Origin of the sequence: Vibrio sp. YT-18 (assembly GCF_033337345.1) — a bacterium.
GTDB lineage: Bacteria > Pseudomonadota > Gammaproteobacteria > Enterobacterales > Vibrionaceae > Vibrio > Vibrio alginolyticus.
In genome coordinates this window covers 230,687-288,357 of the sequence record NZ_JAWOQO010000003.1, presented here as the reverse complement: position 1 = coordinate 288,357, position 57,671 = coordinate 230,687, and the positions used below count along the sequence as shown (strand labels likewise).

Sequence of the window (57,671 nt, the reverse complement as noted above, 5' to 3'; positions counted from 1 at the left end):
GACCACCTGTATTTTTAAAGGAAACCTCATGAGTCAGTATGTAGTTTGTGCGCTGTACAAGTTTGTTGAGCTGAATAACTATCAAGAGCTACGCGAGCCATTACTTGCGTTAATGGAAAAACACCATATTCGCGGAACATTACTACTGGCAAGTGAAGGTATCAACGGTACTGTTGCATCTGATCGTGCAGGTATTGATACGCTACTGGAGTGGCTAAACAACGAACCTCGTTTGACTGGCACCGTATACAAAGAGTCGTATTCTGAGACCCAGCCATTCAATCGCACCAAAGTGAAACTGAAAAAAGAGATCGTAACATTAGGTGTTGAAGGTATAGACCCTCGCCACGTAGTGGGTACTTACGTGAAACCTCAAGAGTGGAACGATCTTATTGCTGATCCTGAAGTGTTTGTTGTCGATACACGTAATGATTACGAAATCGAGATCGGGACATTCAAAGGCGCTGTAAACCCAAATACTGAAACCTTTCGTGAATTCCCAGACTATGTAAAAGAAAACATGGACCCGGCAAAACACAAGAAAGTTGCGATGTTCTGTACCGGTGGTATCCGCTGCGAAAAATCAACGGCTTACATGAAAGAACAGGGCTTTGATGAGGTCTACCACCTAGAAGGCGGCATTCTTAAATATCTTGAAGAAGTTCCTCAAGAAGAGAGCATGTGGGAAGGCGATTGTTACGTATTTGACGGTCGTGTTGCCGTGAACCACCAGCTAGAAAAAGCAGATTACGATTTATGTAACGCTTGTCGTCTACCGATCACTGAAGAAGACAAACAGTCAGAATTGTTCGAGCAAGGCGTGAGCTGTCCAAAATGTCACGGCACACACTCAGAAGAACAAATTGCTCGATTCCGCGAGCGTGAAAAACAAGTTGTTCTTGCAGAGCAGCGAGGCGAGCAGCATGTTGGTGGTGAAAGTGCCAAGCAAAGAGAAGCCCGACGTGCCGCTAAGTACGCGCAAAAAGAAGCGCAGCGTAAACAAGACTAAGCCCAACTCTCCTTATATTTAGCTAGCTGCCGTAAGGTGGCTCGCTTTTACTACGCACCAATACTCTTTCAATACAATTTTGTATCCCTCACCAATACCTCTAGTTGATTGTCTCTTTTGCCTTCGGGTAGCCCCACCATTTCATCATAAGCACTTTGATGCACTAAAACCTGCTTATTTGCTTTGATATTCCTGCACTTCTTTTGCATCTCGATCAGGGAATGAGCCCTCAAAAAGATACCGTTGTCATCAGTGATAAATTGCGCTTCTCCATCAATCACGACAGATGCCTGGTACAATGCGAGATCAAGCGAATGAATGACCAATTTGTCTACATAGAAGTATTTTTGTAACTTACTCAATGGTATTGCCATGTGTCACCTCCCTGAAAGTTACCTCTACGTTTTGTAGAATAAAACCGATCATTAGATGAGATTTCTTCGGTTTACTTGCGTACAACATCGGAAACAAAGAGGATTCCGATGCAAACAATCAATGTCGTGTGGTTAAAGCGAGATTTAAGGCTGACTGACCATCAACCACTAACTCAAGCATTATCAACAAAGCACCCAACTGTGCTTTTGTATATTGTTGAACCATTGCTATTGAACAACCCACACTATTCTGAGCGCCACTGGCGATTTGTTTGGCAATCACTGCAAGACATGGATGAAACGCTCAAAGCGTATGGGCATCGAATCACGGTGCTGTTTGACGATGCCTTAGCATGTTTCCAATCAATTCAAGCGCAATATCAAATCAACGCTGTTTTTTCTCACCAAGAAATAGGACTCAACTGCACCTTTGAACGAGACCGACAAGTTGCCGCTTGGCTGTATGAGCAGAACATCGACTGGTTTGAATTCGAACACGGTGCTGTAATCAGAGGTGCAATAAACCGGCAAGGTTGGGACAAACATTGGGACTCTGTCATGAGAGCCTCAATAAGCCCTATTGAGCTCCAAACCGACTTATTGCATTCATTGGATGCAGAAGCTCTCGGCTGTTCGTTTTCGCCACCATCATCCTGGCTATCAAAATGCAAAGGAATGCAAACGGGAGGAAGCCGGCTCGCTTGGAAAACACTAGAGGACTTTTTCCATCGTCGAGGTCGTGATTACTATCGAAGCATTTCTAGTCCCACAGCCTCACGCACAGCCTGTACTCGACTTTCTCCATATCTCGCTTGGGGTAACATATCCTTGCGTGAAGTTTATCAATACCTTTTGAAACACTGGCAAGTCGCTGGGTTTCGTCGCAGCTTAATTGCATTGTCTTCACGGCTTCATTGGCACTGTCACTTCATCCAAAAATTCGAATCGGAATACGACATGGAGTTTTACTGCGTTAATCGGGCTTACGAACCATTGATTAAACAAAGTAGTACTTTCGATGAAGAAAAGTTAGCAGCATGGAAATCCGGGCATACTGGCGTACCTTTGATTGATGCCTGCATGCGCTGTTTGCACCACACTGGTTACATTAACTTTCGCATGCGTGCCATGCTGGTTAGCTTTCTTACTCACCACATGAACATGAATTGGCGAGTAGGTGTAACGCATTTAGCGCAACTGTTTCTCGACTTTGAGCCCGGAATTCATTACCCACAATTCCAAATGCAAGCAGGAGTAACCGGGACTAACACAATCCGTATTTATAATCCGATCAAGCAAGCCCAAGAACATGATCCTGACGGCACGTTCATCTACAAGTGGGTACCTGAATTGCAAATGGTTCCTCCCCCTCTTTTATTCGAGCCTTGGACAATGACCCAGATGGAAGCTGTCATGTATCAGTTGCAGCCAGATAGCCGTTACCTTGCACCTATTATCACACCAGACAACGCAGCTAAGGCAGCAAGAGAGCGCTTATGGACGTGGCGGAAACGAGCCGATGTGAAACAAGAAGGCAGACGAATTCTTGCGCGACATGTTAGACCCTCAAAAGAAAGTAGGACGCGATGATCATCTCTCAATCACAATGCGTACAAATGCAAACACACTCCAGGGAACCCGTTGTACCCTCAACTAGTAAGGAACACATTATGTTCAAACGTATCTTAGTTATCGCGGCGACACTGATGGCGACGTTATCTTTTATGCTTCCCGTCAAGGCTCATGAGCATGGCATGATGAAAGCCGATATTGTCGACGTTGCCGCTGAAAACGGCTCTTTCAATACGCTTGTTGCTGCGGTAAAAGCAGCGGGCTTGGTTGACACTCTCAAAGGGGAAGGCCCATTTACTGTTTTTGCACCAACGGATGACGCTTTTGCAAAACTGCCAGACGGCACAGTCGACATGCTCTTAATGCCGGAAAACAAAGACAAGTTAGTATCTGTTTTGACTTATCACGTCGTCCCAGGGAAAGTGATGGCTGCCGATGTTGTTAAGCTAGACAAAGCGACTACGGTTCAGGGGCAAGATGTGATGATTAAAACCATGGGCGATAAAGTCATGGTTAACGATGCAAATGTCATTGCAACCGATGTGAAAGCTACAAACGGTGTCATTCACGTGATTGATACTGTCATCATGCCGAAATAACACCATTCAAAGGGCGGTACACTCCGCCCTTTAGACAGAACTTCTTCCACCCTTAGCACGATTCCTCTCCACTTATCCCCAACAAACCCCCACTCATTCACGATGACTATAAAAAAAGATAAAAACAAAATTAAAACCAATACCTTGCAAGACAACACTGCACAATATTGACGAGGTTAAGATATCGTTATCTTTCAATTTGAGAACAGGATTCCATGTCAGTGACGTTTACTTTTCCACATGTAAATTCTTAAGCTAAATTTTGGCTGCTCAATCACATTTCGGCAAACCATTCGAAAGGGTGGGACGCAAAGCTTCCGGTCTGTCAGCATTTAAAAATCTAAAAGAATGCTCATGATAGCGGGGTTACCATGACGCAGTGTTACAGAAGTCCAATTTCTGTAGAGTTGCTTTATGCTCAGCATGCGCCGGGGTGTGACATTAGTTTGTCAGCCATAACAGAGGACATGTGATGAAATCATTTCCAACCAAATCCGTACTCGCGTTAGCACTTGCAAGCATTAGCTCAGGTGCTGCGGCTCACGGTTATGTATCAGAAACCAATGGTGGTGTCGCTGCAAGTCGCTCGGCACTATGTAAGTATCCAACGCCAGATACTAACGAAAAAAATAATAACTGCGGTGCGATTCAATATGAACCGCAAAGCGTTGAAGGCCCTGATGGCTTTCCCGAAACAGGGCCTCGCGATGGTAAAATAGCGAGTGCCGAAACCGCTTTAGCAGCTGCCCTTGATGAGCAAACTGCCGACCGTTGGGTAAAACGCCCTATTCAAGCAGGTACACAAACTTTTGAATGGACATTTACCGCTAACCACGTGACGCGCGACTGGAAATATTACATCACCAAGCCTGATTGGAACCCAAACGCTTCACTATCACGAGACTCTTTTGATCTAACTCCTTTCTGTGTCGTCGACGGCAATATGGTTCAACCCCCGAAACAGGTAAGCCATCAATGTAATGTGCCTACTCGCGAGGGATACCATGTCATCCTGGCAGTATGGGATGTTGGCGACACTGCAGCCTCATTTTATAACGTGATCGATGTGAAATTTGATGGTGGCAGTCCCGTTACTCCAGATTGGAAGCAAGGCGGTCAAATTATTCCTACAATGGATTTAAATATTGGGGATTCGGTTTATACACGCGTATTTGATCAAGCAGGTGAAAACGTGGCGTATAGAACTGAACTAGAAATTACCGATGCAGCAATGGGCCAAGCGAAAAACTGGTCTTACGCACTCGCGACTAAGCTAAACCAAGAACAAGCAAAACTGCAAGCCGGGCAGTATGCAGAGGATAAATTCACTCCTGTTTATGGTACTAATCCGGTGTATCTGCAAGCAAATAGCGGCCTTGAGCGAGTAGAGATCGGCTATAACATTGAAACTCCTGTTCCAGAATACTCACTCACAGTAGATGGCTTAGCAGACGAGTATATCATTGAGTCAACACCGACAACGTTGGATCTGACACTAACTGCTGAAGGCGATTTAAATGCAGAACTCACCGTTTACAATCACCATCGCGAACCACTTACAAGTTGGGCAAACGAAATGAAAGACGGCTCGGTAGAGGCGATATCGCTCGCTTTAAGTAAATCGGAGCCGGGTCACCATATACTCGTAACACGTATTAAGGATAAAGATGGCAACTTGGTGGATCAGCAAACACTCGACTTTCACTTAAAAGAAGAGTCAGTTACTCCACCACCATCTGATGAGTACGATTTTGTCTTCCCTGAAGGACTATCTAGCTACACGGCGGGCACAAAAGTGCTTGCCAGCGACGGGGGCATTTATCAATGTAAACCTTTCCCATACTCTGGTTACTGTATGCAGTGGAAAGAAAGCGCAAACCATTACGAGCCTGGAATAGGTTCACACTGGGAGATGGCTTGGGATAAAGTCAACTAAATCACCCTTTGAACGTTATGCAAAAGAGTCTCACTATGAGGCTCTTTTATAATCAAACGCAAAAATGACAATTTTCCCGGTCTAAACCATGAACACCAGATAAACTAGTGAGATGCGCTCGCCCCTCAATCAGTCCCATTTCATACCCTTCTAGTAAAACGGATTGTCGCATTGATAAGCGCTGAACATGAAAATTATCTGGTGGGGCAATTACCCTAACATGTGTTCCTGGTGGAGGGTTACGAATAAACTCTAATGATTGATTATAGTTATCTGCACGTCTTAACATCGCATCCGCCATTTTGGGGTGCTCCGCAAACAGTTTCTTCATCAGCCATGTGGTCTTAACTGGCTTTTTGGCATAATTCAGCGGGTGAGAGAGTACTACGGTTATGTCGCGAGCCCCTCGACGATAAGCTTCACGCACTGGGATAGAATCAGCGACCCCACCATCGGTATAACAACCACCAGAAAAACAAGGGGTATGCTTGTAGGCAATCGGTAATGCTGTTGTCGCTTCAATCGCATGGTGAAAATTATCACGTGTCACGCGATAGTAATCTGCCTGCCCTGTATCTACATTTGTTGTCGCTGCGAGAAAAGGAACGCCATTAAACAGTTTATTTTCATCGACGGGATACAAGCGATTAGATTCTTCAAACAACCACTTCACATCGATGAGGTCCCCACCTTTAACGAAGCGAGTCGGGTCAAAAAAGCGTTTGCTTGTGGCCAGCTTAGTAATGACGTTAATACTGCGATGCGGGTAGTCGGTCAAATACCCAATCAAATTTGATGCACCAGCAGATACACCGATTGCAAAATCAAACGGTTTATAACTCTGCTCTAAAAACGCATCTAACACTCCGCTTGCGAAGACGCCTCGCATCGCGCCACCTTCTACTACAATTGCTTTTGTTGCCATATTTCCCCCATTCTCCTTGCCAAAAGAGTAATGAAATTCGTGCAATCACAACAATTGAATATTCTTATTATTGAAATAGGTGAAGTCTATTTATTTCTCTCTTAGAAAATGAAAACTAAAGTTCAAAAAATCCGTACCCGTTAGAAATGTAATTGCGGGCTTAACCAAGGTGGCAAGGTCTAAGAGAAATCTAGGAGAAAACCGTTTTATAGGCTTCGCCCGCGCCATCAATAAACATTTGAGTACCAATAACCGCTAGAATTAAGCCCATCATTTTAGTCACAACATTTAGAGCACTTGGTCCAACCGCTTTGACCAATTTGTCTCCAAACAAAAACAGTACATAGGTGATCACACAAAGGACAGCGAAAGAAACGATAGTAATAATGGTTTGATCGAAACCACCCGCTGTCGCAAAGTTCATCGCGGTAGCAATCGTTCCGGGCCCAGCTAATATTGGCATCGCCAATGGAGACACTGCAATACTCAATGCCGCCCGTTGCTGAGCTGGTGAATACGCCTTCTCTTTGGTTTTCTGATGCGTCGAATCACCTTGAAGCATGTTAAAACCTATCAAAAACACCAAAATACCGCCTGTTATTCGCAATGCATAAAGCGTGATACCAAACAAATCAAAAATTAACTTACCGGCAATAGAAAATATCGCGATGATAATAAATGCAATAAAGACTGAGCGGAGCGCAATGGAACGGATGGTTTCTTTATCTTCATCAGCAGTTAAACTCAAAAAGATGGGGATATTGGCGATAGGGTTCATGATGGCAAAGAAGCCCATAAACACCGTAACTGTATGAACAATGAGTTCTTTCATATTTTCCACTGCATTTAAATTATTGATTCTAAAAACAGTATATACGCTCTCAAACAGAAAGAGTGGTGTATTCTCGATTCGCCTTCACACTTATGCGCCAAGCATTGTTTTTCTTTTGAGATAGTTTACCGACTCATCAAATGTCGCTAAGGTGAGTCTTCAGCCTTTACACGTAACAGGGGATGTTAAGTCACCATGAACAGCACGATTCAAACAATTCTCAATCACCGCTCAATTCGAAAATTCACCTCACAACCGATTGAGAGCGAACAATTAGATGCCATTCTTCAAGCCGGCCTTGCGGCGTCCTCATCAAGCATGTTGCAAGTCGTTTCAATTATCCGCGTGACCGACAAAGAAAAACGTACACTATTAGCTCAATATGCCGGAAATCAAGGGTACGTTGAAAGCGCGGCTGAGTTTTTGGTGTTTTGTATTGATTACCAGCGCCATGCCAGTATCAACCCAGATATTCAAGCTGATTTTACCGAGTTAACACTAATAGGCGCTGTAGACTCGGGGATCATGGCACAAAATTGCTTGCTTGCGGCGGAGTCGATGGGACTAGGAGGCGTGTATATTGGTGGTTTACGAAACAATGCCCCAAAAGTAGACGAATTATTAGGTTTACCTAAAAATACCGCCATTTTATTTGGTATGTGTCTTGGTCATCCAGATCAAGCCCCTGAAGTAAAACCTCGCCTACCTAAGCATGTCGTGGTGCATGAAAATCAGTATCAAGACCTAAGCTTGGATGATATTCAGACGTATGACCAAACTATGCAAAACTACTATGCAAACCGTTCGAGCAATCAAAAACAGAGTACTTGGTCACAAGAAGTCACCAGTAAACTGGCTGGCGAATCACGTCCGCACATCCTTCCGTATTTGAATGGGAAGGGGTTAGCGAAGAAGTGACCATGTCGAAAGACAACAAAACAAAAAAGAGACATGAGTCATATTTTTAATAATCCTATTTAATACAACGAGATAATTAGTCGGTAGACTTTCTTGGTTGTATTTTAGAAAGAAAACACTACATATAGAGCTAATAAACAAAATTTGAGCTAATTGAACAAGTTTTTTATCCGCAATATGAAATCTTGTAAGTGAAAACATAAAAATACGATATTTATTTGGACACTTGCTGCATTACTGTCTATTGCTCTAACCATTGAAATTCATTAGAGTTCATGCCTCCAGATGCAATCAATCCCTTATTGAGCACTTTATAAATAGAAGAAGGTGGTGCTTATAAGGTTATGTTGTGAAGTCTTTTCTGGAAAAGAATGTTGCTACCAGCAACTCGCTCTTTACGTCAGATGAATGAAAAAACATGAATTTCAAACATAAAAAGCTAGCTAGTTTAGTGCTTTCCTCAGTACTTCTTTCTGGATGTACTGTACCCGGTAGTCACCTTTCCACAGATGGAAAAAACTTCGTCGAAGACAGCAATGTTAGTCGCACTTCTGATTTCAATGTTTTTCCACTTACACTTGATAAAGTATCTCAACTTAAAATTTTGGGGATAGAAGCCAAATCCAACCCTGAACTAGATCGCCAACTTAGCTCTTATGAGTATGAGGTTGGCCCTGGAGATATACTAAACATTACTATTTGGGATCACCCAGAACTAACTATTCCTGCTGGTTCTTATCGCAGCTCTGCTGAAGCGGGGAACTGGGTACATGCTGATGGCACTATCTTCTATCCATATATAGGTATTGTTGAAGTTGCGGGTAAAAACGTTCGTCAAATTCGTGCTGATATTTCTCGCCGATTAGCAAAGTACATAGAAAGTCCTCAAGTGGATGTCAGCGTAGCAGCTTTTCGTTCGAAAAAATCCTACATTACTGGTGAAGTAAGTAATCCTGGACAACAACCAATCACCAACATCCCACTCACCTTGTTAGATGCAATTAACCGTGCAGGTGGATTAGCCGAAAACGCCGACTGGAAAAATGTAACACTGACAAGAAACGGCATAGTTGAAAACATATCTCTTTATGCGCTGATGCAAGAAGGCGACCTCACTGAAAATAGGCTACTTCAACCAGGTGATATCATCCATGTGCCAAGAAATGATTCACAAAAGGTTTTCGTTATGGGTGAAGTTAACGATCCTAAACTACTGAAAATAGATCGCGCTGGCATGAGCCTTACGGAAGCTCTGAGCAACGTTGGCGGTATTAATCAGATATCAGCGGATGCGACAGGTGTATTCGTAATTAGGAGGTCACAAGACGCAGGTTCACTGGGCGACATATATCAACTTGATGTCTCCGATGCGGCAGCGCTCGTTATTGGTACTGAATTTGCTCTGAAACCGTATGACATCGTTTATGTCACTGCGGCGCCTATCAGTCGTTGGAATCGCGTTATTGCACAACTAGTACCTACCATCTCAGGCTTCAATGAACTTACAGAAGGCGTCCTTCGAGTCAGGACTTGGCCATAGAAAAAGCATTCTGAAGGGCTTGTTTGAACATAAACAAGTCATTCAAACGTTGTCTATAAGGAGCAAAACATGTTTTCGAACATTCTTGTCGTGTGTGTAGGTAATATTTGTCGCTCTCCCACAGGAGAGCGGTTACTACAGCAACTACTCCCAGATAAACAGATTTCTTCGGCGGGTATTGCCGTAGAAAAAAGTCGCCTAACCGGAAAGCCAGCAGATGAAACCGCCAGACTTGTCGCGTCAGAACGTGGTATCTACCTGCTAGACCACAAAGCGCAGCAGCTAACCGCTAAGTTGTGCGCAAAACAAGACCTAATATTGGTGATGGAACAAGGTCATATCGATGCTTTGACGGAGCTGGTACCAGAGGCTAGAGGTAAAACAATGTTATTTGGTCACTGGATAGGTTCCGTGGATATTCCAGATCCATACAGACAGAGTAGAGAAGCCTTTGAGCATGCATTATCTCTGATTGAAAATGCTGCTCATGCATGGGCAAAAAAAATATAAATTCAGATCACTTGGCGAAATAAAAAATAATGGCTAACCAAACAATACAACCATCTGCTCTTGCTGATGATGAGATCGACCTAGGCAAGCTCTTCGGCATATTGATAGACGCGAAATGGTTTATCATCAGTATTACACTCTTTTTTGCAACATTAGGTATCGCGGTCGCGTTGCTATCAACTCCGATTTACAAAGCCGACGCGTTAATACAAATCGAAAAGAAAAGTTCAGGTGGTATTTCGGCGATGGTCGGTGACATGGGAGAACTCTTTTCTGCCGAATCATCTGCAACTACAGAGATTGAAATAATTAAATCGAGAATGATTCTTGGCGATACCGTTGATAAGTTTAACTTAACAACCATTGCCACTCCTGATTACTTACCTTTTGTTGGTAAAGGTCTAGCACGAATCAACGGTACTCAAAACTACATTTCTTTGACCACGTTTGAAGTACCTCGAACGGCTAAAGGATTATCTCATCAACTGATTGCTACAGACATCGAGAAAGGTCAATTCAGCTTGATGCTTGAAGACCAAATGGTACTTTCTGGTTCAGTTGGTCAACTAATTGAGATGAATGGCTATCGTGTAAAAGTGAACCAGCTCAATGCTCAAAATGAAGATACTTTTACAATAAGTAAAATAAGCAAGTTAGATGCTATCCACAAGTTAGCCTCACAACTTTCTATTTCAGAGAGAGGTAGCCAAACAGGTATTGTATCTCTAAGTATTGAAGGTGAATACCCAGACCACAATCAGCTTGTTTTAAATGATGTTGTTCAAAACTATTTTTTGCAGAATGTTAGAAGAAACTCAGCTGAAGCTGAGCAGAGCCTCAACTTCCTTAAAGGTCATTTACCCGAGATTAAGGACAAGCTAACTATTTCAGAAGATACATTGAACAGTTTTAGACAAGAAAACGAATCTATCGATTTAAATCTCGAAGCACAATCTACTCTAAAAGTGATGGTGGCACTTGAAGCCCAACTTAATGAGCTAACATTTAAAGAAAGTGAAATCAGTCAAAAATTCACCCAAGACCACCCAGCTTATAAATCGCTGTTAGACAAACGTCAGACATTACTACAAGAGAAAGAGCGTCTTAACAAACAAGTTCAAAAACTGCCAAAAACACAGCGCGAAGTCTTGCGTATGACTCGTGATGTCGAAGTAAACCAGCAAATCTACATCCAACTTTTGAATAAAGTTCAAGAGCTAAATATCATAAAAGCTGGCACCGTAGGTAATGTGCGTATTATTGACAACGCACAATCTTACGCAATTCCTATTAAACCGAAAAAACCTTTGATTGTAGTTTTGGCTACTCTTCTAGGAGGCATGGTAGCTGTCGCATTTGTTCTGGTAAAAACCGCGTTTCATCGTGGAGTGACTTCTCCTGATGAAATTGAGCAAACTGGAATATCTGTATATGCAAGTGTTCCAAAATCAGCACAACAATTGGAAGTTGCGAACAAGCTAAAACGTAAAAACAACAAAGACTTACTTCTTTTAGCAAATGCCAATCCAGCAGATCTATCAATTGAAGCACTACGTGGACTTCGAACCAGCTTACACTTCGCAATGTTGGAAGCCAAAAACAATGTCTTAATGATTTCAGGCCCAGCGCCTTCCATAGGTAAGACGTTCGTATCAACTAACTTTGCTGCAGTTGCGGCTAAAACGGGTCAAAAAGTCCTTTTGGTGGATGCTGACATGCGAAAAGGTTATTTACAGCAATGTTTTGGCCTCACAGCAGAGCAAGGGTTATCTGACTTACTAAGTGGAAAAATTGATCGAGCAACCGCAATCAAGCCAAGTCAAGTTGAAAACTTGGATGTGGTTACTCGTGGTCAAGTACCACCAAATCCGTCAGAACTTCTTATGCACCCTCGCTTCAAGAGCTTTGTTGACGAGATGTCTGCACAATACGATCTAGTCATCATCGATACACCGCCTGTACTCGCAGTTACCGACCCAAGCATTGTTGGCGCGCTTGCAGGAACAACTCTGATGGTCGCTCGTTTTGATCAAACGACTTTGAAGGAGATTGAAGTCGCGCAAGGTCGCTTCGAGCAATCAGGCGTTGAAGTTAAAGGTGTGATTCTCAATGCAGTTGAGAAAAAGGCATCTAACTCATACGGCTATGGATACGGCTACTATAACTACGCGTACAAAAGCGAATCATAAGTTGAATTTAGATCGCTAATTAAACCAAATATGACAAAGCCCTGCTAGAAACAGCAGGGCTTTTTCTATTGCACTCTTAATTGCTTGTACGTAATCAAACTAAGCAAGACAAAGAATATTGGGTCACTCCAACCAAAACCGACAAATACTCCGATAATGCCGGCATAGGTAGTAATCACTGCCCCTAAGCCATTAGTAATCAATAATGCTTTAAACAGCTGTTTCGCAGTATGCCCTGATTCCACATTACGTAACATCAAACTCACCGCTGCGATTCCACCTAAAAAGATCGAAGTATGCTGCGATAAAAACAGCGCGTACTGGTCGTTAATTTGTACTCCATACATCGGCCACATTATGGTTGGTACAAAAAACAACGCAAAAGCGAATACCGTATATACGACACCATGAACGGTTAGAAAAGTGCGGTTGGTCATCATCTCCTTATCCTCTAATAGGCCCTTGATTGAGCGTCGTTAACGGCACATTGATATCGAAAATTTGACCTCGTACTTCGACTACGCCCATTTTTCGTAAGCGTGCGGCATGCATTTCGAGATAAGCTTGCGCCGTGGCTTCATCTTCAAAAAGATAGATACCACCACCGAGTTTGTCTTTTTCGCTTTCCGTCCAGATTTTCCAAATCATGCCCGGCTCTTGGTTAATCGACTTAGCTAAGTCGACCAGAGCATTCGACATCTCGTCACCAAACGGACCATGAAATTCAAAATCAACTTGCAATAATTTCGCCATCTTGAGTCTCCTCTTCTTATTGACTCGTTTTCGATGACAAGATTATTACCTTTATAAAACTGACAGAAAAGTTCATAATTTCGCCATTAACTGTCTAAAAAATTGACTCATGAGACTAAAAACGACCTTAGAACAATGGCAAACGCTACAAGCGATTAATCAAGAAGGCAGCATTCAATCCGCAGCTTTACTGCTCAACAAGAGCCATACCACATTGATCTACTCGGTGAGGAAGTTAGAAGACCAACTTGGTATTCAACTTATCGAAGTACGAGGGCGCAAAGCGGGTTTGACAGAGCACGGCAAAACCATACTGCGTCGTGCACAATCCATGCTTGAACAAGCGCGGGAACTAGAAGTCATCAGCGAGCAGTTAAAAAGTGGGGTGGAATCTCAAATCACGGTCGCAGTAGATCATCTTTGTGACCCTTGTTGGCTTTATGCACCACTCAGTCAATTTTTGGAGGACAACAACACGACCTCCGTTCAAGTGGTTGAAACGTCACTGAGCAAAACAACCGAAATGGTCGTAAATGAGCTCGCTGACATCGCAATCATCAACTTACCGATAACCAACTACTCTGCCGAAGCATTTGGCGTAACAACCATGCTGCCTGTAATCGCAGCACACCATCCACTCGCTAAAAAGCCGCATGTTTCCATCGACGATTTTGCAACCACCAGCCAAATTGTCATCCGTGACTTAGGCAATTCAGACAAAACGAAAAGAGATGTGGGTTGGTTACGCGCACGTCAGCGTATTACCGTCGATAACTTCGACCACGCTTTTCACGCCGTAGAGCAAGGCGCTGGATTTTGTCGGCTACCAGCGCACTTAGTCGCAGCCCGCAAGAGCGATAAAATTAAAGTATTGGAGATCGAACACTCCCATCAATATCAAGTTGCGCTGCACCTCACTTTACCCAAAGGAGCCAAAAGTGGTCCTGCGACTCAAGCGCTTTATCGTACTTTACTCAAAAGTGTAGAAACTCGAGTCTAGCAACAGTGGTATTGAGTTGAATCGCTAGTGTTATCGCCTATTGATTCTCCCTAAATATAGAGAAACGGCCATTTTGTAACGCTACACTCTCACAAAAGGTTGCACGAAGGATAGCGACCACCTACTATCACTCTGCTCATGCCTAAAGCACCCAACACTCGCGGAAAGAACTCGGTTCACGGCAATATCCTCACCTGCTTGGTTTAGCAGGCACAATCTGTTTTTACCTTCTTTTTAGCTTCTATATAGGCGAGTGTGGAAGAGATAAGAAAGGTGAAATATGAACTCTACAAATAGCTTCTCGATCAATATCAATCAGCAAAAATCCATTGCTAAAAAAAGGCTCAAAGCTATCCGCCTATACGATGACGCCACGTTGGAGTTAGTTAAGCGATTTCACTCCAAACCAGAATCTTTGGCTCCCAATACAATTCAATTGGCTGACGTTCAACATGCACTCGCAAGAGAACTGGACTTATCCAGTTGGAGTAAACTAAAAGCTCATGTCGAAGAGCTAGAAGCGCACAAACTAGCCATCAAAGAACAAAAACCGCCCCTAGATGCAAAAGTAAAAACGCTACACGTTCGTTGTGGCCACGACATTCAACAACAACTTAAAGCCAGCGGATTTGAAGGGACATTTTTAGCCCTGATCGATCCGCTTTGTATTGGCCCCATACCAGCAACACCACAGAACTTCCTTGCCATTCGTGCCCAATATGTCGTAGAGACTCTGCTGCCTGTGATGAAGCGTGAAGACTCGGTTCAAGATATAGTCACATTGGAACAATCAAACCTCGATCTGTTGCAAAGTGATGTATTTGAACGAATCGTCTTTTGGGTCGAACATGACAGTTATGATCAATTGATGCTAATTCGTGCTCTAACACAGTTAGAGAATGTAGAGAATAAAGTGATAGAGATCATTGAGTTGAACCAGTTCCCGGGCACTGAACGATTCATCGGCTTTGGGCAGTTGCCTGAAGAAGCTATTCGTTCTTGTTGGCGATACCGTAAACCTGTGACAGCAAAATTATTCAGTCAGGCTAAACGGTGTTGGCACGCTATTACATCACCGACACCTATTTCCATAGTTAATTTGATTCAGCAGCATAACCTGGATTGCTTGCCCAATATATCCAACGTGCTTAAACGCCATTTGCAAGAGTTACCTAATTCACAAACTGGATTGAGCTTGACACAACACCTCGCACTAAAGGTCTTGAGCTCGCAAAATCGTTCAATTCCCATCAAAGATTGGTTTGAGCAATATCAACAACTAGAACCTCTTCCTTACCTAGGAGACGTGATGTTTTACGCGTTACTCCTCCCTCTAGCACAGTGTCAAACACCTTTGATCACGATTGAGCCACGTGAAAGGCACTGGTGGGAACAAAGCGTCCGTATCACTGAGGCTGGCAAGCAGTGTTTGGAAGGCTTAATACGAGCGAAACAATGCTATTGGGTTGGAGGGATTAAAAATACCAGTCAAAGTTATTGGAGCTGGGATCACCTCCAACTAACTACACTTGCCAACCATCATTGAGTTGACAAATATGAAAGCATAAAGGGTTCGTTGGCTCTGATGAACACTCAATACTAAATTATCCCTAAAGAAGCGACCGCTAGCCTGAATTTAACTTAAATAGTTATGCAGAAATGCATCCACTCCAAGAGAGTATGCACTCTATCTCTTATTAAAATTTATTGTAAATCCTCTTTGTTATCGGTTGTATATTCGATAAAAGTGTTAAAATACAAACTTTTCATCCGGCCAATTCGTTAATATTTGGTTAAAATCCCATTTTTATTAGTGATAAGGTTCACATCTATTAACCATTTAGAGGATTATTCTTTCGTATTTTCTCACTCCGCTGCTAATCTGCTCGCCGCTTTGAAGTGAACTCAAGGTGCATAACTATAAGGAGTGTTCTCATGAATACCAAGAAACCGATGTCGCTTACCAGCCGCGTAATTTTAGGTATGGTTGCGGGTATCTTGACAGGATTTGCAATTCGCACACTTTTTGCCGACAACGGATTTGTCGACGCATACATTGTTAATGGATTATTCGAAGTTGGTGGACAGATCTTCGTTGCCAGCTTAAAAATGCTTGTTGTACCGCTAGTATTTGTTTCGTTAGTTTGTGGTACTAGCTCTCTCAAAGACCTCTCTACACTGGGTCGCATGGGCGGTAAAACCCTCGCTTTCTACGTTACGACAACAGCTATCGCGATTACGCTTGCTCTAACTATGGGTACTCTATTCCAGCCAGGGGCAGGGGCAGATCTAACGGCAGCAAGTTCATTCAAATCAGCCGAAGCGCCATCTTTAGGTCAGGTGATCATCGATATGTTCCCGACCAACCCAATCAGCGCAATGGCAGAAGGTAAAACTCTGCAAGTTATCGTGTTCGCCGTGCTATTCGGTATCGCGATCAGTGCAGCGGGTAAACCAGGCGAACGCATCGCAGCATTCTTCTCTGATCTGAATGAAGTGATCATGAAACTGGTCGCGATTTTGATGAACTTGGCGCCTTATGGGGTGTTCTTCTTAATGGCGAAGCTATTTACTGGTCTTGGTCTGGGCGCGATCGTCAATCTGGCAGAGTACTTCTTAGTACTGGCTGGTACGCTTGTCCTACACGGTCTAGTTACTTACAGCTTAATGTTAAAAGGTTTCACAGGTCTAAACCCAATTACGTTCCTACGTAAGATGGAAGACGCGATCATGTTTGCTTTTTCTACAGCATCATCGAACGCGACGATTCCAGTGACAATGGAAACAGCAAAGCACCGCATGGGTGTTGAGAACCGTGTATCATCGTTCACAGTACCACTTGGTGCAACCGTGAACATGGACGGTACGGCGATCATGCAGGGCGTAGCAACTGCGTTTATTGCTCAAGCTTTCAATATTGATTTAACTATGGGCGATTACCTAATGGTTATCATGACGGCAACTCTGGCGTCTATCGGTACCGCAGGTGTTCCTGGTGTGGGTCTTGTCATGCTTGCTATGGTATTGAACCAAGTTGGTCTGCCGCTTGAAGGCATCGCGCTCATCATGGGTGTTGACCGTCTTCTTGATATGATTCGTACCGCGGTAAATATCACTGGTGATAGTGCTGTGACCGTCATCGTTGCGAAATCAGAAGGTGCATTGGATGAAGCTCGCTTCAACGACCCAATGGCAGGCGTAGCCGAAGAAGAAGTGCATCTGAAGCGCGCTGACGCCTAAATCGTTCTACGATTACCATCCTGAAATTATATAGTCCTGTCTAAAAGAAAACCCCGATGGAAACATCGGGGCTTTTGTTTTCTCCGCGTCTAGAAATGCTCTTTCTAATCCACCATCGAATTCAGCTTTTCTCTCGCTTGTTCTTCATGCTCGTCGGTGATGGCATTGCCGACCGAGTTCGCCGCCAGAGTCAGTGCCGCCATATCATCGGTAAAACCGACGCCAGCTAGTACGTCTGGCACCATATCTGTTGGTAGGACGAAGTAAGCCAGCGCGCCACCTAAAATAGCCTTGTGGCGAACAGAGGTGTTGGAATCTGCCATCGCGAGCCATGATTTTATGCCCATTACGGCAATTTCTTCACCCGCTTTCTTAACCGACCCTTTCATTTTTCGCCAGAATGTTTTCTCATCTGGCGCTTGCATCGTTTGATCTTTGGCGTCTTTCGGCGCCGATTTTACAGACATTGTTGTGGTCATCGTTGCCTCCGAAATTTATGACTATGTCCAACATATTAATAAATCGAACCTGAACGCAAGATTAATAACAAGAAATGATAGTAAAGTGAAACACAGATAGAAAAATCCCCAAACCGAAGTCCGGGGATTATTGCCTTGGAAACAAAAAGTCTTGGAAAACAAAAGTTTTGAAACCAAAAGCTTTGGGAGCCAAGCTTTAGAAGCAAAATGCCTTATTGAGCAATCTTCTCCAGTACACGCATCAGCATTTTGATACGTGGTTCGATAGACTCAAGCAACAAGTACTCTTGATCACTGTGGAAGCCTGCACCGATAGGCCCTAGACCATCCAAAGTTGGAACGCCAAGAATTGCCGTATTGTTTGCATCAGAGCCACCACCGACTTCTTTCCAGTTGATGTCGATCGCCAGTTCACTTGCGGCTTCTTCAACTAATGTCATTAAGCTTTCTGTTTGTGGGCTTGGCACCATAGAAGGCTTATAGGCTTCACGAACCAACTCAATGCTCACGCCATCAACGAATGGTGTTTCCAGCATGCCATTTAGCTTGCTATCGACATCATCGTATTCTTCGTTGCTCCAGAAACGCACATCCACGATCGCTTCAGCATGTTCCGGAACTATGTTCGCACCGTTACCGCCAGAAACAATACCGACGTTCAACGTGGTACCAGAGTCAAAGTTGGTCATTGCATTGACAGCCAGAATCCAATTTGCCATCTCAGTGATTGCGCTGCGACCGTTTTCTGGCTCGTTACCTGCGTGAGCAGCAACGCCATTAAAGGTCATTTTGTAGCGAGCCATGCCTTTACGCGCTTTCACTAAACCACCGTCTGCACGTGCTGCTTCTGCAACCAGTACATTCTTAGCGTTTTTCGCAACTGATTGAATCCAATCCACAGAATCCAGAGAGCCTGTCTCTTCATCTGGGTTCATGCAGATAGCGATAGATAACTTATCCAACACAGCTTGGTCTAGATTACGCATCGCGTACACGATGTTCAGCAAACCAGATTTCATGTCAGACACACCTGGACCGTACGCTTTCTCTGCATCTTGAAACATTGGACGAAGCTCAGCGGTACCCACAGGGAACACCGTATCCATGTGACCAATTAGCATCACATCGATTTGCTCAGCTTCCGGCTTATTTCGAACTTCAAGACCAACACCCGCTTTGCCACAGTCGATGCGTTTTACGCTCCAACCTGACATCGCTTGGTACTTCTCTTCAAATTGAGAAGCGATAAACTCGATACCATCAGTCGTGTAAGTGCCACAATCCACATTAATCAGCGGACGTAGCTCTTCTAGATATTCATTTAGAGAGAATTGCATGACTCACTCCTAGACAAACAGATTCATCACCAGCATTGCGCCAAACGCGTTCAATACTGAGATTGCAATCATAACGGGGATGTAAAGACCTTCAGTACCAATTGGCCCCATGATACGACCCATGTACTGAACTTGAGAGCCCATTAGGTAGATAGCAGGTGCAAGAATCGCAATGTGCGTACCGTTTAGGATGCCTTGGTCAAACAGCGTGATCACTACACCAACCGCACCGCCCATCGACATCCAAGCGCCGATCAATACCGCTGCCGCTTCACCCGGAAGACCAAACACCGCCATGATTGGAGAAAACACCGTGCCCATCAGATCCAGCGCACCAGTGATTTGCAGCGCTTTGATGATAACGAACGCCATCAATACGTTAGGAACCGTAGAGGTAGTCGCAATCACCCAACCTTTCTTAGCACCTTCGACGAAGATATCCGTCACCATTGGTTTTTTCGCTTTAACGTCACCCATTATGCCGTCTCCTCTTTTAAGTTCTCTGATTTGTTTTGGTCTTGCTTGTCTTCTTTACCTTCCGTCATGTTCAGGTAGATACGGAACAGGTTCGCGCCGATGATCTTAAATGCGAACATCACCACAACTGCTAAACCAATAGAAGACGTTACTGCTAGAGAGCCGTCAGCCATCGTCAGTGTGAACAGCACAGCACCCGATGAGAAGAAGTTCACGATGGTTGCACCTGCAGTGAACTGGAACATGGTAAATACGTCCGTTTCACGCTTAGTTAGGTGACCTTCATCTTTTAGCTGACGCGTCATTGCCGCACCTGCATCGGTACTTTGTAGAGAAGCAATTAAAGCCAGACCAGAGTTACCAGGGATGCCCATTAGAGGACGTAGAAGAGGAGTAAGAAGCTTACGAGCTGCTTCAAGTGCACCGTAGTGCTCAAGTACGTTGATCATACCTAAGGCGAACATAACAGTTGGAATCAAAGTAAGTGCGAAAATGAAACCGTCGCGAGCACCGCTACCGCCAGTACCGCGGAAAGAGGTAGTCGCAGCTTGTACCGCGCCATCCGCACCTTCCGTTACGCCGTAAGCCACTTTACCGAAAGAGCCATTAAGCGTTGTAAAGTCGAATACACCGTACCATTCGTTAGATTGCATCAGACCAGAAAAGAACACAACCGCAAACGCGAGTGCAATGTAACACCCGATCGTCACCTTGCGTTCAGCATGAACAGGGCTTGTCATAAATTCACCTATGTATGTGGAACAGAACGCATAGATGATCCCTTGAACGACGTGCTAGAGAGATGATCAAAATCAATCCATTTACCGAACAATCATGTCACTCAATTATGAAGTTTTATTTTATGATTTTAATCACATTTAAAAGATAATAAATATTTATGACCAAGATAAGGTAGATTTATCTAACTCACTGCGAATCCTATCCATTAACAAAACAAACCAAAGTTATGAACAAGTTTGTTATTAGCCACACCTTCGACGTGCTTCATGGTTTGTTGCTTATTTGAGATTTCTTGACCAAAAATTAACAAAAGTTCCGTGTAATTTATTTTAGGGTGGTTCGGTCATATGTAAACGGCATAAACCAGAATTAACAGGACTATACGACCCATTGTTACGCTCACAATATAAAATAGCCAAATGGACACTCGCCCTCGTGCTTTGGGTGGTGATGATATGCTTAAGCCAAAATTCTGGTTTCTCGAAAAGCTGCCCGAAGGCTCACCAAATACAGAGTCAGCAAGATGAGAGTGTGAATTTATCACCATCTTGCGACCTTTCAGAAAAGCTGGTTCAAGCGTACCAACATCAGTTTGATCATATTCTTATTCCATTTTTTCTGTTTGCTTTGATTGTGGCGCTGCCGATGACAACCACAGCAATTCGTTATCTGGAATACACAGAACCGATACCGGAAAAGTATCGGGTTCACCTAAAACTTTGCGTGTTTAGAGAATAAAGCCAGCAAGGCGAGAGACCTTTCTGCCTGACTTTTGTACATATTTTATTCACTTCACATAACAAACAACGAAATTTAAAAGTTTTAGGAAATATTATGACATTCACTCGTACACTTTTGGCGTTAACGATGGCTATCGTATCTGCCGTATCTTTCGCATCAGAAAAGACCGCAGAACAAAAGCTAGAGGAAGTTACTCAGATACTAAAAGAAAACCCTCAAATTCTTGATTCATTGCACCAAAACCTTCAAGAGTACATTGCATATCAACAGTCATTTGGCGACACCTTGAAGGAGGTTCGTCAATATCTAAGTGATGGCAAACATTCCTCTTTTGGTGCTGAAAACCCTGAGTTAACCATTATTAACGTAACAGACTACAGCTGCCCTTTTTGTAAACGTTTAGAAGGAGAGCTGGTCAAAGTTGGTAAGGAATATCCGCAGGTAAAAGTGCTTAACCTCAATGTCTCTTTTAAAGAACAATACGAGAAAAACGGCTACAACTCGGCAAGTTACGCATTAAATGTTTGGCAAAACCAGCGAGATAAGTACGAACAAGTGCATGAGTTATTGGTGAAAAAACCGGGCGCACATGACGCACGTTCCTTAAATCAAATCGCGAAAAAAACGGGGACAGAAGCGCAGCTTGTCGACGACAAAGAGACCAAGGCGTTGCTTGATAAAAACTATCAGTATTTCACGCAACTTGGTTTACGCGGCACGCCTGCGTTGATCATTAATGATCAAGTCATTCCTGGCTATGTGCCGTTTGACGAGCTAGAAAAAGTCATCGACCAAGAACTGGCGAACTAAAACAACAAAGCCCTTCCCTGATAACTCAAGGAAGGGCTTTTTCTATCTAGGCTTAAAACGAAGTTCTAACTACTTTTCGCGACCCACAAACGCCACAATGACTTTGTCATTGCCAAGCGAGCGAGAGAACACGTACGCGCCTTCTTGTTCAATCACGTGATGCTGACCCGCACCAATCGCTGGGTGCGCTTTACGGAACTGACCAAGAGTTTGCCAGTGTTTGAGCAGCGCTTGCTTCTCATCAGATAGCTTCCATACCATGTCAGAACGAGTGCCTTGGTGGAAATCGTCCGCGTAAGGACCAATGTTACGACCAACTTCATCACCATAGTAAACCTGAACAGCACCAGGGCTCAGAAGCAGTGCATTCGCGGCGTTACGCTGCATGCCGTAATCTTTGAAGCGAGAGAAGAACAGCTCGGTATCGTGAGAAGACATGTAGCTCACTGGGTTGAAGTCTTTTTCATTGGCGATAGTATCTGCGTAACTTTGGTAGGTGTCTGCCATTTGGCTGAAACACGCCGCGCCTTTGTCTAACTTCTTCTGCATGTCGAAGTTAATCAACGCATCAAAGCCATCGTCAAAGTAAGGACTGCGATATGCGGTATGTCCCCATACTTCACCCATCATCCAGAATGGCTGACCTGACTTACCATTCTCTTTGCGCCACTGCTCAAGACTGCTTGAAGCCTCTTCTTTCAAGCGTTTCCACACATCGCCTTCAACGTGCTTCACCGTATCGACACGGTAACCATCAATGCCAAAGCGTTTCACCCAATCAGTTTGCCACTCAATTAGGTAGTCCGAGACGGTGTAATTGTCGCGCGCCTCTACGCGAGTACCAGGGTTATCCAATAGCCACTGCGCTGGCTTCACAGCTTTGTCTGATTCGGTGATAAAGTCAGGTAACCCCGCCAATGACATAGTGATATCACTGCTGCCCGGAGCTGGGTATCCCGGTAGACCTGTTCTTACCCAGTCACCGCCCCACCATTTCGACCAGTTTGGACTCTGGTAATCAATATTCTGGTGATAGCTATGCCAATTTTCACCCGCTTTTGGTTTCCAATCCCCCCATTTCTTAGGTAGGTCAGCGTTTGGTTTTAACACCTCAATACCGTCAAATTGCAAATCGGCTAGCGTTGAGTAACCGGTGTGGTTGATTACTGCGTCCATCAAGACTTTAAGGCCACGTTTGTGTGCCTCTTCCACCAGCTTTTTCAGATCATCTTCGTTACCGAAGTTCTCATCAATCTTGGTGAAATCACGCGTCCAGTAACCGTGGTAAGCGTAGAATGGGAATGAGCCGCTATCACCGCCGCCAACAAAACCATGCACTTGCTCAACGATTGGCGACAACCAAATCGCATCTGTACCTAGGCTCTTTATGTAATCTAGCTTTTCGATCACACCTTTTAGGTCACCACCGTGAAAGGTACCAATCTCTTCTTTACCGTCTTTCTTGCGACCATAGCTGTTGTCATTGCTCGTATCAGCATTATTGAAACGGTCGACCATCACGAAGTAAATGTTGGCATTGCGGTAATCAAACGGCACTGCTTCTTTGGTTTTCTTCACTGGCTCTAGTAGCACCAAACCGCCTGAATCTTTGCTTGGTGTCAGCGATACTTGCTGATCTTTTACTTCGACCATCTGACCAGAATAGGCATCACGCAACTTGGTGCCATCGGGGAAACTGTCACCCAGCGCGATGGTGACTTCGCCGCCTTGGTAAACCTCACATTGCACTTGTGGGATTGGGCGTTTAAATTCTGTCTTGGCAGCTTTCTTAGGCTCTCGCTTGAAGCGTAGAGTTTTGGCTTCCGCATCAAAAGCAAAAGAGTAATCGCCAGTAAAACGGATTTTTAAAGGCAGTTCTGTTGGCTTTCCACAGTTCAGCGCGATAGGTTTGTTGAATTTGACCTTCTGACCATCAGGCGCGACACAGTCGCCTTCAATACCCGTGATTTTGAGCGTGTATCCGTCTTTGGTTAAGGGCACAACCAAAGGCTGCTCTGCACTTAACGGAAAGTCACGGCTGTTGGTCGTGGTAGCAATGGTGATGTTTGGCTCGGCGATGGCACTTGCCGATGCAAGCAATAAGGTAGTCGTAATCAGATTCAGTTTCATCGTTCAGTCCATTGGTTGCGCATAGGCGCAGTATTCGTGTTGTAGTTTTATTCACACTAATAGTAAATGGATGAAAAACTGAGCACATCATTCTGAAAAGCTACGCCCTAAAGCTTGTGACGCTTCACATTTTGCTTTTATGGGGGCGTAGTTCTACTTATGAGCAGGGTAAAAAGGAGTTTAAAGCTGAACGCTACCAAGGTTACGCATTTGTCTCATCGCCCAATTGACGCGGCTGATGGTGTAAGAAGTCTGAGGGTAAACTTTGATGCGATACGGATTTGGCAGCACCACCGCAAGCCTTGCTGCTTGGCGTGTTGAAAGTTGTTTAGCAGGAATACCAAAGTAGTTTTGCGCAGCGGCTTCCGCGCCATAAATACCTGGACCAAACTCCACCACATTCAAATACACTTCAAGAATGCGTTTTTTACTCCACATTGCTTCCATCAGCAGAGCAAAATAAAGCTCATACGCTTTGCGCACATAAGAGTGTGAAGGAAACAGAAACACGTTCTTTGCAGTTTGCTGAGTAATCGTGCTCGCACCGCGAGAGGGACCGTTCTCGCCAGACTCTGAGATCACTTTAAACAAGGAATCAAAATCCACTCCGTAATGGGTCGGGAACTTTTGATCTTCTGTCGCAATCACGGCCAGTTGAATGTGTTTAGAAATATCACTCAAAGGCACCCATTCATTTTGACTCTCTTCAGGAAATCCTTCAGGAGGAGAAATCATGCGGCTGATCTTCCATCCCCAAATTGGTGGATCGATGTATTTCACTATGCCAACGAGCATCACTGGTAAAAGCAAAAGCACCAATAAGATATTGAACAGAAGGGATTTAATCTTTCTCAAAGTCCGACCTAGCCTGATTTAATAAAACAATATGATGCAAGTATAGAGTATGCAGTCTGTTTATCGTTAGTGAAAACTTGGTCAAAAAAAGCCCGATTTACAATGTAAAACGGGCTTAGAATTTGATTAGACTAAATTATTTGTGCAGCTTGTAGAACACGGTTGAAAGTGGAGGCAAACGAAGCTCAAGTGATTGAGGCAGTGATTCACTTTCGACTTGTTCCGTTTTCACACTGGTCAGCATTTTAAAATCGCTTCCGCCGTATTTGCTGTCGTCCGTGTTCAGTAGCAGTTCGTATTGACCTGCATTTGGAACACCTAAACGGAAACGCTCGTGTGGTACGGGCGTAAAGTTGGTGATGATCAGAATACGCTCACCTTCTTTACTAATACGCTCGTGCGCTAGGATGCTCGCATCCGCTTCGTCTTGTAGACGCCACTCAAAACCAGCAGGAACACAATCTTGATCGTGCATCGCCGCTTCATTTCGGTACAAGTGGTTCAAATCTCGCATCAGCTTTTGAACGCCTTGATGACGCTCGTATTCTAGCAAGAACCATTGCAACTGATCATCGTGGTTCCACTCCGCCGTTTGACCGATTTCCGCGCCCATGAAGTTCAGCTTTTTGCCCGGTTGACCATACATATAACCGTAGTATGCTCTTAGGTTTGCGGTTTGCTGCCATTCATCGCCCGGCATCTTGTTGTGAATAGAGCCTTTGCCGTACACCACCTCGTCGTGAGAGAGAGACAAGACGTAGTTCTCGCTGTGCGCATAAACTAGCGGAAATGTGATGGTATTGTGGTGGTATTTGCGGTGAACAGGATCTTCTTTGATGTATGAAAGACTGTCGTGCATCCACCCCATATTCCACTTGAAGCCAAAGCCTAAACCACCCATAAAGGTTGGCGCAGACACACCCGGAAACGCCGTTGACTCTTCCGCAATCGTCATCGCATTCGGGAAGTGCTTGTACACTTCTTCGTTCATCCATTTTAAGGTTGCGATTGCGTCGTAGTTTTCGTTGCCACCATCAACGTTCGGGACCCACTGATCGTGGCTACGTGAATAATCGAGATAGAGCATCGACGCAACAGCATCGACACGAATGCCATCGATATGGAATTGTTCAAACCAGTACAGCGCATTCGAGACAAGGAAGCGACGTACATGTTCACGGCCTAAATCGTAAATGTAGGAGTTCCAATCTTGGTGCCAACCGCGACGAGGATCTGGATCATGGAACAGAGGCGTACCATCAAAGTTAGCTAAACCATGATCATCCGATGGGAAATGCGCAGGAACCCAATCCAGCACAACACCGATGCCTGCTTGGTGACACGCATCCACGAAGAATTTGAAATCATCAGGGGAGCCAAAGCGGCTAGTTGGCGCAAACAAGCCAACGGGTTGATAGCCCCATGAACCGTAGAATGGATGCTCAGACACAGGCATCAGTTCAACGTGGGTGTAGCCCATATCCACAAGGTATGGCACCAACTGCTCCGCGAGTTCGCGGTAGTTCAGGAAATCACCGTTCTCGTCGCGCTTCCATGATCCAGCATGTAGCTCGTAAAACGATAACGCTTCATCACGCTTTTGTGTCACTGCACGGTTTTGCCATTTCGCATCTTGCCATTGGTAACGCTTGTGATCGTAGGTAATGGATGCGAACGATGGGTATTGCTCAGAGTAGAAACCCCAAGGGTCTTGTTTGTGTGGCAACCCTTCCCCATTTGGCCCTTTGAGCTCAAATTTGTATTGTACCCCCTCTTCCAAACCAGGAATGAATAGGCCCCAGATACCGTAGTCTAAGCGTTGCATTGGATGACGACGGCCATCCCATTGGTTGAAGCAACCCACAAGGCTAACAGCCGATGCGTGTGGTGCATAAACAAGGAAACGAACACCGGAAATGTTTTCACCGCCACGTTCTAGCGTGACAAAGTGTGCGCCCATGTAGTGATACATGTCTTTTGGCGTATGCAGATGCTCGTACTCTTGGTAGATATTGTGGTACTGGTACGGGTCATCAATAATTTGTTCAACACCATTCCAATCGACCGCTAAACGGTAGTGGGTCAGGTGTAAATCGCGTTGCTCTTTTAAGATGAAACCGCTGTCGCCATCACGCTCAAGCGCCACGCGAGGTTCACCATTAACAAGCAGTTCAACCTTGTTTGCGCCCGGCATCCAAACTCTCAGCGAAGCTTCGTCGTCAATGAAAGGACCCAGCGCCGCAAATGGATCTGAGTAAGCCGCCTCAGCAAGCAGTTCGTATGCGCGTTCGTGTTGTTTCTTTATTTTCTTGGTTTTAGTGGTTTTCAAATCTTTCTCCCTAGAGCCAACATCCTTTTCAAGACCAGAGATCTGAATCAAACATCGGTTTCTCCACAGCCAACGTTGTGAACTCACAAAAAGACTCCGCTTCTCACGTTCGTTGCGTAAACGGCGTCAAAATACAAAAATGCCCGCTATTGTCGCGGGCATAATAACGGTACTTCATCCTAACGGATTGTGTTTTAGGAATGAGTGACCTAGACGGAACTTTCGTACCTCTGAGCTAACAAAATTGGTAATCAGCTCGTCCATCTACGTCACTCTAGGCATCTTACTTACTCGCCTGTGCGCGAACTTCAGTAAGGCGTTTAGAAATACGATTCACATCTTCACGGCTGAAGATTTCATCTAGGTTCATCGACAATTTACGACGCCAGTTTGGATACTCATCCACCGTGCCAGGAATGTTGACCGGTTGATCCATTTCTAGCCAGTCTTCAAGCTGAACGCTAAGCAGTGCAGAGTCACCCGCGGCTACGTGCAGTTGCAGCGCTTCGCTTAGGTATGAATCCATTGGCACGTACTGAGCATCATGACCAATGCCTTCTGGCAAATAGCCATGCCAGCGAACGCTGTCTAGAATGCCTTGTTTGCACTTCAAGCGGTCAGCGAATAGGCCTTCCAATTGCTGTTCATCAGGGTACAGACCAATCTCACGCCCCATCTTCAAGTCATCACAGTGCCAGAAACCACGTAGTGTTGGCATATCGTGCGTACACAGCGCAGCCATAGATTGCTCAGCGTAGTGCTTCGGAGAAATAAAGCCACCGTCGTCTTTTGATGTTTCGAAGAAGAAGACTTTGTACGAGTGAACACCGGCGTCACGAAGGATATCAACGATTTCATCAGGTACAGTACCCAAGTCTTCACCGATTACAGAACACTGATGACGGTGAGATTCCAACGCTAGGATTGCTAGCATGTCTTCCACTGGGTAGTACAGGTATGCGCCTTCTGTCGCTTTCTCGCCTTTTGGAATCCACCAAAGGCGAAGCAGGCCAAGTACGTGGTCGATACGCAATGCACCACAATGCTTCATGTTAGCACGTAGCAATTTGATGTAAGCGTCGTAGCCAGTCGCTTCTAAAACCTGAGGGTTAAGCGGAGGCAGACCCCAGTTTTGGCCTAGTGGACCAAGTACATCTGGTGGTGCACCGATGCTTGCATCCAATACTAGCGCGCCTTCATCAGCCCATGTTTCGCTGCCTGAATCTGCAACACCAACCGCAAGGTCGCGGTACAAACCCACAGCCATGCCTTTTTCTTCGGCTAGCGCTTGCGCTTCTTTGATTTGATCGTCTGCGATCCATTGCAGGTACATGTACAAGTGAACACGATCTTGGTTGTCCTTAATGTACTTCTGAGTACCGGCTGCGTCGAATGTGCGGTATTTCTCAGGGAATACTGGCCAGCCCCACATGTTTGCATCTTCTGCATGTAAATCAGCATGAAGTGCATCGAATGCAGCTTGGTGTAGCAAGCTGTCGCCGCCTTTTTCAACAAAGTCCAAGAAGGCACGAGCGCGATCAGTGTTCTTGTCTAAATGGCGAGCTTTAAACTCACTGAATAGCAACGGAAGAACGCTCATTTTTAGTTGCGAAACTTCGGTGTAATTCACCCAATGAGAGTCTCGCGCTTTTTGTAAACGTTGTTGGAACTCTGCACTACCGACACGTTGTTGTGCTTCTGCACTTAGCGCGAACTCAGGTACAGAGCTTACGTCGATGTACATGATGTTCAACCAACGACGAGAAGACGGGCTGTATGGGCTTGCCCCTTCTGGATTCGCAGGGAACAGCGAGTGAATAGGGTTCAAGCCAATGAAGTCACCGCCACGAGAGGCAATATCACTCACCAGTTGTTTTAGGTCGCCAAAATCACCGATGCCCCAGTTATGCTGAGTACGCAGTGTGTAAAGCTGGATACTAGGACCCCATAGCTTTTTGTGTTGGTTTAGATCGTCTTGTTTGAAACACGCTTTCGGCGTAATGATCAATGACATCTCGTAAGGTGTTTTACGACGCTTACGACTGATGATCAGTTTGTGATAACCCCAAGCCAAGTTCTTTGGCAATGCAAACACTAGAGGGCCACCCTCAGCACGCTCATCACGAACAATTTGGGACTGAAGATAGCCTTCAAGTACCTCTCCTTGTTCTGTTTCTAAACGCCAGCTGAATTCACTCTCACGAGCACTCGTACCTAGGTTTAGTTCCACTTCGACTGGTTCGCCGTCGCGTAAAACAAGAACAGGGGCTAGTACGTCTTTTTTATGTTTCTTTTCAGCAGAAGCCAGTAGTTTTTCATCACTGCTAGTATCGTAGCCAAGCGAAGCGAGCAAGCGGCGTAGCGTCTCCTCAGACACTTTCGCCTCATCTCCCCAAGCACTGACATAGCTATCAGCCAATCTCGCCATTTCCGCGACTTTCTTTAATGCTGTTTGTTCTTTCATCGCTTTCTCCGAAGGTAATACCAACACCTTCCATGTAGGGTTTTATTGTTATCAATAACTTCTTTTGGAAAATGACCAAAGGTAGCGCTTGGCTACCTTGGTCTTAACTAGGTTCTATTAGCGTTTCACCGCTTCAAGTTTCCAGATATTGTTCACGTAGTCGCGGATTGAGCGGTCTGACGTGAACTTGCCAACAAGGGCGGTATTAAGAATGGCCTTCTTCGCCCAGCCAGCTTGATCTTTATATTGTTCGCTCATGTCTTCGTGCGCTTTCACGTAAGATGCAAAGTCCGCAAGACATAAGTACGGGTCACCGCCGTCTAGTAGGCTGTCGTATGTGGCACGCAGTAAGCCCGGTTGGCCTGGTGTGAACTCTTCACCCAATAGCAAGTCCATTGACGCTTTGAGTAAGTGATCCGCATTGTAGTAATCAAATGGGTTGTAACCTTGAGCTTTCAGCGCTTTCACACCTTCAACATCTAGACCGAAGATGTAGATGTTCTCATCGCCTACTTCCTCACGAATCTCAACGTTTGCACCATCCATTGTACCGATAGTTAGCGCACCGTTTAGCGCCATCTTCATGTTACCTGTACCTGATGCTTCTTTACCCGCTAGCGAGATTTGTTGAGAAACGTCAGCCGCAGGGATAATGATTTCAGCCATGCTCACGCGGTAGTCAGGGATGAATACCACTTTCAGCTTGTTACCGATGCGAGGATCGTTGTTCACCTTGTCTGCAATCTTGTTGATTGCGAAGATGATTTCTTTCGCTAGGTGGTAACCCGGTGCTGCTTTTGCTGCGAAGAACACAACGCGTGGCGTACACTCAAAACCTGGTTCATTAAGAATACGATGGTACAGAGACAGTACGTGTAGCAAGTCTAGATGCTGACGTTTGTACTCGTGCAGACGCTTGATTTGAACATCGAAGATTGCATTAGTATCGAGCTCGATACCCATGTTCTCTTTCACCCAAGTTGCTAGGCGTTCTTTGTTCTCTTTCTTCACTGCCATGAATTCTTTTTGGAATGTCGCGTCAGTAGCGTACTTCGCAATACCTTCAAGTTGCTCTAGTTTCGCTGGCCATTCTGGGCCGACTTTCTCAGTGATAAGCTGAGACAGACCTGGGTTACAGAACTTCAACCAGCGACGTGGCGTAATACCGTTCGTTACGTTGTGTAGACGTGTCGGGTACATTTCGTGGAACTCTGGGAATAGGTCTTTCTTAACCAATTCAGAGTGAAGTGCTGCTACACCGTTTACTGCGTAAGAGCCGATTACACATAGGTTTGCCATGCGAACCATGCGGTGGAAACCTTCTTCGATGATAGAAAGCTTCTGTTGCTTCGCGACATCACCCGGCCACATTGCACGTACGTCTTGTAGGAAGCGGTGGTTGATCTCGTAAATGATCTCCATGTGACGTGGTAGCAGGTGCTGGATTAGCGACTCTGGCCATGTCTCTAGTGCTTCTGGAAGTAGCGTGTGGTTGGTGTACGCAAATGTCTTAGAGCTGATTTCCCAAGCCGCTTCCCAAGCTAAACCTTTTTCATCCATCAGGATGCGCATTAGTTCAGGAATCGCAATCGTTGGGTGTGTATCGTTAAGCTGGATAGTCTCTTGCTTAGGTAGATCCGCTAGCGAGTAGCCCGCAGCTTCGTGGCGACGTAGGATGTCACGTACAGACGCTGCTGAGTGGAAGTACTGCTGCATTAGACGCAGTGTTTTACCTTTCTCGTGGTTGTCATTCGGGTAAAGCACTTTAGTGATGTTACCTGCGTCGATCAGTGCGTGCTGAGCTTCGAAGTAATCACCATTGTTAAAGCTTGCTAGTGAAAATGGTGCAATCGCCTGACATTCCCAAAGACGTAGCGGGTAAACCGTGTCTGATTCGTAACCCACAATTGGAAGATCCCAAGGCATTGCTCTTACTGTCATGCCTGGTACCCATTTGCGAACCTCTTTACCGTTCTCGTTAATCACTTCAACGTGACCGTAGAAACCGATCTCTTGCGCAAGTTCTGGACGCGCAATTTCCCAAGGGTAGCCTTCTACACCGCGCCATGCGTCAGGTGCTTCTTGCTGGCGACCATCTTTGAATGACTGTTTAAATAGACCGTATTCGTAATGTAAACCATAGCCGACAGTTGGGAATTCTTGTGCCGCACATGAATCCATGAAACACGCAGCCAGACGACCAAGGCCACCGTTACCCAATGATGGGTCGCGCTCTTCTTCTAGCAGATCAGTTAGGTTGTAACCCAGTTCAGCCATTGCTTCTGTTACTTGTTCATACAGACCCATGCTGATTAGGTTGTTACCCGTCAAACGACCGATAAGGAATTCTAGCGAAAGGTAGTTAACGCTCTTCGCACTTTTAATGCGTGGATCTTCTTCTGTCGCAAGCAAATCTAGAGTAGTAAATTCAGCCAGAGCATGCCCCATTGCTAGGTACCATGCGCGGCTGTCTGCGTTTTCAATCGTATGAGCGTAAGTTACAGATAGGTGTTTCTTTACGCTTTCTTGGAACGACTTCTTGTCAAATTGTTTTTGTTGAGTAGGTTTCATTACGAAATTCTCACGTCTTTTGGTAATTCATCTGCCATACATCGTGCATTTACCTCTGTGAATAAACATCCTCCTAATTCTCATCCTTTGAAGGAGGAGGGCTGAGGGCGTAGAGGGGGTACCATTGCTAGGTTAGTGATCCAAATCTCAACAAAGTGAACTTTGCACCAGTTCTTAGTGATTTTGATCACAATGGAATGTGAGAAAGGTTAAAACCCGTTCATGACGCTTTTTATAGTCCACTCATCTGATGATGTGAAAATTGTAATATCGGTCACATTAACTCGGTCAGCGTAGAAGAACTTTTCGTAATCTATGTGCAACGCGATCTTAACGCTAACGAAACAAACGATATTTAAGTGACGACAATCACAAATAAAGGGCGTAGTTGATGGTAAATCCATCAACCCTTGAGAATTAGGAAGTGGATCAAAGTAACGAACATTTCTGATGTCGTAACATCCCACTCAGCTCACAGGATTGTACGCTTTTTATACAAACTAGAATTAGGCGATGTGAGTTATTTCTAGTTTTAGCTAGCTTTTATATCTAAGTGACCGTATGGAATGGTTTTTCAGACGGACGCAAGCCCCAACAGTAGCGACATTATCCGGCATTCAAACAGTGTTTTTGATGCTGATGACATCATTCAGTAAGACGGCTTTCAAGGGGGCTTTACAAGAATGATCACGTTGCTGTCATTTGGGTATACATAAATAAGGACATAACTACTAATGTGGATTCCATCTAAGCTTACTCGACCAGGACGCCTGCACAATGCCATCGTGCGCCCACGAGTGTTGGACTTACTACAGCAAGCGCCTTACTACAAATTGGTTTTATTCCGATCCCCAGCAGGTTACGGAAAAACGACAATGGCAGCGCAGTGGCTATCCGATAAGCCAAACGTCGGTTGGTACAGCATTGATGACAGCGATAACGACGGCTTTCGCTTTGTAAACTATCTGCTTCAAGCATTAAACAAAGCCACCAACTTCAGTTGCGCTAACGCACAAAAACTGGCGGAAAAACGTCAGATCTCGTCTTTACGCTCCCTATTTAGCGAAGTATTCGCTGAAATGGCTGACTTTCATCAAGAGTGCTACGTGGTACTTGATGACTACCATTTAATCACGAATGATGAAATCCATGAATCCATGCGTTTCTTCTTAAAGCACATGCCAGACAACCTCACCGTTGTGGTAACCAGTCGTGCAGCGCCGCCTCTGGGCACTGCAAACTTACGTGTTCGTGATTTAATGATCGAAATCGGCAACGAGATGTTGGCGTTTGATACCGAAGAAACCACTCGCTTCTTTAACCAGCGTATCGCCGATGGTATTGATGAAGACATGGCGAACAGCCTAAGAACCTATGTTGAAGGTTGGCCATCGGCGATGCAGTTGATCGCATTACAAGCCCAACATCAAAACCGCACATTGGCACAAACTGTAGAGTCGGTATCGCAGTTCAATCACGCGCACTTGTGGGATTACTTGGTCGAAGAAGTGTTTGACTTACTCGATCACGAAACTCGTCACTTTTTAATGCAAGTATCCGTGCTTGACCACTTCAATGATGAGTTAGTGTTTGCCCTTACCCAACGCGAAGACGCACTGGGAATGATTGAATCGCTTAACCGTTACGGCTTATTTATTTACCCGCTCGAAGGGGAACAGAACTGGTTCCGGTTCCATAACTTATTTGGCGAGTTTTTATCTCATGAGCGCCAAGCTCGTATTCCTCAGCAAGAAAAAGATCTCCACCGCAATGCTGCTATCGCTTGGTTACAACAAAAAGCACCACACCAAGCGATTCATCATGCACAAAAATCGAATGATAAGGACTTAGTGGTAGAGATCCTAAACGAATTCGGCTGGAAGATGTTTAACCAAGGCGAACTCAGCACACTGGAAAGCTCAATTAACAAGTTGGACGATGATCTGTTGTTCAGCCACCCAAAACTTACGATGCTCCGAGCATGGTTGGCTCAAAGTCAGCATCGTTATAACCAAGTGGGCCACCTGCTTGAAGAAGCGGAAGAGGAACACAAAAAGCGTAACATTGCGTTAGATATTCATTATCAAGGTCAAGCAAACGCGTTGCTTGCTCAAGTGGCTATCAACAGTAACCAACCAGAAAAAGCTCTCGAATTAGCGGAGTTAGCGCTTAGCCAACTTGATAACACAATTTACCGTAGCCGAATTGTGGCGACTTCGGTTGTTGGTGAAGTTAACCACGTGCTAGGTAAACTAGACCGTGCTTTGCCGATGATGCAACAAACTGAAAAGCTAGCTCGTCAGTATCAGGTATATCACCAAGCGTTATGGGCAATATTGCAGCAAAGCGAGATTTTAATTGCACAAGGTTACGTGCAAGCTGCCTTTGAACTACAAGATTCCGCATTCCGTCTGATTGAAGATCAGCAGCTTCAGCATGTTCCTCTTCATGAATTTTTGCTGCGTATTCGCGCGCAAGTACTTTGGTGCTGGAACCGACTTGATGAAGCGGAAGAATGCGCGTACAAAGGTCTGCAAATTCTCGAAAACCATTCACCAAGCAAGCACTTACATAGCTATTCGATGTTGGCGCGTATTGCGATTGGACGCGGTGAATTAGACAAAGCAGGTAAATTCATTGAGCATATACAGCACTTGATGAAACAGTCGACTTATCACGTAGATTGGACTGCAAACGCTTCACTATCGTTGATTCTATTTTGGCAAGCGCGCGGGAATACCGATGCAATGCAAGAATGGCTCAACACTGCGGTTCGTCCTGAATCGGCATGCAACCACTTTTCTCAATTGCAATGGCGTAACATTGCTCGCGCCCACATTAACTTAGGCCAATATACCGACGCTCGTGCTGCGTTAGATTTTCTCCAAGGTGAAGCTCGTCGCACTAACCTAATCACAGATACTAATCGCAACTTAGTGGTTGAAGCGGTCCTTTCTGCTCGCCAAAAAGATGAGGAGCAAGCCAAGGCTCTGTTAAAAGAAGCATTAGTAATGACGAACCAAACTGGCATGGTCGGAAACTTCCTGATTGATGGTGCAACCATTGGCGGTCTGCTGGAGAAGTTGAGCCTCCGCCATGAACTGGGCGATCTTGAGCGTCACCGTGCTCAACAGTTAATGAAGGACATTTCATCGAATCAACGTAGCCGGTCGATTCACTTTGATGAAGACTTTATTGAAAAGTTGGTGAATCACCCTAATGTGCCAGAGCTAGTACGTACTAGCCCATTAACACAACGCGAATGGCAGGTTCTGGGGCTGATTTATTCAGGCTTTAGTAACGAGCAAATCGCACAAGAGCTGGATGTGGCAGGTACGACAATTAAAACCCACATTCGCAACCTGTACCAAAAGCTTAATATTGCTAATCGTAAAGAAGCCATTGTGACAGCTGAAAATTTGCTACAGTTAATGGGATACTGAACTGCTAGATAAACGGGTTAAAACGTAAAGTAAAACACAAGGGTTGACGTAACACGTCAGCCCTTTTTTATGACTGACAGAAAGAGAAGTGCAATTTGCAAAGCACGTAAGTAACGTTGTTCATATAAAAAAATAGCCAACCGCAATAATCGCGATTGGCTTATATTTAGTGTGAACAAATTGTATTCACTAACAACGTCAGTTGGCTAGGTGACCCTCGGCTTAAGAAGGGTCGAGCAGTATTATGCATTAATCATGCCAAAATGCAAAGACTTATTTTTGGGCACAAGATCTCATATAAGCTGGATTTATTCACGCGCAAATTATCAAAATGCAATTTTATAATGCAAATTGCAATTGCATAATGCAACCAAGATTGATAATTGATAGTAGAGTTAATCATCTCAAAAATGTAAACCAAGCATTAAAAGCTCGTTACGGCGGCATTGTCTCTTGGCGGGTAATAAAGATAGGCAATAGATTGGATATAAAACCAAGTAGTTACAGCACTATTTCATACTTTTTTCATCGCAATGTTTGTATACTCTCTGCCATCGAAACGACTTAGCATTAGAGCAATGAACTACTTAATTACTTTCTTCAAGGGAATCGCCATGGGTGCAGCAGATGTTGTACCTGGTGTATCTGGCGGCACCATCGCGTTTATCACTGGTATTTACGATACGCTGCTTGAAAGCATTCGACGCATTAACCCCTCACTTTTCTCTATCTGGCGAAAAGAAGGGGTTAAAGCCGCGTTTAATCACATCAACGGATTCTTCCTTATCGCTCTGTTTGCCGGCATTTTCACCAGTATTGCAACGCTAGCAAAGTTGATTACTTGGCTTCTTGACACACACCCGATCCCACTTTGGTCATTTTTCTTTGGTCTGATTTTGGTCTCTGTGTATCACATTATTCGTCAGGTTGAGCAACGCGATCTTGTCCGCTTTGTCATTCTGCTCGTTGGTGTCGGGTTTGCTTATAGTATTACTGTGCTCAAACCTTTACACATGGAACCAACGGCCATTAATACCTTATTCGCTGGAGCTATCGCGATTTGTGCGATGATCTTGCCGGGTATCTCTGGCAGTTTTATTTTGCTGCTGATTGGCATGTATGCTCCTGTATTAGCCGCAGTGAAAGGTTTTCAAGTCGATACATTAGCGCTATTTTTGTCTGGCTGCGTGATCGGTTTACTGTCCTTCTCTCACTTATTGTCGTGGTTACTACGCAAGTTCCGTGATTTCACCCTGATGTTTTTGACTGGATTAATGATTGGTACGTTGCCAAAGATTTGGCCATGGAAAGAAACCATCACTTGGCGCACCAATTCGAAGGGCGAACAAGTGCCATTGCTACAGCACAACCTATCACCATTTGAATTTGAACACGTGACATCACAACCTTCTCAGTTAGTACTTGCTGTCGTGATGATGCTTGCAGCCATTGCTCTGGTTTTAGGTCTAGAGAAATTCGCAGACTCAGATAAATAACTTTGGTATCAAACACATACTGAACCAAATAAAAACGGAGCCAATTGGCTCCGTTTTTATTTATTGGCTAAGGGCAAAACATCTCAATTGAAAACTCTGCTGTATTTGATGCAATAAAGTCCGTCGCGTTATAAGGAAGCTGGTCACCGAGGTATAACGCACAATTTACCGAGGTCACGAGTTGGCGAGCGGCGCATCTGTGCTACGATGCTCGTAATGTTAAGTGATAAATGCTGAACCTTAATGAAACTGTTACAAATCGCCGCTGTTTCAGCCGCATTAGTTGCGGGATTTTATGCCCCGACTCTAATAAAAAGCTTTTCTTCTTCCACTCAAAGCAAGTCAATAGATGAATACTGCTTTCTCTCTACAACCTCTTGCGTCCAAGAAAATGTTACGATGACGCTAAACTCAGAAACTGCTCAACCCTTGGTTCCTACCACTCTAAATGTTGAGTGGCATACAAGCGATGCTAAGCAACTCATCCTAAGTCTTTCAGGAAGAGAAATGGAGATGGGTGAGCCTAAGTTTTTGCTGAAGCAAATCGCTCCTGGCCAATATCAAGGTGACATCATTCTCCCGGTTTGCACGGAGGATGCAATGACTTGGGTTGGTGAACTCAGTGATGGAGAGAATACCGTTTACCCTGCTATAAAAATGCAAAGATAAGGAATCGTTATGAGCCACAATTGGTCCCTATTTCTCGTAGCTGCTTTCGCACTCGGGTTTGGCGTAAAGAGCTATTTAGATAATCAGAAAACGAAGCCAGAGCAAGTGGACAGTTCCACCTCTCAACAAACGGTATTGTTTGGGGAAAATAACCAAGCCGTCAATATCTTCGATGTGAATGACCCTCGCATCCGAGTCGTCTATTTTGGCTTTACTCGCTGCCCAGACGTTTGCCCAACTTCTCTTGCAATGCTGGCAGGAGCACTGAATCAAATTGACGACGCGCAAAAAGCACAACTACGCCCGATGTTCATTTCTTTAGACCCAGAGCGTGATGAGGCCGATGCATCAGCAAAATATGCCCATTACTTCCATCCAATGATTGAAGGCCTATCGGCACCACTTGATGTAACGACACCTTTGGCACACAACTATGGTGTCATTTTCCGCAAGACAGAATTGGAAGGCTCAGAACTAAAATACACGCTGGATCATAGCTCTTACTTTTACTTCTTGAAGCCGGATGGCACGTTAATCACTAAAGTACCGCATACGCTCTCACCGGCACCGATTGTTGAAGCCATTTCAAAACTAACGACCGAAGACTCTTCAAATGACGGTTAAGTCAGTGCTGAAGCAATTTTTCAATTTCCTAACTCATACCAACCCCAATGTCGAACAAGACGTCGATACGATCATTGACGCCATTGGGGGCATAGAGAACCTGCTAGAAACTGGTGCATGTGCGACTCGGCTGCGTCTTACCCTCAGAGCGACGTCCGTCATCGATAAGAACGCACTCAAGAATCATGGCGCGCATGGCGTCGTGATATTGGATGATCGTCATGTCCAAATCATATACGGCTTAAAAGCCAACACGTATTCGCAGATTATGGAAGAGCGCATCACAAAACAAAGTTAATATTTTTGCAGTATAGCTACCCTCTTTAAAAAAGGGCGGCTATACTCTTTTGGCTTAATTAACTCACTTATTTATTAACCAACGAAGAGGACACAAGATGATTGTATTGAATAACACTAACTGGGCATCGCAAGGGTAACCCTAACAGCACCAACTCTGTGGCATAGCCACAACTCCCCTTCTCTGCCCGGTCTTCACCGGGGTCAACTCTATCCGAATTAGACCCTAATGCGATTTGTATTAAGGCACTTTGTTGCGTCTGGGATAATTCAATAATGAATCAAACACATACTTTTTGTGACACATTAGTTTCAACTTCAAACCCTCTAAAACAATTGGGTTGGAAACCATTTTTTCAGCAACAACTGACATTAGACGATTACGACAACACTATCTTTGCTCGTGTAATTGCGCATCACCGAAGTGGTTATTTATTGGCAACAGAAACTGGGCAAGTTCATCTTAATGCCCACCATTCTTTACCCAATATGACCGTCGGAGACTGGGTAATCTTAAATGAAGATCAGCAATTTGTTCGCTTACTGGATCGCTTGAGCCTCTTTAGCCGCAAAGCCGCTGGCAGCAAAGTGGTAGAGCAACTTATCGCAGCCAATGTGGATACAGTGTTTATCGTCTGTTCCCTTAACGACGACTTCAATTTAAGTCGTATTGAACGCTATCTTGCCTTGGCTCATGAAGCCGAAGTCGAACCCGTCATCGTGCTTTCCAAAGCCGATTTGTGTGACAATACTGATGAACTAAAAAGCCAAGTACAGAAGCTCGACCCTCTATTAGCTATAGAGACAGTCAACGGCTTAGAAATAGAGAGTGCTTCTAAACTCATGACCTGGTGCAAAGAAGGACAAACCCTCGCTTTTATCGGTTCTTCAGGCGTTGGCAAATCAACTCTTGTTAATGCATTACTCGGGCAACAAGAACAGGCAACTGGGCATATTCGTGAAGACGATAGCAAAGGGCGACATACAACTACATCGCGCTCTATCCATCTATTACCTGATGGCGGCATCTTGATTGATACTCCGGGAATGCGCGAGCTTCAACTAGCAGATTGTGAATCGGGGGTCAGTGAGGCATTTTCTGACATTGAGGCGCTCGCTCAGCGTTGTCGCTTTGGCAATTGTAAGCACCAAACTGAGCCAGGCTGCGCAGTTCAAACTGCGATTGCAAATGGCAAACTGGAGGTTCGTCGTTTCAATAACTATCAAAAACTATTGCGAGAACAAGCCTTTAACGGCGCGACTTTGGCAGAGCAACGAGCACAAAGTCGACGATTCGGTAAACTTGCTCGCAATGCCATGAGTGATAAGCGCAGGCGCCAACAAAGTTATTAATTTGTTGCGTTTGAGTTGTCAATAAAATCAAAGGAGACGAAAGTCTCCTTTTTAACAACTTTATTAAAAACCATTACTCATAACTAATGATAATTTTCAACATAAAAATCTTATTTAAATAACATTGAGCAAACATTTAATCCAAAAACAAACTAAAACTAGACACAAAATATTACCAAGCTAAGATATGTGATATTCAGCAAGAAAATGGCTGAATTTATAAAAACAGGATAATTGATAATCATGTGTCTTAGTGACCAGAAGCAATGCTCACCCCTTGTAATATAAGGGCATTATCGCCGTGTAATGATGGACTATTGCCCTGCCACTCTGGCATAAAATTGCAGGAATGATGTATGCAACACAACAGCCTCGTTGCCCGATATGCTCGTGGTAACCTCGTCGTCCAGATCCTTGTCGGTATCGTCTTTGGTATTTTGCTCGCGACAATTTCTCCAAGCCATGCCGAAAGCGCGGGATTAATTGGTAGCCTTTTTGTCGGCGCGCTTAAAGCGATCGCGCCAATTCTTGTGTTTATTTTGGTTGCCGCTTCAATTGCAAACCAAAAGAAAAACCAACACACTTACATGCGCCCAATCGTTGTACTGTACCTGATGGGTACATTCTTCGCGGCGCTATCAGCAGTGGTTCTAAGCTTCCTTTTCCCGACCAATTTAACGCTTGTCACCGGCGCTGAAGGTGCAACGCCTCCTCAAGGTATTGCTGAAATTCTACGCACACTGTTGTTTAAACTGGTCGACAACCCAGTAAATGCACTAGTAGAAGCAAACTACATCGGCATTCTTGCTTGGGGTGTGGGTCTGGGTCTTGCACTACACCACGCATCGGCAACAACGAAGGCCGTATTTGAAGATCTAAGCCACAGCGTGTCTCACATTGTGCGCTTTATCATTCGTCTTGCACCATTTGGTATCTTTGGCTTGGTTGCTTCAACGTTTGCGACAACGGGCTTTAGCGCACTAGCAAGCTACGCACACCTTCTGGCGGTTCTTCTTGGCGCAATGATGATCATCGCACTCGTTGTAAACCCAGCGATCGTGTTCGTTAAAACCAAACAAAACCCTTACCCACTTGTATTCCGTTGTCTACGTGAAAGTGGTGTAACTGCGTTCTTCACTCGTTCAAGTGCGGCGAATATTCCAGTAAACATGGCACTATGTGAGAAGCTAAAACTGGACGAGGATACATACTCAGTATCTATCCCTCTAGGTGCGACCATCAACATGGCTGGTGCTGCAATCACTATCACGACGCTAACGCTTGCAGCTGTGCACACTATGGGTATCGAAGTTGATCTACTGACTGCGCTACTTCTAAGTATTGTAGCTGCGGTTTCTGCATGCGGCGCATCAGGTGTTGCAGGTGGCTCTCTACTACTTATCCCACTTGCGTGTGGCCTGTTTGGTATCTCAAACGACGTAGCAATGCAGGTTGTAGCGGTTGGCTTCATTATCGGTGTGATTCAAGACTCTGCTGAAACTGCGCTAAACAGCTCAACAGACGTTGTCTTTACGGCAGCAGTTTGTAAATCAGAGCAGCAAAAAGCTCAGTAAGACTGACAGAACAAATAGAAAGGGGAGCCGATGATGGCTCCCCTTTTTTGTTTAATTGCGCTCAATTATGCGGTGACCAGAGCCACTTCTTCAATCGGGAAGTGTTTGCTTGGTTCAACAAACTCTTGCTGCGCCGCGATAGTTTGCAGCTCCCATTCGCCTGCATGATACGTTGCACTTAACACCCCGTAGCACGCGTCATGACAATGTTGGAAAGCTTGTTTAGGAGACCAGCCTTTTAAGAGTCCCGCGGTAAAAATAGCTGAAATAAGATCGCCCACGCCAACAGGTTGTTTAGCAAACTCAAATTGAGGACGCTTCGCAAGGTAAATACCTTCTTGCGTAGCCAATAGCATGTTAAAGCTGCCATTTTCTAGGCAGTAAAGGTGCTTAACTAGCACCACTTTTGGACCTTTCTCTAGCGCACGTTGGCATGCGGTGATCGCATCGTCTAGTGAGTGGATTTCCATCTCAGCAAATTGACTTAGCTCGAATTGGTTCGGAACGATCACGTCCGCCATTGGCATCAAACGCGTTAGAAGATTTTCAGCAATGCCCGGAGCCACAATGCAGCCTTTGTCTGGCGCGCCCATCACAGGGTCGCAAACGTAAAGTGCGTTCGGGTTCGCTTGCTTCACTTTCGTCACGGTATCTTCAACAGCAAGGCACTGCTCTGCGCTACCTTGGTAGCCCGTCAATACCGCTTGGCACTTTTCCAGCGTGCCGATGTTACCAAGTCCACGAACTAACTCGCTGATGTCTTCAGCCGCAAACGCTCGCCCAGTCCAGCCTTCTTGATACTGCGTGTGGTTAGAAAATTGAACGGTATGAATCGGCCATACTTCGAAACCCATGCGTTGCATTGGGAAAACAGCACTGCTGTTACCAGCATGACCAAAAGAAACATGAGATTGTATAGAGAGGATACCTTGCATAGTACCTTACCTCTTATTGTAGTTATCGATAGTTCAAAGACAGCGGCAAGCGCCAGTTTTGCGAAACCAGTAGTGTATCCGACAAACCAAGATTCTCTAACTCAATTCTCCTCAATATCTTCAGAGTAAGTTGGAGCGCTGGTTTTCAACACCATCTTCTTAATTTCCATTTTGTCTTTATTCAGTGCGATTTCTAGGGTATCTCCTTCCCTTATCCCGAGCTGAGCCAGGATTACGCTTGGAATGACTACGGCGGTGTCGTCACCGATTTTAACAGGTTGACTTATCATCTTTCGTCCTCCAAATGTCGAAAATGAGTTTTCACGTCATTGGATGTCTAGCCTCAAATACATTAAGCTGACTTGGATTTGGCGTAACATTTTAAAGACAAAAGAAAAGCCTCAATCTTGAGGCTTCTGGATAAGATAGGTTATGGCTGAAGGAAGTTTTGAGTGAAATCGAGCGCATCTTTAGAGAGTTTTTTTTCGTTAGGCGATGTGCTTGCCTGGTCTTCTGCTGTTACCGTTGTCATCTTAGGCTGAAAATCTAGTGTTGATGTCTCCTCCCAAGCTTCGGAGACGTCTTTATTCTCATCATTCAACACCGCATTGAGCTCCTCTTCCGCAGGAAAATACGCTTCGCGTTTGTACACTTTGTTAAGGGCTCGAATAATAGAGTGCTTTCTAACCATTCCTGAGGCCAGCTTTCTTTGCAACGGCTTCGCTATGGACTGCAATCCAACGACAACATCAACACCAATATTGGTTGCCACTTCATCACGCAACGTACGTGCAGGTTGGTAGCCCATATTAGCAGCAAGAAACAGCCAAACGTAAGCAATTGCATTACCCGTTTTACCTTTATCCTTCCACGCTTCGCCAGCATGATACATCGCTTTAGCACTGCCACCTTCCGCGGCCCGTTCCAGCCAGTAGCAACCTTTAACCATGCTTTTTTCTGTACCAATGCCATTTAGGTAACATAAGCCGACTTGGATTTTGCCATCCGCACTGTCTTTTTCCGCCGCTTTCATAAACCAGTAAAGCGCATCTGCACTGCGTCCTGCACTATTATCTGGTGAAAGCTGCCATTCCCCCATATAAATCATGGCATCAATGCAGCCTTCTTCGGCGGCAGTTTCAATCAGTTGGTTACCTTTTGGGATATTTTTTTCAGTTCCTCGACCAAAGACCAAGGCCTTGCCCGTCGAAAATTTCGCTTCGGTATCCCCTTCCATTCCCGCAATTGCGGTACGCCAGAAGTTTGCCTGCTCTTTTAAAATCACATCTTCGCGCATGCGTTCACTTAAGCGAACAATGCCGTACATCCCCGTCACATTGTCCAGTTTAGCGGCTTTATCATACCAATACAGCGCTTGACGAATGTTGCCCTTTTCGGCTTCTTTCGCTAGAAATAAAATGGTGGGGATATGCCCAGTTTCGGCTTTGAACTCTCGCTCTTTACGCTCTTGCTCTCGCGCTTTATGCATCGCCTTTCGATAAGCGGCTTCGCGAGCTTTCCTCTCTGCCTCGAGTCTCTGTTTCCGCATCGACAACGAGATCATCCACACAAATATCAGGACGAGTGAAAGGCCAGTTGCCGCAATGGCAATGCCCATACTACTCATAAATAGCCTCTTTTGGTTTCAGGGCCCAATTCAACTCCCTTTCAGGGAAATCTTATGATTACGCGCCGACATAACGCCGACTACCTTCATTATATAACGACCACTTAGCGAAAATCTGAAGCTTGCGAAGACTTAATGGCGGTATTTTATTCAACATCACTGCAACTTATTTTTAAAAGAAAAATATAGCCCTCATTTTTATAGAACTTAATCACGGTTTTGGGGCTGAGACATTCTCATCCCCTATCATCCCCCCTTACTCATCCCATAAAAATTTACATTTTAATGATGTGCAGAATCTCTCACTATGCGCCTGTTTTATTATTTAATTTGTGAACAAAATCGACTGTGACAGAAAATTTGCACCTGTAAAAAACTTAACAGCCTGCTCTCACATTTTGCTGATGATTCAGTGTATTAGCATCTAATTGAACATTTCCTTTTTTGGCATCTGCCTTTCTAGCGTGTGCAAAACCTTCTTGATGATTGAGTCAGCGAAGGCAGCGCGCAGCTCAATATCAATTCAATAACAATGGATTTGTAAACGTGGACAATAAGACATTTAAATTATCAACAATTGCCAAAACCGTACTGCCTTTGATTTCCGTCGCGGTAATCAGCGGTTGTGGTAGTGATAGCACGAACGAAGATACGACGACCCCTGGCTCAGGCTTGTACCCTGCGGGAGAGAACGAAGTCGTCATTTATTACAAACGTGACGTAGCATCAGCTTCAACAGCCAGCGACTACGAAGGTTGGGGCTTGCACCTATGGAACGGTGAGGGCTGTACCAGCACAGATTTAGACGCAATGGGCATTCCGGGAACAGGAACGGATTGGTCTGCGCCACACCCATTCGATGGCATCAACGACACCTATGGTGCTTACTACGTACTGAAAATAAACCCTGACGCCTCTGACCCACACGAATGCATGAACTTCATTCTGCACAAAGGTGATGAGAAAGCGTTCGGCAGCGCAAACTCAAAAGTAGAGTTGACGAAAATCGGCGAATCGAAAGGTTTGTTTGGCTTCCACGGCAGCAGTGAACTTTACTACGAGCCAATAGAAGAGCGCCCTGTTGATATTGATGGTCAAAAAGCCCATTGGTTAGACGCCAACACCATTGCATGGGAAGCGGCGACCAGTGCGGATTCCATGAAGCTGTTCTACAGCATTAGCAATGACATCAAAATGGATGAAGATAAGCAAATCTCTGGCGGTACAGCAGTTGAGCTGACAAAAGCTGGTGAGTTGTCTGATGGTCTGAAATCACGCTTCCGTCACCTTGCTAGCCTTCAAGCTGCGGGTATCGATGTCGATGACGCGACCTTGCGTACGATCCTGAAGTCACAAATCGTTATGGTGGCTTACAACGCAAATGGTGACGTCATTTCTGCAACTGAAGTGCAAAAACCGGGCGTTTTGGATGCAGTGTTTGCCGATTCCAAGGCAGGTAACGCGATCGGTCAAGAACTCGGTGCGATTGTGGAAGGCGGTGCCGCAACCTTCAAACTATGGGCACCAACTGCCCAAGATGTTGATCTGATAATCTACGATGAAAACTTAGCAGAAGAAGCGACCGTTGCCATGACGGAAGACCCAGCAACAGGTATCTGGGTTTCTGAGGCACAAAGCAACGTTGTCAACAAATATTATCGCTACCAAGTTAAGGTATACCACCCAACAACTGGCGTCGTTGAAACGCGTTTGGTAACAGACCCATATTCAATGAGCTTGTCTAAGAACTCACGATACTCGCAAGTGGTTGATTTAGATGATCCAAGCTTAATGCCTCAAGATTGGAAAAACTACGCACGCCCAACGGTTAAAAAAGACGAAGACCACGTCCTTTACGAGTCACACATTCGTGATTTCAGCTTTAACGACAGCAAAGGCACACCAAGTCTTGATGGCAAATATCTGGCGCTTACAGAACCTGAGCGTGAGTCTGTATCTCACTTACAAGCTTTAAAAGATGCTGGCCTAACAACGCTACATATCTTGCCAGCATTTGATATTGCAACCGTGGATGAAGACGCTGACAAGCGAGTCGATATCACCGACACCGTGGGTAAACTTTGTGGCATCAAGCCAGAAGCCTCCATTTGTGAGACCGAAGATGACGGCAAAGTGATTGAAGAGGTATTAAATAGCTACGACCCAACAACGGGCAAAGCACAAGCGTTGATGAACGATCTTCGCATGCTAGACAGCTTCAACTGGGGTTACGACCCTTACCACTACACCGTGCCAGAAGGCAGTTATGCGACCGATCCTAACGGGTCTAAGCGTATTCTTGAGTTCCGCGAAATGGTTCAAGCGACGCATAAAATGGATCTGAAACTGGTCATGGACGTCGTGTACAACCACACAAATGCATCTGGTGTGAACGAAAAATCAGTACTGGATAAGATTGTCCCTGGGTACTACCACCGCCTAAACGTCAACACTGGCGGCGTCGAAAACTCAACCTGTTGTGATAACACCGCAACCGAGAACTTGATGATGGGTAAACTAATGGTTGACTCATTGATGGTATGGGCGGATGACTATAAAGTCGATGGTTTCCGTTTTGACCTTATGGGCCACCAGCCGAAAGATGTGATGGTTTACGCACTTGAAAAAGTCCGTGAAATTGATCCGAATACTCTGTTCTACGGCGAAGGTTGGGACTTTGGTGAAGTCGCGCAAAACGCTCGTTTCGATCAGGCGACACAAGTCAACATGGCGGGGACAGAAATCGGTACTTTCTCTGATCGTCTGCGTGACGCAGTTCGTGGCGGAAGCCCGTTTGATGGCGGTGTAGATTCTGAAGGTAAGCACCCACTTCGCTTTAACCAAGGCTTTGGTAACGCCGCTTATCCTAACGAAGAAACCAAAACTGACGCAGAATCGGTGAATGGTCGTTTACACAACCAAGATCTGGTTCGTCTAGGTATGGCTGGTAACTTGGCTGACTACATCCTTCTTGATTACAAAGGCGAAACCAAACTGGGTAAGAACGTTGATTACAATGGTGCGCCTGCAGGCTACACAAAAGTGCCATCAGAGAACATCTCTTACGTGTCTAAGCACGACAACCAAACATTGTGGGATAACAACGCCTACAAGATTGCGACAGGCACTTCATCTGCCGAGCGTGCACGTATGCAGTCTGTGTCCCTATCAACGGTGATGCTTGGTCAAGGCATTCCATTCATCCACATGGGTTCTGAGCTATTGCGCTCTAAATCCATGCAGCGCGACTCGTACGATTCTGGTGACTGGTTCAACCGTGTATTCTTCGACGGAAGCGACAATAACTGGAACGTTGGCCTACCACGTGAAGACAAAGACGGGGCAAACTGGGAGCTGATCAAAACCATCGTTGGTGACAGCACGGCGAAACCAGATTCAACCGACATCGAGCTGACTAAGCAACAATTCCTAGAGCTACTAAAAATCCGTAGCACAAGCGAACTATTCCGCCTAGATACCGCGCAAGAAGTGATGAACCGTGTTGACTTCCGCAACGTAGGGAAAGACCAAGTGGAAGGCTTGATTGTGATGTCTATCGACGATGGTACATCAGCGGGTGCCGATTTAGATTCGAACTACGATGCTGTCGTGGCGGTTGTGAACTCAACATCAACTGAGAAATCTTTCAAAGTTGCCGGCGCAACTGGTTTCGAGTTACATGAAGTTCAACAAAACTCTGCGGATGACATCGTGAAAGGTGCAAGCTTCACCAATGAAACCTTCACAGTACCAGCACTGACAACAGCGGTATTCGTGCAGCCACAAAACGGCGCGCAAGGTGCTGGCCTACCAGTAAACACGGATAACAAAGACGTATCGAGTATTCCTCCTTACGGCGAAACCGTTGTTTACGTGAAAGGCACGATGAACGATTGGTCTGATAGCAGTGATTGGGCGATGACCTTTATTGGCAACGGTATGTACTCTGTAACTGGCGTTCTTGAAGCTGGTGAACACGAGTTCAAATTCGCGGACTCTGGTTGGGCAAATCCAAACATCGGTTGTGATGCTGCGAATATAGCTTCTGGTTCACTAGAATTAGGTTCAGAAGGTAACTGTAAGCTGTCTGTTGCTGAAACAGGTAAGTACAACTTCACTCTGAACGCGCTACATGTTCAAGATGAAAGCGTAGAAAAACCGGTCGTGTCAGTGACCAAGTCAGCAGATGCACCAACATTCGGTGAAACAGCACTTTACTTACGTGGCACTATCACTACATGGGATGCTCCAGCACAAGACTCAACAGCGAAGTTCAGCTATGTTGCAAATGACGTTTATTCGCTAGACATTACCCTAGCGGCGGGCAACTACGAGATGAAAGTTGCGAGCGCAGACTGGGCAGCAGACACCAACTTCGGTGGTGAAGGCAGTGTTGAGCTTGGTAAAGCGCTGACGATGGAAGCCGGTGGCGGTAGCGCAAACCTAAAAATTGCGATTGCAGAAGCAGGAAACTACAACTTCCACTTCAATGCGGCTGACAAGTCGGCGCCAATCGTGACGGTAACGAAAAACTAGTTTCATTTAAAAACATCCGTAATGAAAAAGGGGAAGCATCACGCTTCCCCTTTGTTTTGTTGGCGTCACTAAATGGTGGATACCAAAATCAAAAAGGTGTTAGTTTCCCCAAATCTGTTCAACAAACTCAGGATGATCAATGAATGGATTACGATTGCCCTGAAAATCAAACACTTGTTGATTGCGGTTTCGTTCTTTTTCACTAACGGGATCATTTTTGTGCCAACGTTTCAGCATGTTTAACATCCAAGGTTCAAAAACCGTTGAACTTGAACCATCAAGGACAGCATCCGCATTGCTTGAATTGCCTTCCCAGTTACCTACAACATTTTCATAGCGGGTTGCCATGTAGAAATAAGCACGGGCGAAGTCGCCCTTAAACTCATCAATCGGCTCAAACACCGTACCGGAGTAGCCCAGACTAGTGCTTGCTTGTCCAAGTTTAGAGCCATTACTAGACACGTAGGTCGCGGTGCCCACTTCACCAAATGGCCAATTACTGCGCTTCGCGTTTACATAACCATCAGTTGCAAACAAGTGATGACCGTCTGAGTTCATCGGCTCAACCTTACCGCCAAACCAGCTTTTCGGAAAAGAGTGCTCACGGTTGTAGCAATCCCCTTCCGTTTTGTATTGGCCACATTGGTCTGTGACTTTGGTAAAGCTTACTGTATCGCTAGCAGATGGCTTTTCAGAATACATATCGAGAATAGAGCCATCATTTTCGTAATAACGATCAATATCGGCATCTTTTACCAAGGTCCAGACCGCAGAATAGCCTCGGCTGGAGTGATTATTGATAATGTTAAACAACGCTGTTTTTAGAGCGTATCCCGTCTTACCAGATGCCGCTTGATAGTAACCATCAACCACTGGTGGGGTCGTGGTTGAGTCACCTAACGTAAAATCGGTGGTTTCACTTTTCGAGAATTCAGCGCCAGAAGCAAGAGTCTTATCTCCCTCAGTCAGCGTGTACGACCCCGCGCCACTGCCACAACAAATGCCGTCACCATACTCGTCTTGAATCGTGAATTGGTAGTTACCGTCAGCTAAGCACATGCTCTTTTCAATGGTGATTGCTGACTCATATCCCTGACCAGAAAACAGTACTTCAGCTTGGTTGTTTTTTAACGTCCAGCTAGTTTCTGAACCATAATTATCGGTTGTGAGAGTCAAGACCACTTGGTGATCACTACAACTTTCTACAGGAGGTTGTGTACTCGTCTCAGTCGGTTGAAAATTATCGACGTAGACAACTTCTGAGCCATCAAAACTGGCTTCATCGTAAAAACGCAAACCGACGTTGATGGTCTTGTTCGAGCTCGCTGTGTAGTTGTGCGCGAGCTCTTGCCACTGGTTTATCTGTTGTGGGTTCGAGTAATTGTGATAACCATCAACCACCAGACGTGCTTTTACATTTCCTTCGGTATGATAAACCGAGACAGAAAACGGATAGGTTTTCCCTTGCTCCACATTAATGGTTTGCAAAAAGTCGGTGTTGCTTTGGGTACCTGTATTCACGACGACCTGGGCAGCCAGGCCGCCCGATTTGATTTGTTCGCTGCTTGGCGACACTGTAATGCCCGCGTCAATCTCTGACCACTGCGTAGGTACATTGCCATTCCACTGTTCAAAGTCACCGTTGATAATTTGGCTATATGCAAACGGAGAGCTAACAGCAGCAAGGAGACAGAGGGAGTTCGTTATGGATTTCATTATACTTTTCCATTAGTTATATAAATCCCAAACACGATAAACATATTAGTGGGGCATAAGTAATCCTTCAGTCACATTTTTACGTTGCACAAGTGTTAATTTACTTTTTAATGTGCAGCTTATCTCACAAATATTCACCTGCTGAAAACAAACGCCAATACAAAAAGCGAAGCAACTTGTTGGCTACATCATCGTAAAACCATTAAGGGAAAAGTAAAACAGACAGAAAAAAGCCAAGTGTGCGCCTATGGGGGTCAGCAACAACACTTGGCTTGTTTATAAGAAAGCTTGTGGTCAGCTCAACTGGTGAGCATCAATTCTGGATAATTCCTTAAGGTTTTACCGCAAAGAATCGTCCTTGTAGTGGCGACATCAGAATCTGATATTGACCATTGCTCGGAGTAATTTTTTCATTCGTGAGCAAATCCACCAACTCACCAGTACCAACACTCTCCTGAGTAAGAGTGACGCTTCTAGCGCTCTCTAAGGTATTTAGCGCAAACAAGACTTTGTCCGAACCAGATTGTTTCAAGTCCACATAACTGCCGTTACTCGCAACTAAATTCGTGCGTGACCCCTGATAAAGTGCAGGATGCGCATCGCGCATTGTCATCAGCGATGTCACATAAGATTTGAGATCGGCTTGGTTTGCATCAAGCGTCGCCGTCACGCCTTCAATTTTCGCACTACTGCGCGCAACGTGATCATCGCACAAACCTTGAATGGCGCAGGTGCTGTTGTCTTCTTTTGCGGCAAAACCATCCACTTGATCCCCGATTTCATCACCGTAGTACAACGTGATTGGCCCGGTGTACGCCGCTTGGAAAGCAAACGCGGCTTTATGGCGTAACCAATATTCTGCATCATTCACATCCGCCAAGTTTCCGCGCTGTAACAAGTCACCAAAGCGCACTAAATCATGGTTGCCGATCATCAAATTCGGCTGCGCATGTGTTGGATATTGGTTGTGTGTGCTGTAGCCGTTGTCTAACCAATCCGCACCGCGACCACCCACGCCGCTCTCATTCACGGCCAAAGTTTCAACGATGCGATATCGCATAGGGAAGTCAAACGCAGAGCACAATGCTGGATCGCTGTTCGATCCATACGCCTCATTCGCGATTTCAGACTCCCCTTTCCAAATCTATGCCACCATATAGCCCAACGGATTCACTTGTTCGCCTTTGCTATTGGTGTACGTCACACTTTGTGAGGCTTCATCGACGGCTTTACGAAGTTGTGTCCAAGCGTCTGTCGGAACTTGATAGGCTTGATCTAAACGCCAGCCGTCAATCTTCAGTTCTTTGATCCAATACGTTGCCACTTCTTTGTAGAAATCGAGACTGGCCGGGTAATCAACGGGATTGCTCGATCCCGATGGCAACAAACCGGAGGGAGATGGCTTGATCAAACCATCTTTGTGATGACCAAATACACCATCAAAAAACACGTATAAGCCGCGTTTGTGCGTTTCATCGACCAGGGTTCTCGCCGTTTCTAAATCACCAAAACGTGGATCAATGGTGAAGTAATCCGTTGCAAAGTAGCCCGTGGCATCCAGACGATCGGCCCAGTGTTCTTGGCCCGCTATCGCTTCCGATTCAAAAACTGGCGTCAACCAAATCGCATTCATCCCTAAATCTTGGATGTAATCGAGTGAATCAATCACTCCTTGCAAATCGCCGTTATGATGGCTGGTGCCATAACCTGTACCGTGACCGATGCTCGCATCACCATCCACAAAACTCTCTACCATGATTTGATAAGTACGAAGTTGGTTACTTTGCGCCATGACATTGGCTTGGCAAGCATAACTGGTATCCGGTAGCGGAGTGCTGCTATTAGTGTCGCCACCACCAGAAGAATTACACGCAGATAAAGCACCAATCACACTTAACGCAAGCAACGATCGAGACAGGCGATGGTTACGTAGGATATTACGCATTTTATTCTCCCTAACTTACTCAAATAAACTACGGAAATTTGAGTAATAAAATTAACCCCGACATTTGTTTCATGCAGGGGTTAATAAATAAAAATAGATTTTAAATAACTGAATGGAATATTATTGGCACTTATTTACCATAATTGAATAAGGTGAGCCATCATCTGTAAATTCTAAACTCCAAAGATATTTACCAGGCTCTTTAATTTCTAGTTTTGTATCTGTACCGTAACCACCGTAAGTCAGTTCATTTAATTGTCCGACCGATAATTTTTTACCTTTGGCAGTAAACTGTGGTTTCCATTGTTCAGCGGCATACTGCATTTTATAATTACCTGAAATTTCATCGGTAATCACTTGATAGACATTGTTCCCCTTATAGGTCAGCTTGCGCTCGGCAGTGTGCTTCCAATCTGCATTTGGGAAACTACCTACAACAAAAATGTCTTTAGACAATGGGCCAGATTCGGCTGAATCCGGCAAACTACAATTTGTCATCATATCAATCTGCGTGCTCGTAAACGCAACCGCATTATTTACTTCACCTTGGGTTGTATTTTCTGATGATGTGGACGAGCAAGCAGACAAGATAGACACAGCAGCTAAAGTACATGCTGTATTTATAATTATTTTTTTCACGTTATATCCTTATTTTTATTAGACCAAGTACTAATTAAATTAGAACATATATATTATGGATCGAAATAAAATAAATTTTAAATAGGAATAATATAATATGTAAAAAAGATAACTAAATGCGTAATAAAAAAGCCGACTATCTTAGCCGGCTTTTTAAAATTATCTATTTACTATTAACTGCTTTTACAAATACTTCTTGCGCACCTTCAATTCCTAACGCTTTTGCTTCATCAAGTAAGCTCAGAGCTTTAGGGATATCATCTGCTTTTACGGCCGCTTTAATTGCGTTGTGGTAGTAAGTTTGTGTTTCAGGCTGTACTGATTCAACCGCCTTAGCCGCAATTGGAGCCGCCGCTGGTTCATTACTTGATGTTCCGATTGAGAAGAAACTCACACGGTCAATCGAGACTTCAATCTTACCTGTATCACTGTTAGGAATTGGAATATCTTTTACTTCTGGTAAGTAGTTACCTCTCCCCTCAGCGTCCAAACGCGCGGGGTGAATCACTTCGGTAAACCCGCCAAGGTCGGCTTTATCTGTATAAATAATAAGATAAACAGAATCTAATCCCGTTGGGGGGAAAAAGTCTTTTTCGGCAGCCAAGCGATTACCAAGATGCAGGCGAGGTTTTTTGTACTCAAATTCAGTTTTATCATAATTTTCGAGCTCTCTACCATTTTTATCGACAATAACTGCTCTTGGTACAAAAGCCGTCTCTTCGATTAGACTGGTGATTTTAATAGCAAACTCACCACGATCTGCTGGAAGCTCAAACACAGCGACACGGCTATCGATATTCTGATACTTCAGAACTTGGCTTTGAGCAGTGATATCAATAATGGCAGAGCTAGGAAGCTTCATTTTTACCGATTGAAGTTCAGAGAGTGTGTCAACTTGTTGCATTTGAGCAACTTGAACTTGTTCGATAACTTCAGTGGATTGGCAGCCAGCAAGCGCTACACATCCACTTAACATGAGGGCACGGAAGTACATACTTTTTCCTTCTAGTTATTTTTCTAAAGGTTTTGGCACTAAAGCATCTTAGAGTGACTTTAATGAAACGTCTAACTTTTCAATAACCCTTAGAAAAATAGCCGACTGATGTCGGCTATTTGACTAGGACAGCTAGATAACTAAGAGTTTATTTGATTACCACCAAGCCTCAGCTTGAACACCAAATACGAACTCTGTATCGTCACCGTTGAACGCATTGTCATTTTCAGTATCTAGCAAGTAAGTTCCGTATACACGTAGTTCTGGACGAGCCCAGAAGCTGTCACCCATAGCCCAAGCTTGAGCAACTGTGAATTTAGCATTACCAAAATCTTCTTTTGCTAGGCCACTATCTGCGATTTTCTCACCAGAGTTGTAACCCGCTTCGAATACTGTGCGCATTGTATCGTTCCACTTGTACATAGGACGAACAACTACAGAATATTGATCAATATCGAAGTTTTTACCTGTGTAAGCGCCAGCAGCTTGACCACCAATGTCGCTACCTGATAGGTAAGCAAGTTGGTGACCCATTTCCCAGTTCTCAGCTAGGTTCATTACACCCCAGTTGATCAAACGGAAGCCTGATGCATCATTAAATGCCTCTGTACCTCGCGCGTAATAAGCACCAGATCCCCAGAAGTTAGCAGCTTGAACACCGTAACCATTTGTACCGTATTGAAATACTGTTTGGTTAAAACCGTTACTCATACCTTGATGGATAATCGCAGACGCCAATACGCCGTCATCCGCTTCTTCTTTTGCATCGTTAGAATCTGTCGCAAAGTTGTAAGCAACAGCCAACTCAAGAGCAGCATTATCCCAAAGGCCGATGTTCGCTAAACGAGCATCAAAGATGTAACCCGTTGAATCTGAAGTTTCACCATCTTGAATCAATGCTAGAGATAGTTTTTGGTTGCCTACTGAGAGGTTTTCGATACCACCACCAGTACCAGAAGTGTTTAGGAAATAGAAATCAGTGATGTGGATATCTTTACGCTGGTAGTAAGTTTTACCAGCCCACATAGTTGCGTCTTTATCAGAAGCAATCAGACCTTTAGCTTTTACAGCAAACTGAGCAACGTTAAAATCAGCATCTTCCCAACCATTCGCACCAGGAGCACCAGAAGCAATCATAGATTCGATACGCCAAGTCTGGTCACCCATTTTCAACTCTTCCGCCAAACCAAACTCAGAGTAGTTATCGTCTTCGTTACCCAGACGACCAATACCAAATTTGTTTACAGCAAGGTCACCATTACCATTACCGCTGATACCAGTACCAGCGCGCATGTAACCGTTAAAATCCACTGCAAACGCAGAACCAGCAGCTAAAGTTGCAGCAACAGCAGCAGCAATTACACTTACTTTTTTCATTCTTAACTCCATTAAGGGTATTTATAATTCTGTCTTCCCTGCTCACTCTTTTAGGTGAATATAGGCAGTAAAAACACACCTAAAGAAAGAGAGGTAAGATGGGAACGAATCCCCGTTTGTTTCAACAGTTGTGAGATTACCCGAGGCGTACAAGGATGACTTCCTCCGCCCTAAACTAATTTAAGGGGGATGAGAAGGGAGTAGAAAATTTACCGAATGGTGTTTTTTCGAGTCAGATCACCAATCTAGGGAGGAATTAGTAAGTTTGTTCGGTTTTGAGCCGCTACAAAGTGATAGCCATTTCATATTTTTGACTCTAAGCCGTCACATAAAGTAATTAAATTACACGAATATTTTTATATTTAGGGTGGTTGACCTTAGTAAGACAAAGTTTTTAACTTATAGTTTCCTAAAGGTAGCAATAAATATTAAATAAAGTATCTCCGATGACACGACTTCTCTCTCGCCCCTACCCCCTGGGCGCAACATTGAATAAAGAAGGCTGTAACTTCTCTATTCATGCTCCAGGCGTAAAAGACATTCAACTGGCATTGTTTGCAGACGATGGCAGCTACGAGCTTCACGGTTTACCGAATGAATACGCTGGCATACGTCATACTTTTATTCCAGATATTAAGCCGGGGCAAAAATACGGTTACCTTGTCTCCCACAAGGACGAGCCACTGTTAATTTCTGATCCGTACGCAAAATCAATAGATAAAGCCCTCCACTATCACCCTCCCTACTCTCCAGCCAAAAGTTTCGATATGCCGAAGTGCGTCGTTATCGAAGATGATTTTGACTGGCAAAACACGGATCACCCGCGTATACCCAGAGAAGAGATGGTGTTGTTTGAGACGCACGTCAAAGGGATTACCCAACGCCACCCAGAGGTTGAGGACAAGCTGAGGGGGCGCTACTTAGGTCTTGCATCACCTGAAATGCTGGCCTTTTACGAACAACAAAACATCAACACGCTGCAATTGCTACCTGTCGCAGCATGCATGCATGAGCCTCACCTACTAGAGTTGGAAAAGGTCAATTATTGGGGATACAACCCTTATCTCTTTATGGTGCCCGATCCGCGCTACGCAGAACAAGACGCCGTTACGGAATTAAAAACAACAATTCGCGAATTGCATAAAAACGGCATCGAAGTGATTCTCGACGTGGTTTACAACCACACTGCTGAAGGTGGTGAAGGGCCTACAATTTTCAACCTGAAAGCCCTCGACTCCTGTTTTTACATCAAACATGGCAACCACTTCGCCAATTACACTGGCTGCGGAAATACAGTGGATCTCACCTACCAACCAGCCTTAAACCTTGTGATGGATACATTGCGCTACTGGGTTAGCGAATTTAAAGTCGATGGCTTCCGTTTTGACTTGGCTGCAACGTTAGGTCGACAGGGCGATGATTACAACCCAGAAGCAGCTTTCTTTAAAGCCGTTGCGCAAGACCCAATTTTGCGTGAAACCAAATTGATTGCCGAGCCTTGGGATATTGGTCCAAATGGCTACCAAGTGGGTAACTTTCCATTTGGTTGGAACGAATGTAATGACAAACTGCGTGATATTTCCCGCAGTTTTTGGCGCGGTGATCAAGGCTATTTAAAAGAGTTTGCCACTCGATTAATGGGCTCTCGTGACATTTATAGTGCAGCGAACTGGCCATACAAACTCACCGTAAATTACATCACGTATCACGATGGCTTCACACTGCAAGATTTAGTGTCTTACAAGCACAAACATAACGAAGCCAATGGCGAAGAAAATCGCGACGGTCACGGCGACAATCGTTCAGAAAACTACGGTGTTGAAGGCGAGACGGAAAATCTGATGATTATCGCCACGCGTGAGAAGCAAAAACGCAACCTTATTGCTAGCTTGCTGTTTGCCTTCGGTATCCCACACATTCTCACTGCTGATGTTCTGTCTCACACCCAAGGCGGTAACAATAATGCCTATTGCCAAGACAACGAAACCAGTTGGCTGAACTGGGAAGAGACAGAACGTAAGCAACATTTCAAAGCATGGATGTCACAAATGGTCGCCAACCGAAATCAATACATGGTGCCATTTATCCGAGCTTTCAGTGGCGAAAACCGCAATA

Annotated in this window: 43 protein-coding genes, 1 pseudogene and 1 riboswitch (1 of these 45 cut by a window edge); of the genes and pseudogenes, 22 read left to right on the top strand and 22 right to left on the bottom strand. The window is 44.8% G+C overall.

Going from position 1 to position 57,671, the window contains the following annotated elements:
- Nucleotides 1–28: 28 nt before the first annotated feature.
- A complete protein-coding gene (locus R7M72_RS05995) occupies nt 29–1,009 on the top strand; it encodes a rhodanese-related sulfurtransferase (RefSeq protein ID WP_005374899.1) in 981 nt (326 codons plus the stop codon).
- A gap of 68 nt (nt 1,010–1,077) precedes the next feature.
- Here R7M72_RS05995 and R7M72_RS05990 read toward each other — a convergent pair whose 3' ends face one another.
- A complete protein-coding gene (locus tag R7M72_RS05990; protein ID WP_005374898.1) occupies nt 1,078–1,383 on the bottom strand; it encodes a DUF6482 family protein in 306 nt (101 codons plus the stop codon).
- A 108-nt stretch (nt 1,384–1,491) separates the two neighbouring features.
- On the opposite strand from R7M72_RS05990, the gene R7M72_RS05985 reads away from it, so the two are divergent.
- The 3 genes from R7M72_RS05985 to gbpA all read left to right on the top strand — a co-directional run bounded on the left by R7M72_RS05985 (nt 1,492) and on the right by gbpA (nt 5,490).
- Nucleotides 1,492–2,973, top strand: coding sequence for a cryptochrome/deoxyribodipyrimidine photo-lyase family protein (locus R7M72_RS05985; RefSeq protein ID WP_017820144.1), 1,482 nt, complete (start codon nt 1,492–1,494; stop codon nt 2,971–2,973).
- An 80-nt stretch (nt 2,974–3,053) separates the two neighbouring features.
- Nucleotides 3,054–3,554 carry a fasciclin domain-containing protein gene (locus R7M72_RS05980; RefSeq protein WP_132936261.1) on the top strand — a complete coding sequence of 167 codons (501 nt, stop codon included), beginning with the start codon at nt 3,054–3,056 and terminating at the stop codon, nt 3,552–3,554.
- A 273-nt stretch (nt 3,555–3,827) separates the two neighbouring features.
- Nucleotides 3,828–3,928, top strand: a riboswitch (cyclic di-GMP riboswitch).
- A 98-nt stretch (nt 3,929–4,026) separates the two neighbouring features.
- Entirely contained in the window at nt 4,027–5,490 is a 1,464-nt protein-coding gene (gene gbpA / locus R7M72_RS05975) for an N-acetylglucosamine-binding protein GbpA (protein WP_318056105.1), read from the top strand.
- Nucleotides 5,491–5,542: 52 nt separating this feature from the next.
- Here gbpA and R7M72_RS05970 read toward each other — a convergent pair whose 3' ends face one another.
- Both R7M72_RS05970 and R7M72_RS05965 read right to left on the bottom strand, forming a co-directional pair.
- Nucleotides 5,543–6,415: a patatin family protein gene (locus R7M72_RS05970; RefSeq protein ID WP_017634445.1), complete on the bottom strand. Its 873-nt coding sequence runs from the start codon at nt 6,413–6,415 to the stop codon at nt 5,543–5,545.
- 190 nt (nt 6,416–6,605) lie between these two features.
- Entirely contained in the window at nt 6,606–7,247 is a 642-nt protein-coding gene (locus tag R7M72_RS05965; RefSeq protein WP_005374889.1) for a MarC family protein, read from the bottom strand.
- Nucleotides 7,248–7,442: 195 nt separating this feature from the next.
- On the opposite strand from R7M72_RS05965, the gene nfsA reads away from it, so the two are divergent.
- From nfsA to R7M72_RS05945, 4 genes are all read left to right on the top strand, one after another.
- On the top strand, nt 7,443–8,165 hold the full coding sequence (nfsA, locus tag R7M72_RS05960) for an oxygen-insensitive NADPH nitroreductase (protein ID WP_017634446.1): 723 nt from the start codon (nt 7,443–7,445) through the stop codon (nt 8,163–8,165).
- A gap of 418 nt (nt 8,166–8,583) precedes the next feature.
- Nucleotides 8,584–9,705, top strand: coding sequence for a polysaccharide export protein (locus tag R7M72_RS05955; RefSeq protein ID WP_017634447.1), 1,122 nt, complete (start codon nt 8,584–8,586; stop codon nt 9,703–9,705).
- A gap of 69 nt (nt 9,706–9,774) precedes the next feature.
- The gene (locus R7M72_RS05950; protein WP_053303899.1) at nt 9,775–10,215 is read left to right on the top strand and encodes a low molecular weight protein-tyrosine-phosphatase; all 441 of its coding nucleotides are present in this window, start codon (nt 9,775–9,777) and stop codon (nt 10,213–10,215) included.
- Nucleotides 10,216–10,244: 29 nt separating this feature from the next.
- Nucleotides 10,245–12,404, top strand: a complete 2,160-nt coding sequence (locus R7M72_RS05945) for a polysaccharide biosynthesis tyrosine autokinase (protein WP_017634449.1) — start codon at nt 10,245–10,247, stop codon at nt 12,402–12,404.
- A gap of 65 nt (nt 12,405–12,469) precedes the next feature.
- Here the strand turns inward: R7M72_RS05945 and R7M72_RS05940 are convergent, their stop codons facing one another.
- Nucleotides 12,470–12,841 (bottom strand): hypothetical protein, encoded by a 372-nt coding sequence (locus R7M72_RS05940; protein WP_017634450.1) that lies wholly within the window; start codon nt 12,839–12,841, stop codon nt 12,470–12,472.
- A gap of 7 nt (nt 12,842–12,848) precedes the next feature.
- The gene (locus tag R7M72_RS05935) at nt 12,849–13,157 is read right to left on the bottom strand and encodes a monooxygenase (protein ID WP_005374871.1); all 309 of its coding nucleotides are present in this window, start codon (nt 13,155–13,157) and stop codon (nt 12,849–12,851) included.
- A 109-nt stretch (nt 13,158–13,266) separates the two neighbouring features.
- Here R7M72_RS05935 and R7M72_RS05930 point away from each other — a divergent pair, with 109 nt between their 5' ends.
- The 3 genes from R7M72_RS05930 (at nt 13,267) to R7M72_RS05920 (ending at nt 17,397) form a co-directional block, all read left to right on the top strand.
- Nucleotides 13,267–14,157: a LysR family transcriptional regulator gene (locus tag R7M72_RS05930; protein ID WP_053303900.1), complete on the top strand. Its 891-nt coding sequence runs from the start codon at nt 13,267–13,269 to the stop codon at nt 14,155–14,157.
- A 280-nt stretch (nt 14,158–14,437) separates the two neighbouring features.
- A complete protein-coding gene (locus R7M72_RS05925) occupies nt 14,438–15,703 on the top strand; it encodes a DUF1835 domain-containing protein (RefSeq protein ID WP_315957333.1) in 1,266 nt (421 codons plus the stop codon).
- A gap of 389 nt (nt 15,704–16,092) precedes the next feature.
- Nucleotides 16,093–17,397, top strand: coding sequence for a dicarboxylate/amino acid:cation symporter (locus tag R7M72_RS05920; protein WP_017820133.1), 1,305 nt, complete (start codon nt 16,093–16,095; stop codon nt 17,395–17,397).
- 104 nt (nt 17,398–17,501) lie between these two features.
- On the opposite strand, the gene R7M72_RS05915 is transcribed toward R7M72_RS05920, so the two are convergent.
- The 4 genes from R7M72_RS05915 to R7M72_RS05900 form a co-directional block, all read right to left on the bottom strand.
- Nucleotides 17,502–17,876, bottom strand: coding sequence for a YkvA family protein (locus R7M72_RS05915; RefSeq protein ID WP_047102406.1), 375 nt, complete (start codon nt 17,874–17,876; stop codon nt 17,502–17,504).
- A 212-nt stretch (nt 17,877–18,088) separates the two neighbouring features.
- Nucleotides 18,089–19,213 carry a M20 family metallopeptidase gene (locus R7M72_RS05910; RefSeq protein WP_315957335.1) on the bottom strand — a complete coding sequence of 375 codons (1,125 nt, stop codon included), beginning with the start codon at nt 19,211–19,213 and terminating at the stop codon, nt 18,089–18,091.
- 9 nt (nt 19,214–19,222) lie between these two features.
- Complete coding sequence (locus R7M72_RS05905; RefSeq protein ID WP_315957336.1) at nt 19,223–19,690, bottom strand: YjiG family protein; 468 nt, start codon at nt 19,688–19,690, stop codon at nt 19,223–19,225.
- Nucleotides 19,690–20,430 (bottom strand): nucleoside recognition domain-containing protein, encoded by a 741-nt coding sequence (locus R7M72_RS05900; protein WP_005437881.1) that lies wholly within the window; start codon nt 20,428–20,430, stop codon nt 19,690–19,692. The genes R7M72_RS05905 and R7M72_RS05900 overlap by 1 nt, the downstream gene beginning before the upstream one ends.
- 451 nt (nt 20,431–20,881) lie before the next feature.
- Here R7M72_RS05900 and R7M72_RS05895 point away from each other — a divergent pair, with 451 nt between their 5' ends.
- Together R7M72_RS05895 and R7M72_RS05890 are read left to right on the top strand one after the other, a co-directional pair.
- Nucleotides 20,882–21,169 (top strand): hypothetical protein, encoded by a 288-nt coding sequence (locus tag R7M72_RS05895; RefSeq protein WP_049872671.1) that lies wholly within the window; start codon nt 20,882–20,884, stop codon nt 21,167–21,169.
- 96 nt (nt 21,170–21,265) lie between these two features.
- Nucleotides 21,266–21,982, top strand: coding sequence for a DsbA family protein (locus tag R7M72_RS05890; protein ID WP_025768635.1), 717 nt, complete (start codon nt 21,266–21,268; stop codon nt 21,980–21,982).
- A gap of 69 nt (nt 21,983–22,051) precedes the next feature.
- Here the strand turns inward: R7M72_RS05890 and R7M72_RS05885 are convergent, their stop codons facing one another.
- The 5 genes from R7M72_RS05885 to R7M72_RS05865 form a co-directional block, all read right to left on the bottom strand.
- Nucleotides 22,052–24,112 (bottom strand): alpha-amylase, encoded by a 2,061-nt coding sequence (locus R7M72_RS05885; protein WP_315957337.1) that lies wholly within the window; start codon nt 24,110–24,112, stop codon nt 22,052–22,054.
- A gap of 180 nt (nt 24,113–24,292) precedes the next feature.
- Nucleotides 24,293–24,967: a monofunctional biosynthetic peptidoglycan transglycosylase gene (gene mtgA / locus R7M72_RS05880; protein ID WP_054865800.1), complete on the bottom strand. Its 675-nt coding sequence runs from the start codon at nt 24,965–24,967 to the stop codon at nt 24,293–24,295.
- A 136-nt stretch (nt 24,968–25,103) separates the two neighbouring features.
- Nucleotides 25,104–27,296: a 1,4-alpha-glucan branching protein GlgB gene (gene glgB / locus R7M72_RS05875; RefSeq protein ID WP_374214566.1), complete on the bottom strand. Its 2,193-nt coding sequence runs from the start codon at nt 27,294–27,296 to the stop codon at nt 25,104–25,106.
- Between the two features lie 283 nt (nt 27,297–27,579).
- A complete protein-coding gene (gene malQ, locus R7M72_RS05870) occupies nt 27,580–29,760 on the bottom strand; it encodes a 4-alpha-glucanotransferase (protein ID WP_005374838.1) in 2,181 nt (726 codons plus the stop codon).
- A gap of 117 nt (nt 29,761–29,877) precedes the next feature.
- Nucleotides 29,878–32,331, bottom strand: a complete 2,454-nt coding sequence (locus R7M72_RS05865; RefSeq protein ID WP_005374836.1) for a glycogen/starch/alpha-glucan phosphorylase — start codon at nt 32,329–32,331, stop codon at nt 29,878–29,880.
- Between the two features lie 734 nt (nt 32,332–33,065).
- Here R7M72_RS05865 and malT point away from each other — a divergent pair.
- The 7 genes from malT to sstT all read left to right on the top strand — a co-directional run bounded on the left by malT (nt 33,066) and on the right by sstT (nt 41,787).
- Nucleotides 33,066–35,774 (top strand): HTH-type transcriptional regulator MalT, encoded by a 2,709-nt coding sequence (gene malT / locus R7M72_RS05860; protein ID WP_005374834.1) that lies wholly within the window; start codon nt 33,066–33,068, stop codon nt 35,772–35,774.
- Between the two features lie 578 nt (nt 35,775–36,352).
- Complete coding sequence (locus tag R7M72_RS05855) at nt 36,353–37,270, top strand: DUF368 domain-containing protein (RefSeq protein WP_031778872.1); 918 nt, start codon at nt 36,353–36,355, stop codon at nt 37,268–37,270.
- Nucleotides 37,271–37,513: 243 nt separating this feature from the next.
- Nucleotides 37,514–37,939 carry a hypothetical protein gene (locus tag R7M72_RS05850; protein WP_025768641.1) on the top strand — a complete coding sequence of 142 codons (426 nt, stop codon included), beginning with the start codon at nt 37,514–37,516 and terminating at the stop codon, nt 37,937–37,939.
- A 9-nt stretch (nt 37,940–37,948) separates the two neighbouring features.
- Nucleotides 37,949–38,563, top strand: a complete 615-nt coding sequence (locus R7M72_RS05845; RefSeq protein ID WP_005384635.1) for an SCO family protein — start codon at nt 37,949–37,951, stop codon at nt 38,561–38,563.
- Nucleotides 38,553–38,861, top strand: coding sequence for a PTS transporter subunit EIIB (locus R7M72_RS05840; RefSeq protein WP_005384641.1), 309 nt, complete (start codon nt 38,553–38,555; stop codon nt 38,859–38,861). The genes R7M72_RS05845 and R7M72_RS05840 overlap by 11 nt, the downstream gene beginning before the upstream one ends.
- Nucleotides 38,862–39,136: 275 nt before the next feature.
- Nucleotides 39,137–40,213, top strand: coding sequence for a ribosome small subunit-dependent GTPase A (rsgA, locus tag R7M72_RS05835; protein WP_005384642.1), 1,077 nt, complete (start codon nt 39,137–39,139; stop codon nt 40,211–40,213).
- Between the two features lie 356 nt (nt 40,214–40,569).
- Nucleotides 40,570–41,787: a serine/threonine transporter SstT gene (gene sstT / locus R7M72_RS05830; protein WP_005374821.1), complete on the top strand. Its 1,218-nt coding sequence runs from the start codon at nt 40,570–40,572 to the stop codon at nt 41,785–41,787.
- Nucleotides 41,788–41,852: 65 nt separating this feature from the next.
- Here the strand turns inward: sstT and pdxY are convergent, their stop codons facing one another.
- From pdxY to R7M72_RS05815, 3 genes are all read right to left on the bottom strand, one after another.
- On the bottom strand, nt 41,853–42,722 hold the full coding sequence (gene pdxY, locus R7M72_RS05825; protein WP_053303912.1) for a pyridoxal kinase PdxY: 870 nt from the start codon (nt 42,720–42,722) through the stop codon (nt 41,853–41,855).
- A gap of 101 nt (nt 42,723–42,823) precedes the next feature.
- Complete coding sequence (locus R7M72_RS05820) at nt 42,824–43,012, bottom strand: AbrB/MazE/SpoVT family DNA-binding domain-containing protein (RefSeq protein ID WP_017634469.1); 189 nt, start codon at nt 43,010–43,012, stop codon at nt 42,824–42,826.
- 140 nt (nt 43,013–43,152) lie between these two features.
- On the bottom strand, nt 43,153–44,349 hold the full coding sequence (locus R7M72_RS05815; protein WP_213971617.1) for a tetratricopeptide repeat protein: 1,197 nt from the start codon (nt 44,347–44,349) through the stop codon (nt 43,153–43,155).
- Nucleotides 44,350–44,895: 546 nt separating this feature from the next.
- Between R7M72_RS05815 and pulA the strand changes: the two genes are divergently transcribed.
- Nucleotides 44,896–48,885: a pullulanase-type alpha-1,6-glucosidase gene (pulA, locus tag R7M72_RS05810; RefSeq protein WP_318056104.1), complete on the top strand. Its 3,990-nt coding sequence runs from the start codon at nt 44,896–44,898 to the stop codon at nt 48,883–48,885.
- 99 nt (nt 48,886–48,984) lie between these two features.
- On the opposite strand, the gene R7M72_RS05805 is transcribed toward pulA, so the two are convergent.
- The 5 genes and pseudogenes from R7M72_RS05805 to lamB all read right to left on the bottom strand — a co-directional run bounded on the left by R7M72_RS05805 (nt 48,985) and on the right by lamB (nt 55,556).
- Complete coding sequence (locus tag R7M72_RS05805) at nt 48,985–50,601, bottom strand: endonuclease (protein WP_017820116.1); 1,617 nt, start codon at nt 50,599–50,601, stop codon at nt 48,985–48,987.
- Nucleotides 50,602–50,932: 331 nt separating this feature from the next.
- Nucleotides 50,933–52,546: pseudogene (locus tag R7M72_RS05800) on the bottom strand (alpha-amylase family glycosyl hydrolase).
- A gap of 120 nt (nt 52,547–52,666) precedes the next feature.
- Nucleotides 52,667–53,185: a glycosidase gene (locus tag R7M72_RS05795; RefSeq protein WP_225466189.1), complete on the bottom strand. Its 519-nt coding sequence runs from the start codon at nt 53,183–53,185 to the stop codon at nt 52,667–52,669.
- A 163-nt stretch (nt 53,186–53,348) separates the two neighbouring features.
- Entirely contained in the window at nt 53,349–54,179 is an 831-nt protein-coding gene (locus tag R7M72_RS05790; protein ID WP_053307972.1) for a MalM family protein, read from the bottom strand.
- 156 nt (nt 54,180–54,335) lie between these two features.
- Nucleotides 54,336–55,556, bottom strand: coding sequence for a maltoporin LamB (lamB, locus tag R7M72_RS05785; protein WP_053307973.1), 1,221 nt, complete (start codon nt 55,554–55,556; stop codon nt 54,336–54,338).
- A gap of 446 nt (nt 55,557–56,002) precedes the next feature.
- On the opposite strand from lamB, the gene glgX reads away from it, so the two are divergent.
- Nucleotides 56,003–57,671 carry the 5' portion of a glycogen debranching protein GlgX gene (glgX, locus tag R7M72_RS05780; RefSeq protein ID WP_115386844.1) on the top strand. It continues 323 nt past the right edge of the window, so only the first 1,669 of its 1,992 coding nucleotides appear in the window; the start codon lies at nt 56,003–56,005; the stop codon falls past the right edge of the window.

Excerpts from the sequence above, each read along its gene's own strand:
- R7M72_RS05815 (WP_213971617.1), bottom strand. The coding sequence starts at position 44,349 with ATGAGTAGTATGGGCATTGCCATTGCGGCAACTGGCCTTTCACTCGTC.
- R7M72_RS05820 (WP_017634469.1), bottom strand. The coding sequence starts at position 43,012 with ATGATAAGTCAACCTGTTAAAATCGGTGACGACACCGCCGTAGTCATT.
- R7M72_RS05945 (WP_017634449.1), top strand. The coding sequence starts at position 10,245 with ATGGCTAACCAAACAATACAACCATCTGCTCTTGCTGATGATGAGATC.
- R7M72_RS05965 (WP_005374889.1), bottom strand. The coding sequence starts at position 7,247 with ATGAAAGAACTCATTGTTCATACAGTTACGGTGTTTATGGGCTTCTTT.
- R7M72_RS05905 (WP_315957336.1), bottom strand. The coding sequence starts at position 19,690 with ATGGGTGACGTTAAAGCGAAAAAACCAATGGTGACGGATATCTTCGTC.
- sstT (WP_005374821.1), top strand. The coding sequence starts at position 40,570 with ATGCAACACAACAGCCTCGTTGCCCGATATGCTCGTGGTAACCTCGTC.
- R7M72_RS05840 (WP_005384641.1), top strand. The coding sequence starts at position 38,553 with ATGACGGTTAAGTCAGTGCTGAAGCAATTTTTCAATTTCCTAACTCAT.
- nfsA (WP_017634446.1), top strand. The coding sequence starts at position 7,443 with ATGAACAGCACGATTCAAACAATTCTCAATCACCGCTCAATTCGAAAA.
- R7M72_RS05950 (WP_053303899.1), top strand. The coding sequence starts at position 9,775 with ATGTTTTCGAACATTCTTGTCGTGTGTGTAGGTAATATTTGTCGCTCT.
- R7M72_RS05895 (WP_049872671.1), top strand. The coding sequence starts at position 20,882 with ATGATATGCTTAAGCCAAAATTCTGGTTTCTCGAAAAGCTGCCCGAAG.
- malT (WP_005374834.1), top strand. The coding sequence starts at position 33,066 with ATGTGGATTCCATCTAAGCTTACTCGACCAGGACGCCTGCACAATGCC.
- R7M72_RS05925 (WP_315957333.1), top strand. The coding sequence starts at position 14,438 with ATGAACTCTACAAATAGCTTCTCGATCAATATCAATCAGCAAAAATCC.
- R7M72_RS05790 (WP_053307972.1), bottom strand. The coding sequence starts at position 54,179 with ATGTACTTCCGTGCCCTCATGTTAAGTGGATGTGTAGCGCTTGCTGGC.
- R7M72_RS05980 (WP_132936261.1), top strand. The coding sequence starts at position 3,054 with ATGTTCAAACGTATCTTAGTTATCGCGGCGACACTGATGGCGACGTTA.
- R7M72_RS05900 (WP_005437881.1), bottom strand. The coding sequence starts at position 20,430 with ATGACAAGCCCTGTTCATGCTGAACGCAAGGTGACGATCGGGTGTTAC.
- R7M72_RS05970 (WP_017634445.1), bottom strand. The coding sequence starts at position 6,415 with ATGGCAACAAAAGCAATTGTAGTAGAAGGTGGCGCGATGCGAGGCGTC.
- rsgA (WP_005384642.1), top strand. The coding sequence starts at position 39,137 with ATGAATCAAACACATACTTTTTGTGACACATTAGTTTCAACTTCAAAC.
- lamB (WP_053307973.1), bottom strand. The coding sequence starts at position 55,556 with ATGAAAAAAGTAAGTGTAATTGCTGCTGCTGTTGCTGCAACTTTAGCT.
- R7M72_RS05935 (WP_005374871.1), bottom strand. The coding sequence starts at position 13,157 with ATGGCGAAATTATTGCAAGTTGATTTTGAATTTCATGGTCCGTTTGGT.
- R7M72_RS05930 (WP_053303900.1), top strand. The coding sequence starts at position 13,267 with ATGAGACTAAAAACGACCTTAGAACAATGGCAAACGCTACAAGCGATT.
- R7M72_RS05855 (WP_031778872.1), top strand. The coding sequence starts at position 36,353 with ATGAACTACTTAATTACTTTCTTCAAGGGAATCGCCATGGGTGCAGCA.
- R7M72_RS05845 (WP_005384635.1), top strand. The coding sequence starts at position 37,949 with ATGAGCCACAATTGGTCCCTATTTCTCGTAGCTGCTTTCGCACTCGGG.
- R7M72_RS05940 (WP_017634450.1), bottom strand. The coding sequence starts at position 12,841 with ATGACCAACCGCACTTTTCTAACCGTTCATGGTGTCGTATATACGGTA.
- R7M72_RS05995 (WP_005374899.1), top strand. The coding sequence starts at position 29 with ATGAGTCAGTATGTAGTTTGTGCGCTGTACAAGTTTGTTGAGCTGAAT.
- R7M72_RS05920 (WP_017820133.1), top strand. The coding sequence starts at position 16,093 with ATGAATACCAAGAAACCGATGTCGCTTACCAGCCGCGTAATTTTAGGT.
- pdxY (WP_053303912.1), bottom strand. The coding sequence starts at position 42,722 with ATGCAAGGTATCCTCTCTATACAATCTCATGTTTCTTTTGGTCATGCT.
- R7M72_RS05805 (WP_017820116.1), bottom strand. The coding sequence starts at position 50,601 with ATGAAATCCATAACGAACTCCCTCTGTCTCCTTGCTGCTGTTAGCTCT.
- malQ (WP_005374838.1), bottom strand. The coding sequence starts at position 29,760 with ATGAAAGAACAAACAGCATTAAAGAAAGTCGCGGAAATGGCGAGATTG.
- R7M72_RS05985 (WP_017820144.1), top strand. The coding sequence starts at position 1,492 with ATGCAAACAATCAATGTCGTGTGGTTAAAGCGAGATTTAAGGCTGACT.
- R7M72_RS05915 (WP_047102406.1), bottom strand. The coding sequence starts at position 17,876 with ATGACCACAACAATGTCTGTAAAATCGGCGCCGAAAGACGCCAAAGAT.
- R7M72_RS05910 (WP_315957335.1), bottom strand. The coding sequence starts at position 19,213 with ATGCAATTCTCTCTAAATGAATATCTAGAAGAGCTACGTCCGCTGATT.
- R7M72_RS05885 (WP_315957337.1), bottom strand. The coding sequence starts at position 24,112 with ATGAAACTGAATCTGATTACGACTACCTTATTGCTTGCATCGGCAAGT.
- gbpA (WP_318056105.1), top strand. The coding sequence starts at position 4,027 with ATGAAATCATTTCCAACCAAATCCGTACTCGCGTTAGCACTTGCAAGC.
- R7M72_RS05955 (WP_017634447.1), top strand. The coding sequence starts at position 8,584 with ATGAATTTCAAACATAAAAAGCTAGCTAGTTTAGTGCTTTCCTCAGTA.
- R7M72_RS05865 (WP_005374836.1), bottom strand. The coding sequence starts at position 32,331 with ATGAAACCTACTCAACAAAAACAATTTGACAAGAAGTCGTTCCAAGAA.
- R7M72_RS05890 (WP_025768635.1), top strand. The coding sequence starts at position 21,266 with ATGACATTCACTCGTACACTTTTGGCGTTAACGATGGCTATCGTATCT.
- R7M72_RS05850 (WP_025768641.1), top strand. The coding sequence starts at position 37,514 with ATGAAACTGTTACAAATCGCCGCTGTTTCAGCCGCATTAGTTGCGGGA.
- R7M72_RS05990 (WP_005374898.1), bottom strand. The coding sequence starts at position 1,383 with ATGGCAATACCATTGAGTAAGTTACAAAAATACTTCTATGTAGACAAA.